The 55,993-nt window shown below is 72.6% G+C and carries 50 protein-coding genes (1 of these 50 only partly in view); 26 read left to right on the forward strand and 24 right to left on the reverse strand.

Going from position 1 to position 55,993, the window contains the following annotated elements:
* The first annotated feature begins 167 nt into the window (after positions 1-167).
* Together ACZ4W9_RS07610 and rbsD are read left to right on the forward strand one after the other, a co-directional pair.
* Complete coding sequence (locus ACZ4W9_RS07610; RefSeq protein ID WP_467933876.1) at positions 168-1,085, forward strand: ribokinase; 918 nt, start codon at positions 168-170, stop codon at positions 1,083-1,085.
* Positions 1,082-1,471: a D-ribose pyranase gene (gene rbsD / locus ACZ4W9_RS07615; RefSeq protein WP_467933877.1), complete on the forward strand. Its 390-nt coding sequence runs from the start codon at positions 1,082-1,084 to the stop codon at positions 1,469-1,471. The genes ACZ4W9_RS07610 and rbsD overlap by 4 nt, the downstream gene beginning before the upstream one ends.
* Here the strand turns inward: rbsD and ACZ4W9_RS07620 are convergent.
* Together ACZ4W9_RS07620 and ACZ4W9_RS07625 are read right to left on the reverse strand one after the other, a co-directional pair.
* Positions 1,468-1,770 carry a hypothetical protein gene (locus ACZ4W9_RS07620; protein ID WP_467933879.1) on the reverse strand — a complete coding sequence of 101 codons (303 nt, stop codon included), beginning with the start codon at positions 1,768-1,770 and terminating at the stop codon, positions 1,468-1,470. The two genes, rbsD and ACZ4W9_RS07620, sit on opposite strands and share 4 nt — an antisense overlap.
* Positions 1,767-1,970, reverse strand: coding sequence for a hypothetical protein (locus tag ACZ4W9_RS07625; protein WP_467933880.1), 204 nt, complete (start codon positions 1,968-1,970; stop codon positions 1,767-1,769). Before ACZ4W9_RS07625 ends, ACZ4W9_RS07620 begins: the two co-directional genes overlap by 4 nt.
* 128 nt (positions 1,971-2,098) lie before the next feature.
* Here ACZ4W9_RS07625 and ACZ4W9_RS07630 point away from each other — a divergent pair, with 128 nt between their 5' ends.
* Positions 2,099-2,926, forward strand: a complete 828-nt coding sequence (locus tag ACZ4W9_RS07630; RefSeq protein WP_467933881.1) for a helix-turn-helix domain-containing protein — start codon at positions 2,099-2,101, stop codon at positions 2,924-2,926.
* Positions 2,913-3,134: a DUF397 domain-containing protein gene (locus ACZ4W9_RS07635; RefSeq protein ID WP_467933882.1), complete on the forward strand. Its 222-nt coding sequence runs from the start codon at positions 2,913-2,915 to the stop codon at positions 3,132-3,134. Before ACZ4W9_RS07630 ends, ACZ4W9_RS07635 begins: the two co-directional genes overlap by 14 nt.
* 2 nt (positions 3,135-3,136) lie before the next feature.
* Here ACZ4W9_RS07635 and ACZ4W9_RS07640 read toward each other — a convergent pair whose 3' ends face one another.
* Entirely contained in the window at positions 3,137-4,048 is a 912-nt protein-coding gene (locus tag ACZ4W9_RS07640) for an SDR family oxidoreductase (protein ID WP_467933884.1), read from the reverse strand.
* 114 nt (positions 4,049-4,162) lie between these two features.
* Between ACZ4W9_RS07640 and ACZ4W9_RS07645 the strand changes: the two genes are divergently transcribed.
* On the forward strand, positions 4,163-4,741 hold the full coding sequence (locus ACZ4W9_RS07645) for a TetR family transcriptional regulator (RefSeq protein WP_467933885.1): 579 nt from the start codon (positions 4,163-4,165) through the stop codon (positions 4,739-4,741).
* A gap of 6 nt (positions 4,742-4,747) precedes the next feature.
* On the opposite strand, the gene ACZ4W9_RS07650 is transcribed toward ACZ4W9_RS07645, so the two are convergent.
* Genes ACZ4W9_RS07650 through ACZ4W9_RS07665 form a run of 4 tightly spaced genes read right to left on the reverse strand, consistent with a single transcriptional unit; the run spans position 4,748 to position 8,410 of the window.
* Complete coding sequence (locus ACZ4W9_RS07650; RefSeq protein ID WP_467933887.1) at positions 4,748-5,272, reverse strand: hypothetical protein; 525 nt, start codon at positions 5,270-5,272, stop codon at positions 4,748-4,750.
* Between the two features lie 8 nt (positions 5,273-5,280).
* On the reverse strand, positions 5,281-6,114 hold the full coding sequence (locus tag ACZ4W9_RS07655) for a sugar phosphate isomerase/epimerase family protein (RefSeq protein ID WP_467933888.1): 834 nt from the start codon (positions 6,112-6,114) through the stop codon (positions 5,281-5,283).
* Positions 6,111-7,262 (reverse strand): dihydrodipicolinate synthase family protein, encoded by a 1,152-nt coding sequence (locus ACZ4W9_RS07660; protein ID WP_467933890.1) that lies wholly within the window; start codon positions 7,260-7,262, stop codon positions 6,111-6,113. Before ACZ4W9_RS07660 ends, ACZ4W9_RS07655 begins: the two co-directional genes overlap by 4 nt.
* Positions 7,259-8,410 (reverse strand): Gfo/Idh/MocA family protein, encoded by a 1,152-nt coding sequence (locus ACZ4W9_RS07665; RefSeq protein WP_467933892.1) that lies wholly within the window; start codon positions 8,408-8,410, stop codon positions 7,259-7,261. Before ACZ4W9_RS07665 ends, ACZ4W9_RS07660 begins: the two co-directional genes overlap by 4 nt.
* A gap of 214 nt (positions 8,411-8,624) precedes the next feature.
* Between ACZ4W9_RS07665 and ACZ4W9_RS07670 the strand changes: the two genes are divergently transcribed.
* The 3 genes from ACZ4W9_RS07670 to ACZ4W9_RS07680 all read left to right on the forward strand — a co-directional run bounded on the left by ACZ4W9_RS07670 (position 8,625) and on the right by ACZ4W9_RS07680 (position 11,854).
* Positions 8,625-9,674, forward strand: a complete 1,050-nt coding sequence (locus tag ACZ4W9_RS07670) for a LacI family DNA-binding transcriptional regulator (RefSeq protein ID WP_467933894.1) — start codon at positions 8,625-8,627, stop codon at positions 9,672-9,674.
* 44 nt (positions 9,675-9,718) lie between these two features.
* Entirely contained in the window at positions 9,719-10,519 is an 801-nt protein-coding gene (locus tag ACZ4W9_RS07675) for a sugar phosphate isomerase/epimerase family protein (protein ID WP_467933951.1), read from the forward strand.
* Positions 10,520-10,606: 87 nt separating this feature from the next.
* The gene (locus tag ACZ4W9_RS07680) at positions 10,607-11,854 is read left to right on the forward strand and encodes an MFS transporter (protein WP_467933895.1); all 1,248 of its coding nucleotides are present in this window, start codon (positions 10,607-10,609) and stop codon (positions 11,852-11,854) included.
* A 45-nt stretch (positions 11,855-11,899) separates the two neighbouring features.
* Here the strand turns inward: ACZ4W9_RS07680 and aroA are convergent, their stop codons facing one another.
* Positions 11,900-13,135 (reverse strand): 3-phosphoshikimate 1-carboxyvinyltransferase, encoded by a 1,236-nt coding sequence (gene aroA, locus ACZ4W9_RS07685; RefSeq protein ID WP_467933896.1) that lies wholly within the window; start codon positions 13,133-13,135, stop codon positions 11,900-11,902.
* A 185-nt stretch (positions 13,136-13,320) separates the two neighbouring features.
* Between aroA and ACZ4W9_RS07690 the strand changes: the two genes are divergently transcribed.
* Positions 13,321-15,168, forward strand: a complete 1,848-nt coding sequence (locus ACZ4W9_RS07690; RefSeq protein WP_467933898.1) for a glycoside hydrolase family 3 protein — start codon at positions 13,321-13,323, stop codon at positions 15,166-15,168.
* On the opposite strand, the gene ACZ4W9_RS07695 is transcribed toward ACZ4W9_RS07690, so the two are convergent.
* From ACZ4W9_RS07695 to ACZ4W9_RS07725, 7 genes are all read right to left on the reverse strand, one after another.
* Entirely contained in the window at positions 15,165-16,592 is a 1,428-nt protein-coding gene (locus ACZ4W9_RS07695; RefSeq protein ID WP_467933899.1) for an aminopeptidase, read from the reverse strand. The genes ACZ4W9_RS07690 and ACZ4W9_RS07695 overlap by 4 nt on opposite strands.
* A gap of 121 nt (positions 16,593-16,713) precedes the next feature.
* Entirely contained in the window at positions 16,714-17,103 is a 390-nt protein-coding gene (locus ACZ4W9_RS07700; RefSeq protein WP_467933952.1) for a hypothetical protein, read from the reverse strand.
* A gap of 110 nt (positions 17,104-17,213) precedes the next feature.
* A complete protein-coding gene (locus ACZ4W9_RS07705; protein ID WP_467933901.1) occupies positions 17,214-20,933 on the reverse strand; it encodes an ABC transporter ATP-binding protein in 3,720 nt (1,239 codons plus the stop codon).
* A 542-nt stretch (positions 20,934-21,475) separates the two neighbouring features.
* On the reverse strand, positions 21,476-22,501 hold the full coding sequence (locus tag ACZ4W9_RS07710; protein ID WP_467933902.1) for an esterase-like activity of phytase family protein: 1,026 nt from the start codon (positions 22,499-22,501) through the stop codon (positions 21,476-21,478).
* A gap of 53 nt (positions 22,502-22,554) precedes the next feature.
* Positions 22,555-23,478, reverse strand: coding sequence for a serine hydrolase (locus ACZ4W9_RS07715; protein ID WP_467933903.1), 924 nt, complete (start codon positions 23,476-23,478; stop codon positions 22,555-22,557).
* Between the two features lie 463 nt (positions 23,479-23,941).
* The gene (locus ACZ4W9_RS07720) at positions 23,942-24,073 is read right to left on the reverse strand and encodes a hypothetical protein (protein WP_467933905.1); all 132 of its coding nucleotides are present in this window, start codon (positions 24,071-24,073) and stop codon (positions 23,942-23,944) included.
* A gap of 181 nt (positions 24,074-24,254) precedes the next feature.
* Positions 24,255-25,013 carry a GntR family transcriptional regulator gene (locus tag ACZ4W9_RS07725; RefSeq protein WP_467933906.1) on the reverse strand — a complete coding sequence of 253 codons (759 nt, stop codon included), beginning with the start codon at positions 25,011-25,013 and terminating at the stop codon, positions 24,255-24,257.
* Between the two features lie 173 nt (positions 25,014-25,186).
* On the opposite strand from ACZ4W9_RS07725, the gene ACZ4W9_RS07730 reads away from it, so the two are divergent.
* The gene (locus ACZ4W9_RS07730; RefSeq protein ID WP_467933953.1) at positions 25,187-25,507 is read left to right on the forward strand and encodes an ATP-binding protein; all 321 of its coding nucleotides are present in this window, start codon (positions 25,187-25,189) and stop codon (positions 25,505-25,507) included.
* Here the strand turns inward: ACZ4W9_RS07730 and ACZ4W9_RS07735 are convergent.
* The 3 genes from ACZ4W9_RS07735 to ACZ4W9_RS07745 are packed head-to-tail and all read right to left on the reverse strand — an operon-like array spanning position 25,495 to position 29,681.
* A complete protein-coding gene (locus tag ACZ4W9_RS07735; protein ID WP_467933908.1) occupies positions 25,495-27,180 on the reverse strand; it encodes a thiamine pyrophosphate-binding protein in 1,686 nt (561 codons plus the stop codon). The genes ACZ4W9_RS07730 and ACZ4W9_RS07735 overlap by 13 nt on opposite strands.
* Complete coding sequence (speB, locus tag ACZ4W9_RS07740; RefSeq protein WP_467933909.1) at positions 27,177-28,157, reverse strand: agmatinase; 981 nt, start codon at positions 28,155-28,157, stop codon at positions 27,177-27,179. Before speB ends, ACZ4W9_RS07735 begins: the two co-directional genes overlap by 4 nt.
* A 57-nt stretch (positions 28,158-28,214) precedes the next feature.
* A complete protein-coding gene (locus tag ACZ4W9_RS07745) occupies positions 28,215-29,681 on the reverse strand; it encodes a sodium:solute symporter family protein (protein ID WP_467933911.1) in 1,467 nt (488 codons plus the stop codon).
* 173 nt (positions 29,682-29,854) lie between these two features.
* Here ACZ4W9_RS07745 and ACZ4W9_RS07750 point away from each other — a divergent pair, with 173 nt between their 5' ends.
* The 3 genes from ACZ4W9_RS07750 (at position 29,855) to ACZ4W9_RS07760 (ending at position 32,725) form a co-directional block, all read left to right on the forward strand.
* Positions 29,855-31,393, forward strand: coding sequence for a PucR family transcriptional regulator (locus ACZ4W9_RS07750; protein WP_467933912.1), 1,539 nt, complete (start codon positions 29,855-29,857; stop codon positions 31,391-31,393).
* A gap of 78 nt (positions 31,394-31,471) precedes the next feature.
* Positions 31,472-32,260, forward strand: a complete 789-nt coding sequence (locus ACZ4W9_RS07755; RefSeq protein ID WP_467933913.1) for a phosphatase — start codon at positions 31,472-31,474, stop codon at positions 32,258-32,260.
* Positions 32,261-32,338: 78 nt separating this feature from the next.
* The gene (locus ACZ4W9_RS07760) at positions 32,339-32,725 is read left to right on the forward strand and encodes a hypothetical protein (protein WP_467933915.1); all 387 of its coding nucleotides are present in this window, start codon (positions 32,339-32,341) and stop codon (positions 32,723-32,725) included.
* A gap of 253 nt (positions 32,726-32,978) precedes the next feature.
* Here ACZ4W9_RS07760 and ACZ4W9_RS07765 read toward each other — a convergent pair whose 3' ends face one another.
* The 3 genes from ACZ4W9_RS07765 to ACZ4W9_RS07775 form a co-directional block, all read right to left on the reverse strand.
* On the reverse strand, positions 32,979-33,854 hold the full coding sequence (locus ACZ4W9_RS07765; protein WP_467933916.1) for an acyl-CoA thioesterase: 876 nt from the start codon (positions 33,852-33,854) through the stop codon (positions 32,979-32,981).
* Between the two features lie 36 nt (positions 33,855-33,890).
* A complete protein-coding gene (locus ACZ4W9_RS07770; RefSeq protein ID WP_467933918.1) occupies positions 33,891-35,048 on the reverse strand; it encodes an acyl-CoA dehydrogenase family protein in 1,158 nt (385 codons plus the stop codon).
* Between the two features lie 527 nt (positions 35,049-35,575).
* A complete protein-coding gene (locus ACZ4W9_RS07775; protein WP_467933919.1) occupies positions 35,576-36,178 on the reverse strand; it encodes an SACE_7040 family transcriptional regulator in 603 nt (200 codons plus the stop codon).
* Between the two features lie 96 nt (positions 36,179-36,274).
* Between ACZ4W9_RS07775 and ACZ4W9_RS07780 the strand changes: the two genes are divergently transcribed.
* The 10 genes from ACZ4W9_RS07780 to ACZ4W9_RS07825 all read left to right on the forward strand — a co-directional run bounded on the left by ACZ4W9_RS07780 (position 36,275) and on the right by ACZ4W9_RS07825 (position 49,144).
* Complete coding sequence (locus ACZ4W9_RS07780) at positions 36,275-37,891, forward strand: carboxyl transferase domain-containing protein (protein WP_467933920.1); 1,617 nt, start codon at positions 36,275-36,277, stop codon at positions 37,889-37,891.
* Positions 37,892-37,902: 11 nt separating this feature from the next.
* Positions 37,903-39,819 (forward strand): acetyl/propionyl/methylcrotonyl-CoA carboxylase subunit alpha, encoded by a 1,917-nt coding sequence (locus ACZ4W9_RS07785; protein WP_467933922.1) that lies wholly within the window; start codon positions 37,903-37,905, stop codon positions 39,817-39,819.
* Complete coding sequence (locus ACZ4W9_RS07790; protein WP_467933923.1) at positions 39,816-40,757, forward strand: hydroxymethylglutaryl-CoA lyase; 942 nt, start codon at positions 39,816-39,818, stop codon at positions 40,755-40,757. Before ACZ4W9_RS07785 ends, ACZ4W9_RS07790 begins: the two co-directional genes overlap by 4 nt.
* A 5-nt stretch (positions 40,758-40,762) precedes the next feature.
* Positions 40,763-41,923, forward strand: coding sequence for an acyl-CoA dehydrogenase family protein (locus tag ACZ4W9_RS07795; RefSeq protein ID WP_467933925.1), 1,161 nt, complete (start codon positions 40,763-40,765; stop codon positions 41,921-41,923).
* Positions 41,924-42,055: 132 nt separating this feature from the next.
* Entirely contained in the window at positions 42,056-43,102 is a 1,047-nt protein-coding gene (locus ACZ4W9_RS07800; RefSeq protein ID WP_467933926.1) for an ABC transporter substrate-binding protein, read from the forward strand.
* A 52-nt stretch (positions 43,103-43,154) separates the two neighbouring features.
* Positions 43,155-44,000 (forward strand): siderophore-interacting protein, encoded by an 846-nt coding sequence (locus tag ACZ4W9_RS07805; RefSeq protein ID WP_467933927.1) that lies wholly within the window; start codon positions 43,155-43,157, stop codon positions 43,998-44,000.
* A gap of 120 nt (positions 44,001-44,120) precedes the next feature.
* Positions 44,121-45,587, forward strand: a complete 1,467-nt coding sequence (gene desA / locus ACZ4W9_RS07810) for a lysine decarboxylase DesA (protein ID WP_467933929.1) — start codon at positions 44,121-44,123, stop codon at positions 45,585-45,587.
* The gene (locus ACZ4W9_RS07815; RefSeq protein ID WP_467933930.1) at positions 45,571-46,857 is read left to right on the forward strand and encodes a lysine N(6)-hydroxylase/L-ornithine N(5)-oxygenase family protein; all 1,287 of its coding nucleotides are present in this window, start codon (positions 45,571-45,573) and stop codon (positions 46,855-46,857) included. The genes desA and ACZ4W9_RS07815 overlap by 17 nt, the downstream gene beginning before the upstream one ends.
* Positions 46,854-47,378: a GNAT family N-acetyltransferase gene (locus tag ACZ4W9_RS07820; protein ID WP_467933931.1), complete on the forward strand. Its 525-nt coding sequence runs from the start codon at positions 46,854-46,856 to the stop codon at positions 47,376-47,378. Before ACZ4W9_RS07815 ends, ACZ4W9_RS07820 begins: the two co-directional genes overlap by 4 nt.
* Positions 47,375-49,144, forward strand: coding sequence for an IucA/IucC family protein (locus ACZ4W9_RS07825; protein ID WP_467933933.1), 1,770 nt, complete (start codon positions 47,375-47,377; stop codon positions 49,142-49,144). The genes ACZ4W9_RS07820 and ACZ4W9_RS07825 overlap by 4 nt, the downstream gene beginning before the upstream one ends.
* A 71-nt stretch (positions 49,145-49,215) precedes the next feature.
* On the opposite strand, the gene ACZ4W9_RS07830 is transcribed toward ACZ4W9_RS07825, so the two are convergent.
* Positions 49,216-50,823: a beta-N-acetylhexosaminidase gene (locus tag ACZ4W9_RS07830; RefSeq protein ID WP_467933934.1), complete on the reverse strand. Its 1,608-nt coding sequence runs from the start codon at positions 50,821-50,823 to the stop codon at positions 49,216-49,218.
* An 83-nt stretch (positions 50,824-50,906) separates the two neighbouring features.
* Between ACZ4W9_RS07830 and ACZ4W9_RS07835 the strand changes: the two genes are divergently transcribed.
* Positions 50,907-51,779, forward strand: a complete 873-nt coding sequence (locus tag ACZ4W9_RS07835) for a DUF4429 domain-containing protein (protein ID WP_467933935.1) — start codon at positions 50,907-50,909, stop codon at positions 51,777-51,779.
* A gap of 21 nt (positions 51,780-51,800) precedes the next feature.
* Here the strand turns inward: ACZ4W9_RS07835 and ACZ4W9_RS07840 are convergent, their stop codons facing one another.
* Positions 51,801-53,363, reverse strand: coding sequence for a purple acid phosphatase family protein (locus ACZ4W9_RS07840; protein WP_467933937.1), 1,563 nt, complete (start codon positions 53,361-53,363; stop codon positions 51,801-51,803).
* A gap of 165 nt (positions 53,364-53,528) precedes the next feature.
* Between ACZ4W9_RS07840 and ACZ4W9_RS07845 the strand changes: the two genes are divergently transcribed.
* Positions 53,529-53,786 (forward strand): hypothetical protein, encoded by a 258-nt coding sequence (locus ACZ4W9_RS07845; RefSeq protein WP_359044690.1) that lies wholly within the window; start codon positions 53,529-53,531, stop codon positions 53,784-53,786.
* Positions 53,787-53,862: 76 nt separating this feature from the next.
* Positions 53,863-55,680, forward strand: a complete 1,818-nt coding sequence (gene glmS / locus ACZ4W9_RS07850) for a glutamine--fructose-6-phosphate transaminase (isomerizing) (protein WP_467933938.1) — start codon at positions 53,863-53,865, stop codon at positions 55,678-55,680.
* 68 nt (positions 55,681-55,748) lie between these two features.
* On the opposite strand, the gene ACZ4W9_RS07855 is transcribed toward glmS, so the two are convergent.
* Positions 55,749-55,993, reverse strand: partial view of a hypothetical protein gene (locus ACZ4W9_RS07855; protein ID WP_467933939.1) — the 3' end only. The gene runs 316 nt beyond the window's last position; only the last 245 of its 561 coding nucleotides appear in the window; its start codon lies beyond the right edge, outside the window; its stop codon occupies positions 55,749-55,751.

The raw sequence follows: 55,993 nt of genomic DNA on the forward strand, positions 1-55,993 counted from the left end.
GGTTGGGGGGGGGGGGGGGGGGGGGGGGGGGGGGGGGGTGAGGGGGGGGGGGGCAAAGAGGGACAGTGGGTAGGGTCCCACCGGTGAACCGCCCGGGGGGGGGGGGGGGCCCCGGGGACTCCCCCGCCCCCCCCCGCCTCGAGGTCATCTCTCAGGGGAGTCAACTGATGTACGACTACGACCTGCTGGTCGTGGGTTCGGCCAACGCGGACCTGGTGATCGGCGTCGAGCGGCGGCCGGCCGCGGGCGAGACGGTGCTCGGCGGCGACCTGGCCGTGCACCCGGGCGGCAAGGGCGCCAACCAGGCCGTCGCGGCGGCCCGCCTCACGGCGCGTACGGCCCTGCTGGCGCGGGTCGGCGACGACGGCCACGGCCGGCTGCTGCTGGACTCCCTGCGCGCGGCCGGGGTGGACACGGCGGGCGTGCTGGTGGGCGGTGCCCCGACGGGCGTGGCGCTGATCACCGTGGACCCGGACGGGGACAACAGCATCGTGGTGTCGCCGGGCGCCAACGCGCGGCTGCGGCCCGAGGACGTACGGGATGCCGACGGCCTGATCCGGGCGTCGCGGGTGGTGTCGGCGCAGCTGGAGATCCCGTTGGAGACGGTCGTGGAGGTGGTGCGGAGCCTGGCGCCGGGCAGCCGGTTCGTGCTGAACCCGTCCCCGCCGCGCGAGCTGCCCGCCGAGGTGCTGGCCGCCTGCGATCCGCTGATCGTCAACGAGCACGAGGCCCGGGTGATCCTCGGGGACACGCGGGCCGGCGACGACCCCGCCGACTGGGCGCGGCTGCTGCTGGCCGAGGGGCCGCGCTCGGTGGTGGTCACGCTGGGCGCGCGGGGCGCGCTGGTGTGCGACGGCTCGGGGACGGCCCTGGTGCCGTCGGTGAAGGTGGACGCGGTGGACACGACCGGCGCGGGCGACGCGTTCACCGCCGCGCTGGCCTGGCGGCTGGGCGCGGGCGCGACCCTCGCGGAGGCGGCGGCCTACGCGGCCCGGGTGGGCGCGGCGGCCGTGACGCGGCGGGGCGCGCAGGAGTCGTACCCGACGGCGGCGGAAGTCGAGGCGCCGGGTGGTGACGTCCGGTGAAGAAGGCGGGGATCCTGAACCGGCACCTGGCCGGGGCGCTGGCCGAACTCGGGCACGGTCACGGGGTGCTGGTGTGTGACGCCGGGATGCCGATACCCGAGGGACCCCGGGTGGTGGACCTGGCGTTCCGGGCCGGGGTGCCGTCCTTCGCCGACGTCCTGGACGGCCTGCTCGCCGAGTTGGTGGTCGAGGGCGCGACGGCGGCGGAAGAGGTCCGGGAGGCCAATCCGGCGGCGACGGCCCTGCTCACCGGCCGCTTCCCCGACCTGGCCTACGTCCCGCACGAGCGCCTGAAGGACCTCTCGTCCGGCGCCCGGCTGATCGTCCGTACGGGCGAGGCCCGCCCGTACGCGAACGTCCTGCTGCGCTGCGGGGTGTTCTTCTAGCCGCCCGGCAGCCGCGATCCCCTGCTCTCCGCGACCCGTTTGACCTCCCGCAGGGACGCGGTGAGCTGCCGGGCGAGGTAGTGCAGTTCCCGGTCCGTCAGGCGGTGCGCGGTGAGGAGTTCGGCCGCGTGGTCGATCAGCTCGCCGGCCATCCCGAGCTGCACGCTCTCGACCTGGTCCGCGAGCCGGGACACATAGCCCGTGCCGTCGCCCAGCACATAGCAGGGCTTGCCCTCCTCACCGGTCCACGGGAGCAGGCGCCCGTTCGCCGGCGGGTCGTCGTACGTCCGCTCGTTCATGCGTAGGTCTCCACCAGGGCGAGGTACGGGCGGACGAGCGGGCTGTCCTCACCGCGCAGGGGAGCCTCGCCCCTGCGGTACGCCGTGGGTCCGCCGACGTACGGGCACGAGTACGGGGACACGTCCGGGTACGGCGGGGATGCGACCGGCCTGCGGCGCCGACGCGACGGCCTGACCAACCGGGCCAGGAGACGGGTCATACCGACCTGCTTTCTCACCTGCGGTGACTGCGGTGTGTGCTGATTTCCTCACAGACTGGGGTCGGTTGTGGCTACGCTGCCAGGGGCGGGGGGTTGACATTGCGCCTGTCACCAAGGGAGTTGGCCGGATGAGCATCGTCCGCAGGCCGAAGACGCCGCGCGAGAAGTACGGGGAGGAACTGAGGCTGCGCCGCATCGCGGCCGGGCTCACCCAGGAGCAACTGAGCGAGACCGTGGTCTGCTCGCCGACGCTGATCAGCCACTGGGAGGCGGGGAGGAGGCTCCCCAAGCCGGATGACGCCCGGCGGATCGACCAGGCGCTGGGGACGGATGGGTTTTTCGAAAGGTGGCTGGAGGATTTGGAAAGCCAGTTCTTCGCCCCTCGCTTCGCTGCCGCCCGCGAACTGGAGCAATACGCGTCACTGATCCAGTTGTTCGCGCTCACACTCGTTCCCGGGCTGCTTCAGACACCGGAGTACGCGCGGGCCGTGTTCACCGCCTATCACCCCAACTACACAGATGAGGATCTTGACAGGGAAGTTGTCATTCGAACAAGTCGTGCCAAGATTCTGGAGGGACCGTCGGCCCCTGTCATCTGGGCGCTGCTCGACGAGGCCGTGCTGCGTCGCCCGGTGGGTGGTCCTCACACCATGGCGGAACAACTGCACAAGATCGGCAATATGGCCGAGGCACGGCGGATCCGGCTGCATGTCCTTCCATACCGGGTCGGCGCGCACTCACTCATGACGAGCCTGCTCACTCTGATGAGCTTCGATGACTCCGCTCCAGTGGCGTACGTCGACGCGTTCGAAACCGGGCGACTGATCGACGATCCGTCGGTGGTGAGTGCCTGCCAGACGTCCTACGCTCTGGCGCTGAGTGACGCCTTGTCGCAACAGGAGTCACTGGCCCTCGTCAGAGCCGCAGCGAAGGAACATGCACATGGTCAGCAGTGAGCGCACGGTCTCGGACTCGTCCAGCCTTACCGGTTGGTACAAGTCCAGCTACAGCGACGGCAGCCAATCGGAATGCCTCGAAGTCGCCCGCGGCCACGCCGACGTACCCGTGCGCGACAGCAAGAACCTCACCGGCCCCGCCGTCCTCTTCTCCGCGGACGGCTGGGCCTCGTTCGTGTCCGCCGTCAAGGAAGGGCGGTTGGGCTGACGTCAGGACGCCGGGCCCGCCAGGTAATCCCCGTGCTCCAGGTCCTGGAGCAGTGTCGGGTGGGTGGGCGACCAGCCGAGCAGTTCCCGCGTGTGCGCGCTGGAGACGGGGCCGTCGAAGCCGTAGGCGGTGGCCATGAACGGGCTCACGAAGTGGCCGGCGGCCTCGGCCGGGGTCAGTGAGACCGTGGGCAGGTCCAGGCCCCGCGCGATCGTCTCCGCGATGCTCTTCAGGGTGACACCGCTTTCGGCCACTCCATGCAGCACGCTGCCCACGGGCGCCTCCTCCAGTGCGAGGCGGAACAGGACCGCCGCGTCGAGGCGGTGCACGGCAGGCCATCGGTTGGTGCCGTCGCCGACGTAGGCCGACACGCCGGCCCTCCGGGCGGTGGCGATGAGCATGGGGATGAACCCGTGGTCCTCGGGGCCGTGGACGGTGGGAGCGAGGCGGACCACGCTCGCGCGCACGCCTCGGGCGGCGAAGTCCAGGCACGCTCGTTCACCGGCGATGCGGAAGGCGGCGATCCCCGCCGGGTCGGGCTCGTCCTTCTCGGTGGCCTCCCGGCCTGCGGGCATGACCAGGGTGCCCGAGGTGACGACGAACGGCTTGCCCGAGTGTTCCAGCGGGCGGCCGAGCGTCTCGATCGCGGTGCGGTCGCGCCGCATCATGTCGTCGAGGTCGGAGAAGTCACCGCCGTAGGCCATGTGCAGGACGGCGTCGGCGGCCGCGGCGCCGCTGTGCAGACTGCCGAGGTCGTCCAGGGAGCCACGGTGCGGTGTGGCTCCCAGTGATTCCAGGCGGGCGGCGGCGGCGTCCGAGCGCGCCAGACCGGTGACCGAGTGGCCGGCCGCGACGAGTTCGGCGACGACCGCCGGACCGGTCTGGCCGGTACCACCGGTGACGAAGACATGCATGACACGCTCCCACTTAACGCCAGTGACTGACACTACCTACCGCTGGACTCTAGGTAGCGTCAGTGACTGACGTCAAGAAGCGCCAGTCACTGACGTTTCCGATATCCTTGAGGAATGCCACGGAGCGGAGCAGAAGCGCGCCGCCGCCTTCAGCAGGCGGCCCTGGAGCTGTACGAGGAACGGGGGTTCGACCGGACCACCACGGCCGAGATCGCCGCCCGGGCCGGCGTCAACGAGCGCACGTTCTTCCGGCACTTCCCGGACAAGCGCGAGGTGCTCTTCGACGGGGAAGCCGACCTCCGTGCCGCGCTGACGCACGAGGTCGCGGACGCCCCCGACGGCCTGCGACCGCTCGACGTGCTGCTCCGCGCCTTCCGGAGGGCCGGACGGATCCTGGAGGACAACCGCCCATTCGCCGAACCACGGCTGAAGATCATCGCGGTGACACCGGCCCTGCGCGAACGCGACTTGGCCAAGGCCGCGTCGCTCACCGAAGCGCTGGCGGAGGCGCTGCGACAGCGCGGAGTCCCCGGCCGGCCGGCCGCGCTGGCGGCCCACACCGGCTGGGCCGCCTTCCACCAGGCGGCCCAGTCCTGGATCGACGACCCCTCCCAGAGCCTGGACGCACATCTCGTCCAAGCCTTCGCCGACCTGCACACCCTCTCCGCGACCGCCCCACAGGAGCGAGCCTGACCACCGTCAGGACGGGGCGGTCGCCGAGCTGAACGCCTCTGTCACCGCGCGGGTGTACGCCTTGAGTGTCCGGGGTCTCAGCGGGGCCAGGTACGTGACCATGCGGCCCAGTTGCTCCGGGTCCGCCAGGCGGGGCAGTTGCCTCTCCTGTACGGCATGGGTGAGGAGTTGCTCCAGCAGGACCACCTGGGTCAGGTCGTACAGGCCGGGGTGCATGCCGAACCGGAGGACGTAATCCTCGTACGGGTGGCGCAGGGTCATGTGCAGATAGCCGAAGGCGTGGCCTTTCCAGGGGCCCGGCACGACGTTGCGCAGGCCCGTCCCGTGGTCTCTGCGCGGGTACTTCGAGCCGAGGGTGACGCGCATGCCCAGCATGACCCTGGACCACGGGATCAGCAGGCCCCCGGTGTCCCGTTCGTGCTGGTGGAGTCCCTCCTGGCGGAACTCCACCCACGTGCCGTCCGGCCGCCGGGTGTCACCCAGGACCCAGCGGCCGTCGATCCGCTCCAGCGGACCCAGCGTGTCAGTCATGCCCCTTATCAGATCACATGTGCGAGGAAACGTTCGGCGGTTTCGGCCAGTACCTCCCGCCCGTCCCGCGCCCACAACTCCTCGTTGAACAGCTCGACTTCGATGGGGCCCGTGTAACCGGCCGCCTCCACGTGGCCCTTCCACTCGCGCATGTCGATCGCGCCGTCGCCGATCTGGCCCCGGCCGTTGAGGACGCCCTCGGGCAGGGGGGTGGTCCAGTCGGCGAGCTGGAAGGTGTGGATGCGGCCCGCCGCGCCCGCGCGGGCGATCTGGGCGGGGGCCTGGTCGTCCCACCAGATGTGGTACGTGTCCACGGTGACGCCCACCTGGTCCGCCGGGAAGCGTTCGGCCAGGTCCAGGGCCTGGGCGAGCGTGGAGACCACGCAGCGGTCGGCCGCGTACATGGGGTGCAGGGGCTCGATGGCGAGGCGTACGCCGCGTTCCGCCGCGTAGGGCGCGAGGACGGCCAGGGCGTCGGCGATGCGTTCGCGGGCGCCGTGCAGGTCCTTGCTGAACAGCGGGAGGCCGCCGGAGACCAGGACCAGGGTGTCCGTGCCGAGCGCGGCGGCCTCCTCGATGGCCGCGTGGTTGTCGCCCAGCGCCTCGGCCCGCTCGACGGGGTCGGTGGCCGTGAGGAAGCCGCCCCGGCACAGGGTGGTCACCGTCAGGCCCGCGTCGCGGACCAGCTTGGCGGCCGCCTCCACGCCGTACGCCTGGACCGGCTCCCGCCACAGGCCCACCTGGGTGATGCCCAGGCGGGCGCAGGCGTCGACCAGTTCGGGCAGCGACAGTTGCCGCACGGTCATCTGGTTGACGGAGAAGCGGGCGAGACCGGGGTTCATCGGGTCACTCCGTACAGCGACAGCAGGGTCCTCATGCGTTCCTCGGCCAGTTTGGGGTCGGGGAACAGGCCCAGAGTGTCGGCGAGTTCGTAGGCGCGTGCCAGGTGCGGGAGGGAGCGGGCCGACTGGAGGCCGCCGACCATCGCGAAGTGGTCCTGGTGACCCGCGAGCCAGGCGAGGAGGACCACGCCCGTCTTGTAGAAGCGGGTCGGGGGCTGGAAGAGGTGCCGGGACAGCTCCACCGTGGGGTCGAGGAGGGCACGGAAGCCCGGCACGTCGCCCGTGTCCAGGACCCGTACCGCCCGCGCCGCCAGCGGGCCCAGCGGGTCGAAGACGCCGAGCAGGGCGTGGCTGAAGCCCTGCTCGTCGCCCGCGATCAGCTCCGGGTAGTGGAAGTCGTCGCCGGTGTAGCAGCGCACGCCCTGCGGGAGCCGGCGCCTGAGGTCGACCTCGCGGCCGGCGTCCAGCAGGGAGATCTTCACGCCGTCGACCTTGTCCGGGTGGGCGGCGACGACCTCCAGGAAGGTGCCGGTGGCCGCGTCCAGGTCGGTCGAGCCCCAGTAGCCCTCAAGGGCCGGGTCGAACATCGGGCCCAGCCAGTGCAGGATCACCGGCTCGGCGGCCTGGCGCAGCAGATGGCCGTAGATCTCCAGGTAGTCCTCGGGGCCGCGGGCGGTGGCGGCCAGGGCGCGGGAGGCCATGACGATGGCCTGGGCGCCGGCCTCCTCGACCACGGCGAGCTGTTCCTCGTAGGCCGCGCGGACCTCGGCGAGGGTGCCGGCGGCGAGCTGGTCGGTGCCGACGCCGCAGGCGATCCGGCCGCCCACGGCGCGTGCCTCGGCCGCGCTGCGCCGGATCAGTTCGGCCGCGCCCGCCCAGTCCAGTCCCATGCCGCGCTGGGCGGTGTCCATCGCCTCGGCGACGCCGAGCCCGTGGGACCACAGGTGGCGGCGGAAGGCGAGGGTGGCGTCCCAGTCGACGGCGGCGGGCGAGTCGGGCGTGACGTCGGCGAAGGGGTCGGCGACGACATGGGCCGCCGAGAAGACCGTACGGGAGGTGAAGGGCGTGCCGGGGGTGAAGGCGAGCGGCTCGGTGCGGGGCTCGTACGCCCGCAGGGTGCCGTCGGCGGCGGGGAGGCGGAGGGTCACAGCGAGATCTCCGGGACGTCGATGCGGCGGCCCTCGGCGGAGGACCTCAGGCCCAGTTCGGCGAGCTGGACGCCGCGGGCGCCGGCCAGCAGGTCCCAGTGGTAGGGGGCGTCGGCGTAGACGTGCTTGAGGAACAGCTCCCACTGGGCCTTGAAGCCGTTGTCGAACTCGCCGTTGTCGGGGACCTCCTGCCACTGGTCGCGGAAGACCTCGGTGGCGGGGACGTCCGGGTTCCACACCGGCTTGGGGGTGGCGCTGCGGTGCTGGACGCGGCAGGTGCGCAGCCCGGCCACGGCGGAGCCCTCCGTGCCGTCGACCTGGAACTCCACCAGTTCGTCGCGGTGGACGCGCACGGCCCAGGAGGAGTTGATCTGGGCGACGGCGCCGCCCTCCAGCTCGAAGACGCCGTAGGCGGCGTCGTCGGCGGTGGCGTCGTAGGGCTTGCCCTGCTCGTCCCAGCGCTGCGGGATGTGGGTGGTGGCCAGCGCCTGCACGGACTTCACCCGGCCGAACAGCTCGTGCAGCACGTACTCCCAGTGCGGGAACATGTCGACGACGATGCCGCCGCCGTCCTCGGCGCGGTAGTTCCAGGAGGGGCGCTGGGCGACCTGCCAGTCGCCCTCGAAGACCCAGTAGCCGAACTCGCCGCGCACGGAGAGGATGCGGCCGAAGAAGCCGCCGTCGATGAGCCGCTTCAGCTTCAGCAGGCCCGGCAGGAAGATCTTGTCCTGGACGACGCCGTGCCGTACGCCCTTGTCGTGGGCGAGGCGGGCCAGCCCGAGGGCGCCGTCCAGGCCGGTGGCGGTGGGCTTCTCGGTGTAGATGTGCTTCCCGGCCGCGATCGCCTTGGCGATGGCCTCCTCGCGGGCGGAGGTGACCTGGGAGTCGAAGTAGATGTCGACGGACGGGTCGGCGAGGACGGCGTCCAGGTCGGTGGAGACGTGGTCGAGGCCGTGGCGGTCGGCGATCTCCCGCAGGGCGTGCTCACGGCGGCCGAGCAGGATCGGCTCGGGCCACAGCACGGTGCCGTCGCCGAGGTCGAGGCCGCCCTGGTCGCGCAGGGCGAGGATGGACCGGACGAGGTGCTGGCGGTAGCCCATGCGCCCGGTCACGCCGTTCATGGCGATTCGCACCGTCTTGCGTGTCACGTGAGTCCCTTTCGTGGGCCGGTGTAGCAAGCGCTTTCTATTGGGTGAGAAGCTAGCCTCTGGACGTGGTCTGTACAAGACCGTGTTCCCCGCCGAGTTGTTCGAGCGGGCGAACAACTCGGGTGCCGGGGCCTTAAGGTCAGGTCGGAACCAGGACACCGTCCTGGCTGTCCACGAGGGCGTACGACACGACGCGTGACCGGAGGACGACGAGATGACCGTGACCCTGGCGGACGTGGCGGCCCGCGCCCAGGTCTCCCCCGCGACGGTGTCGCGCGTGCTGAACGGCAACTACCCGGTCGCCGCCGCCACCCGGGAACGGGTGCTGCGGGCGGTGGACGAACTGGACTACGTCCTCAACGGCCCGGCCAGCGCGCTCGCCGCGGCCACCTCCGACCTGGTCGGCATCCTCGTCAACGACATCGCCGACCCCTTCTTCGGGATCATGGCGAGCGCGATCCAGGGCGAGATCGGCGGGCCCGGCGGGCGCGCGGGCGGGGAGCGGCTGGCGGTCGTCTGCAACACCGGGGGGTCGGCCGAGCGGGAGCTGACCTATCTGACGCTGCTCCAGCGGCAGCGGGCGGCGGCCGTGGTGCTGACCGGCGGGGCCGTGGAGGACGTGCCGCACGCGGCGGCGGTGGCGGCGAAGCTGCGCAAGCTCGCGGACGCCGGGACGCGGGTGGTGCTGTGCGGGCGGCCCCCGGCGCCGGACACCGACGCCATCGCGCTCACCTTCGACAACCGGGGCGGCGCCCGCGCGCTGACCGCCCACCTCCTCGGCCTCGGCCACCGCCGGCTGGGCTACATCGCCGGGCCCGGGGACCGGACGACCACCCGGCACCGCCTGGAGGGCCACCGCGCCGCGCTCGCGGCGGCCGGCGCCGAGGACGACCCGCGCCGGACGGTGTACGGCCGCTACGACCGGCGGTCCGGCTACGAGGCCACGCTGGAGCTGCTGCGCCGCGATCCGTCCCTGACGGGGATCGTGGCCGCGAACGACTCGGTCGCCCTCGGCGCGTGCGCCGCGCTGCGCGAGTCCGGGCTGCGCATCCCCGGGGACGTCTCGGTCGCCGGCTTCGACGACCTCCCCTTCAGCCTCGACGCGGTCCCCTCCCTGACCACGGTCCGCCTGCCCCTGTCGGAGGCGGGCGCGAGGGCGGGCCGCATCGCCATGGGCCGCGAGGAGCCCCCGCCGGGCGGTATCGCCTCGATACGCGGGGAGTTGATGGTGCGGGGGTCCACGGGCGCGCCCCGGACGTCCTGAGGGCGGTGCATGACACCGGTGGGCAGCGGGTACGCGACGACCTCATGAAGCTGGCGTTCTCCACCCTCGGTGTCCCCGGGCTGCCCCTCCCGGACGTTCTCTCGCTCGCGACCGCGCACGGGTACCACGGCGTCGAGTTGCGGGCCCATCCCGAGGAACCGGTGCATCCGGGACTCGGTCCCGCCGAGCGCGCGGAGGCCGCCGCGCTGTTCCGGGGTGCCGGGGTGGAGGTGGTGGGGCTGGCCGGGTACGCCCGGGTGGCCGCGCCGGGCGAGGACGGGCCCGTGCTGGCGGAGATCCGGGAGCTGCTGGGGCTGGCGCACGACCTGGGGGCGCCCTTCGTGCGCGTCTTCCCGGGCGCCGACGCCGACCGGCCCCGGGAGGAGTCCGACGCGATCGCCGCGCGGCGGCTCGGCGCCGCCGCCGAGGACGCCGCCGCGCTCGGCGTGCGGATCCTGCTGGAGACCCACGACTCGCACCGCACCGGCGCCGACGCGATCCGGATCCTCGGCCCGGTCGGGCACCGGCACGTGGGCGCGCTGTGGGACGTGCTGCACACCTGGCGGGGCGGTGAGCAGCCGGCCGACAGCCACGCGGCCCTCGCCCCGCACCTCGGCTACGTCCAGGTCAAGGACGTCGCCTCGGCCGAGGACACCGCCCCGCTGCCGCTCGGCGCCGGGGTGCTGCCGCTCGCCGAGTGCGTGGAGGTGCTGTCCCGGCGGGACTGGGACGGCTGGCTGTGCTGGGAGTACGAGAAGCGCTGGCACGAGTCGGCCGCGCCGCTGGAGGAGCTGCTCGGCGACGGGCGGGAGCACCTGGCGCGGCTGCTGGGGGAGGCCGCCTGAGCGGGGATATCCGCTGGCGGGCACCGGGGGGTGCGGCTAGCCTCCCCCGGTGACACCGCTGCCGGGGCCGTGCGCCCGCCTCCGCTCATGAGCCTCGCCCGCTCCCTCGTCGACATACGGCCGCTGCGCACCTCGCCCGTCTTCCGGCGGCTGCTGATCGGGCGGTCCGTGTCCGTGCTCGGCGGGTTCATGACCATGGTGACGGTCATGTACCAGGTGTGGGACCAGACATACAGCACCGCCTGGACCGGCGCCGTGGGACTCGCCCAGGCGCTGCCGCTGGCCGGGTTCGGGCTGTTCGCCGGGGCGTGGGCGGACCGGGCCGACCGGCGGCGGGTGTACCTCGCGGCCACCGTGGGCCAGGCGGTCTGCTCCCTCGCGCTCGCCGTGCAGGGCTTCACCGGGCACGTGCCGGTGGCCGGGGTGCTGCTGCTGGTCGCCGCGCAGTCCGCGTGCGGCGCGCTCGGCGCTCCGGCCGCCGGGGTGTTCCTGCCCCGGCTGCTGCCCAGGGAGCAGGTGGCCGCCGGGCTCGCGCTGCAACAGGTCACCTGGCAGTCGATGATGCTGATCGGGCCCGCGCTGGCCGGGGTGCTGCTCGGCTGGTTCGGCATGGGCGTCTGCTATCTGCTGGACGCCCTGAGCTTCGGCCTCGCCTTCTACGGCGCCTTCGGGCTGCCCCCGCTGCCGCCCGAGGGGGCGCCCGCCCGGCCGGGGCTGCGCGGCGCGCTGGACGGGCTGCGGTTCCTGGCCGGGCACCGGGTGGTGCGCGGTGCGCTGATCACCGACCTGGCCGCCACCGTGCTGTCGTTCCCGGGCAGCCTCTTCCCGCTGGTCAACGCCGAACGGTTCGGCGACGACCCGCGCACCCTCGGGCTGTTCCTGTCGGCGCTGGCGGTCGGCGGCATCGCGGCGGCCGGACTGTCCGGCTCTTTGACCCGGCTCGCCCGGCCGGGCCCGGTGATGCTGTGCGCGTCCGCCACCTGGGGCGCGTCCCTGGTCCTGTTCGGCCTGTCCACCAACCCCTGGCTGGGCCTGGCGCTGCTGGTGCTGGCCGGGGCGGCGGACGCCACGGCGGTGGTCTCCCGGTCCACGATCGTGCAGACCCGCACCCCGGACGCGCTGCTCGGCCGGGTCACCGCGGCGGAGCAGATCGTCGGCCAGGCGGGCCCGAACCTCGGCAACGTACGCGGCGGCCTGCTCGCCGGCTGGACCTCCGGCACCACCGCGCTGGTGACCGGCGGGGTGCTGTGCGTGCTGGCGGTCGCCGGGGTCGCCGCGGCCACCCCCGAACTGCGCGACCGCGAAGAGCCCGCGGCGGAACCGGCCGTACCGTGAGCGGTCCGGTGCCGGCGCCCGTGCGCGAGCGGCGGCCGGCCGGCGTCAGCCGGCGGCGGGCAGCGCCGCGAACGCCTCGTGGAAGCCGGGGAACGTCTTGCGGACGCAGCCGGGGTCGTCGTACGTCAGGCCGGGCGTGCGCAGGGCGGTCACGGCGAAGGACATCACGATGCGGTGGTCGCCGAAGGTCTTGATCTCCACCCCGGGCGCCGGAGTACCGGGCCGGATCTCGATCCAGTCCGGGCCGGTCGCCACCCCGACGCCGAGCCGCCGCAGGTTGTCCGCGCACGCCTGAAGGCGGTCGCACTCCTTCACCCGGGTGTTGCCGACGTCCTCGATGCGCACCGGGCCCGAGGCGAACGGCGCGATCGCGGCCAGCGTCGGCATGGTGTCGGAGACGTCCCGCATGTTCACGGTGAGCCCGCGCAGTTCCCCGGTGCCGCGCACGGTCGTGCGGTCCCCGGCGACCTGAACCTCGGCGCCCATCCGGCGCAGCACCTCCACGAAGCGCAGGTCGCCCTGGAGGGCGCCGGTGCCGAGGCCGGGCACGGTGACCTCGCGGCCCGGGGTGAGCGCGGCGGCGGCGAAGAAGTAGCTCGCGGTGGAGGCGTCCGGCTCGACGGCGTAGGTGGTGGCGCGGTAGCCGCCGGGCGGCACGTCGTACACCGGGCCGTCGCGGGTCACGTCCACGCCGAACGCCCGCATCATCGCGAGGGTGATCTCCACGTACGGCGCGGACACCAGGTCGGTGACCCGGATGCGCAGTCCGGTGCGGGTGAGCGGGCCGAGCAGCAGCAGCGCGGTCAGGTACTGGGAGGACTGGCCGGCGTCCAGCACGACCTCGCCGCCCTCGACGCCGGCGGCGTGCACGGTGAGCGGGTGGTGGCCCTCGGCGTCCCCGTGCCGCAGGTCCACGCCGAGGTCGCGCAGGGCGCGGGTGAGCGGGCCGAGGGGGCGGCGGCGCATCTGCGGGGAGGCGTCGAAGCGGTAGGTGCCGTGGCCCGCGGCGGCCAGGGTGGGCAGGAAGCGGGCGGTGGTGGCGCCGTCGCGGCAGTAGACGTCGGCCTCCGGTACGGCGGGGCCCTGCGGGCGGCCCTCGATCCGCCAGGCCCCCGGGGCGCTCCCGACCCGGTAGCCGAGCCGGGTCAGGCCCTCGGCGAAGCCCTCGGTGTCGTCGGAGCGCAGGGGCCGCAGCAGGGTGCTGACGCCGTCGGCCGCGGCGGCGAGGAAGAGCGCGCGGGCGGTGATGGACTTGGAACCGGGAATCTCGACTGCGGGCATGGCCGCATGATGACGGCTCGTCCGGCGCGCGGCCCGGGCCGTCCAGGGGCTGGACGCGCCCCGGGAATCCCCGGCCGGCGGCCCTTTCCTGGTTACTGTGCAGTCCCTTGACGGAAAGAAACTTCCCGGATATTCGTGACTCCTCGGAAGTTTCCTTCAGCGGTTCTCCTCTGGAAGGAGCGCACGTGCCCGACACCAGCACGGGAAGCGACACCGGCACGGGAAGCACGCGAAGAAACACCGTACGGCCGTCCCGGCGCGCCGTCCTCGCCGCGACCGCGGGCCTCACCGCCGCGCTGACGGTCCCGGCCACCGCCCACGCCGCCGACGACCGCCGGCTGCGCGCCCTGATCTCCCGCATGACGCTTCAGGAGAAGGTCGGCCAGCTGTTCGTGACGCGGGTCTACGGCCACTCCGCCACCGACCCCGACCAGGCCGACATCGACACCAACCTGAAGGAGCTGGGCGCCCGCACCGCCGCCGAGCTGATCGCCAAGTACCGGGTCGGCGGCATCATCTACTTCACCTGGGCGCACAACACCCGCGACCCGCACCAGATCGCCGCCCTGTCCGACGGCATCCAGCGGGCCGCGCTCGACCAGCCGCGCGGGCTGCCCGTGCTCGTCGCCACCGACCAGGAGCACGGCGCGGTGTGCCGGATCGGCAAGCCCGCCACCCTGCTGCCCGGCGCGATGGCGATCGGCGCGGGCCGCTCCCGCTCCGACGCCCGGACCCTCGGCCGGATCTCCGGCACCGAACTGCGTGCGCTCGGCATCCACCAGGACTACTCCCCCGACGCCGACGTGAACGTCAACCCGGCCAACCCGGTCATCGGGGTGCGCTCCTTCGGCGCCGACCCGGACGCGGTCGCCGCGCTGGTCGCCGCCGAGGTGCGGGGGTACCGGTCGGCCGGGGTCGCGACGAGCGCCAAGCACTTCCCGGGCCACGGGGACACCTCCGTCGACAGCCACTACGGCTTCCCGGTCATCACACACAGCCGCGAGCTGTGGGAGGAGCTGGACGCCGTGCCGTTCCGGGCCGCGATCCGGGCGGGCGTCGACACGGTCATGACCGGGCACATCCAGTTCCCGGCCCTGGACGGCTCCGGCGACCCGGCCACCCTGTCCCGTCCCGTCCTGACCGGCATCCTGCGCGAGGAACTCGGCTACGACGGGGTCGTCGTCACCGACTCCCTCGGCATGCAGGGCGTGCGCGCCAAGTACGGCGACGACCGGGTGGTGGTGCTCGCCCTGAAGGCCGGCGTGGACCAGCTGCTCAACCCGCCCTCGCTGGACGTGGCCTGGAACGCGGTGCTGACGGCCGTGCGCGAGGGCGAGCTGACCGAGGACCGGCTCGACGAATCGATCCTGCGCATCCTGCGGCTGAAGGCCCGGTACGGACTGTTCGACCACCCCTGGTCGCACGCGGACCGCATCGACCGCACGGTGGGCACCGGGGCCCACCTGGCCGCCGCCGACCGGATCGCCGAGCGCACCACCACGCTGCTGGTCAACGAGGACGGCACGCTGCCCTTCGACCGGCGCCGGGAACACCGGGTGCTGGTCGTCGGCGCCGACCCGGCCTCCCCCTCCGGCACCACCGGTCCGCCCACCGGTGTGCTGGCCGCCGCCCTCACCGAACTGGGCTTCGCCGCCACCGCCCTGTCCACCGGCACCGCGCCCTCCCCGGCGAGCACCGACAAGGCGGTCGCGGCGGCCGGGGACGCGGACGCGGTGGTGGTGGCCACCTACAACGTGACGGCGGGCAGCTCCCAGCGGACCCTGGTGGACCGCCTGCTGGCCACCGGCAAGCCGGTGGCCGTGGTGGCGATCCGCAACCCGTACGACATCGCGCAGCTGCCCGCCGTCCGGGCCTGCCTGGCCACGTACTGCTGGACGGACGTCGAACTGCGCGCCGCCGCACGGGTCCTGGCCGGCCGGGTGGCCCCGCGCGGGCGGCTTCCCGTGCCGGTGCAGCGGGCCGACGACCCGGCACGGGTGCTGTACCCGGTCGGGCACGGGCTGCGGTACTAGCCGGCCGCCCGGGGCCGCAGTGCGGGCTCCCGCTCCATGTCCCGGGCGTCCAGCCGCGCGTCGTGGCGGGCCAGCGGCTTCGCCTGGTCCACGGTGGCCCGCGGGAGGCCCGCCCAGGCCAGGACGCGGCCGGTGGCGAGGCTCTTCTCCCCCGCCACCAGGCTCGCCACGTTCGCGCCGTGGTTCATGCCGGGCGCGGTGAGGACGTAGGAGTCACGGGCGCCCGCGCCGAGCCGGAAGCGCTCCGAGCCCCACGGATCGTTCTGGCCGTAGACGAAGAGCATGTGCGTGGCGTGGTGCCGGACCCAGGTGTCCACGTCGCGCATCGCCCGCGGCTGGAACCGCATCGGGATGGAGCGGGGGACGTAGGTGCGGGGCGGCTGGTAGCCGTAGCGGATCAGGCGCCGGTCGATGCCGGGGAAGTGGATGGCAGGGGCGCCCAGCTGGGTGCCGGCCTGGTAGTAGTACGGGGTGTACGGGGCCAGTCCCTGGTCGGTGTAGGCGTCGAAGCCGGAGATGGTGTCCAGCGTGGTCCAGAGCGCGTCGTCGGTCGCCGTGGCGGCGTCCGCCGGGACCGTGTCGCAGTCCGCGAGCAGGCTGTACTGCCAAAAGCCCCACGCGTAGTCCAGGACCACCGCCTCGTAGGCCCGGTCCAGGCCGCCGACGGTGCCGAAGGTGAGGCCCTTGCCGGCGGCGTACGCGGCGTACTTCTCCTCCAGCGGCTCGCGGCGCACCAGGGCCTCGCGCTGGACGGCGGTCAGCCGGTCCCGGCACTCCTTGGTGCCGACGCGGGCGAAGAAGCGGTCGTAGGCCGAGTCCTCGTCGTTCACGACGTCGTTCGGGGCGACGTAGGCGACGACGCCGTCCATGTCGTCCGGGTAGAACCGCTCGTAGTAGGTGGCCGTCATGCCGCCCTTGGAGGCGCCGGTGGCCAGCCAGTTGGCGGGGTAGACGGCCTTCAGCGCCCGGAACACCCGGTGCTGGTCGCTCGCGGCCTGCCAGATGTCGAGCCTGGACCAGTCGGCCGGCTCGGGGCGGGAGGGGGTGAAGTAGCGGTACTCCAGGGAGACCTGGTTGCCGTCCACGATCCGGGTGGGCTCGCGGCGCGAGGGGCTGGTGGAGACGTGGTAGCCGCCGGTGTAGAAGACGGTGGGGCGGCTCGCGTCCTTGTGCAGCACGGTGATCCGCTGCCGGAAGGTGCCCCGGTCCGGGTGGCGGTGGTCGACCGGCTGGGTGTAGGTCAGGACGAAGTAGCGGTAGCCGGGGTAGGGCTTCTCCTCCGTCAGGCTCATGCCGGGGATCGACAGGAGCTTGTCCTTGATGTCGGTGGGCTCGTCTGCGGCGGCGGTGGCCGCCTGGGCCGTCGTGCCCAGTGTGCCGATGAGCACCGTGAGCGCGAGCAGCCATCTGAGCGCCTTGTGCATGCGCACTCTCCCCTGTGAGACAGATGTGCGCCGGAAACTATCCCAGCGGGTTCCGCCCCACCAGAGGACGTTCCGCTGTCCGCCGGCCGGCCGCTGCTCAGCGGCTCAGCGGCTCAGCGGCTCAGCACAGGATCCAGCCGGAGCTGACGGAGTAGCGGCCCACCGCGCCCTTGATCCACACACAGCGGTGCCCGGCGTGCACGGTCACCGGGCCGGCGTGGTGGGTGTAGCGGCCCTTGTCGACGACCGGCCGGTTGCCGCGCGCCTGCACGCTGACCGACATGGTCTGGGCGGGGCCCGGCTTCCGGGCGACGGTCACCGCGCAGACGTAGCCGGCGCTCTTGTAGACGTGGGTGATGCCGGTCTTGAACGGCAGGGTCCGCACCTCACGCCCGGCGCAGCCGCCGGACGCGGCCTCGGCGGTCCCCGTCGCCGTCAGCGCGAGCGCCCCGGACGCGGCCAGCACGGCCGCACCGAGCGCCAGTCGCCGGCGTATCCCACCACGGTCCACTTCGTCCTCCCCGTACCCGGTCACACTCCCCCGTCTCCGTACTGATGTACGGACGCACGCGTGTGCCGGATGGTTGCACGACCGTCAGCGGAACGTTTCGGCGGGGGGCCTCAACGGGCCGCGCCGACGGGTTCCTCCGGCTCGGACCGGCCGACGAAGGTCCGCCACAGCTCGGCGTACCGGCCGCCGCGGGCCAGCAGCTCCTCGTGGGTGCCGTCCTCGGCGACCCGGCCGTGGTCCATCACCACGACCCGGTCGGCCCGGGCGGCGGTGGTCAGCCGGTGCGCCACCACCAGCGTGGTACGACGGCCCGCCAACCGGTCGGTGGCCCGGTTGACCTGCGCCTCGGTGGCCAGGTCCAGGGCGGCCGTGGCCTCGTCCAGCAGCAGCACGTCCGGGTCGACGAGTTCGGCGCGGGCGAGGGCGATCAGCTGGCGCTGGCCCGCCGAGAGGTTCCGGCCGCGCTCGGCCACCTCGTGCAGATAGCCGCCCGGCAGCCGGGCGATCATCTCGTGCGCGCCGACCGCCCGGGCCGCCGCCTCCACCTCGGCGTCGGTGGCGTCGGGCCGGCCGTAGGCGATGGCGTCGCGGACGGTGCCCGGGAAGAGGTACGCCTCCTGCGGGACCACCCCGAGCCGGTGCCGGTAGGAGGTGAGGTCCAGGTCGCGCAGGTCCGTGCCGTCGGCCGTGACCCGCCCGCCGGTCGGGTCGTAGAACCGCGCGACCAGCTTGACCAGCGTGGACTTGCCCGCGCCCGTCTCGCCGACGAAGGCGACCGTCTGCCCGGCCGGGATCGTCAGGTCGATGCCGGTGAGGGCCTCCTCCTCGTCGCCGTAGGCGAACCGCACGTCCTCGAAGGCGATGTCGCCGCACAGCGACAGGACCTCCAGCGGGGCGTCGGCGGTCCCGGTGGACGTCGGCTCGCGCAGCAGCTCCTGGATGCGGCCCAGCGAGACGGTGGCCTGCTGGTAGCCGTCGAAGACCTGGGAGAGCTGCTGGACGGGCGCGAAGAACAGGTCGATGTAGAGCAGGTAGGCCACCAGGGCGCCGGTGGTCAGGGTGGCCGCCTCGACCCGGTGCGCGCCCGCGATCAGCACGGACGCCGCCGCGACCGAGGACAGCAGCTGGACGAAGGGGAAGTACACCGATATCAGCCGCTGGCCGCGCACCCGGGCCCGCCGGTAGCCGTCGCTGCGCTCGGCGAACCGCCGGCCGCCGTCCCGCTCCCGGCGGAACGCCTGCACGATGCGCAGCCCGGCCACGGTCTCCTGGAGATCGGCGTTGACCCCCGAGACCCGCTCGCGGGCCAGCTCGTACGCCTTCACGCTGGCCCGGCGGAAGAAGAAGGTGGCCACGGCCAGCGGGGGCAGGGTGGCGAACACGACGAGCGCGAGCCGCACGTCGAGGACCAGCAGGGCGACCATGATGCCGAAGAAGGTGACGACCGAGACGAACGCGGTGACCAGGCCCGTCTGGAGGAAGGTCGACAGGGCGTCGACGTCCGTGGTCATCCTCGTCATGATCCGGCCGGTCAGCTCGCGCTCGTAGTAGTCCAGGCCGAGCCGCTGGAGCTGCGCGAAGATCTTCAGCCGCAGGGTGTAGAGCACGCGTTCGCCGGTGCGGCCGGTCATCCGGGTCTCGGCGATCTGCGCGGCCCACTGCACCAGCACGGTCAGCAGGGCGAGCAGGGAGGCCGCCCACACCGCGCCGATCGCCATCCGGGTCACGCCCGAGTCGATGCCGTGCCGGATCAGCACCGGCAGCAGCAGGCCCGCGCCCGCGTCCACGGCGACCAGGGCCAGGCTGACCAGCAGCGGCGGCCAGAAGCCGCGCAGCAGGCGGCGCAGGCCGTAGGAGTCCTCGGGCAGCGTCGCGCGGCCCTCGTCGATGTCCGGGGTGTCGGTGGCCGGGGGCAGCGCCTCGACCTGGGCGAGCAGTTCCGGGGTGGCCGGGGTGCCGGCGAGCGCCTGGTCCTTGCGCTCGCGGTCGCCGGTCCACAGCCGGGGAGTCACGCCCCGCTCGGCGTCGAACTCGGCGTCCAGCTCGTCGCGGACGGAGGTGTCGTCGGCGGGCGCGGCCGGGCGGGCGTGACCCGGGGAGACACCGCCCAGCTCGTCCGGGTCGGTGAGCAGCCGGCGGTACAGGGCCGAGCGTTCCTGCAGCTCGTCGTGGGTGCCGACGTCGGCGAGCCGGCCGCCGTCCAGGACGGCGATGCGGTCGGCGAGGTTCAGGGTGGAGCGGCGGTGGGCGATGAGCAGGGTGGTGCGGCCCCGCATCACGTGCTTCAGCGCCTCGTGGATCTCGTGCTCCACGCGCGCGTCGACGGCCGAGGTGGCGTCGTCCAGGACCAGCAGACGGGGGTCGGTGAGCAGGGCGCGGGCGAGCGCGACGCGCTGGCGCTGGCCGCCGGAGAGGGTCAGGCCGTGTTCGCCGACCCTGGTGGCGTAGCCGTCGGGCAGCTCGGCGATGAAACGGTCCGCCTGGGCGGCGCGGGCGGCTGCCTCGATCTCCTCGTCGGTGGCGTCCGGGCGGCCGTAGGCGATGTTGGCGCGGACGGTGTCGGAGAAGAGAAACGAATCTTCGGGGACGAGTCCGATGGCGGCCCGCAGCGAGTCCAGGGTCAGTTCGCGCACGTCGTGGCCGCCGACCAGGACGGCGCCCCGGTGGACGTCGTAGAAGCGCGGCAGGAGCAGCGAGAGGGTGGACTTGCCGGAGCCGGAGGAGCCGACGACGGCGAGGGTCTCGCCGGGCCGGATCTCGAAGCTGATGCCCTCCAGGACCGGGCGCTCGTCGTCGTAGCCGAAGGTCACGTCGTCGAACTCGACGGTCGCGGGCGCGTCGGCGGGCAGTTCCCTGGTGCCGTCCGTCAGGGTCGGCTCGGTGTCGATCAGCTCCAGCACGCGTTCGGTGCCGGCCCGTGCCTGCTGGCCGACCGTGAGCACCATCGCGAGCATCCGGACCGGGCCGACGAGCTGGGCCAGGTAGGTGGAGAAGGCCACGAAGGTGCCGAGCGTGATGTGGCCGTGCACGGCGAGCCAGCCGCCGAGGGCCAGCATGGCGACCTGGCCGAGCGCCGGGACGGCCTGGAGCGCCGGGGTGTAGCGGCTGTTCAGGCGGATCGTGCGCAGCCGGCCCGCGAACAGCCGGCGGCCGACCTCGCGGAGCTTGTTGGTCTCCTGCTCCTCCTGCCCGAAGCCCTTGACCACGCGCACGCCGCTGACCGCGCCGTCGACCACGCCGGCCACGGCGGCGGCCTGCGCCTGGGCGTACCAGGTGGCCGGGTGCAGCTTGGTGCGGCTGCGCCGGGCGATCCAGCCGAGGGCGGGGGCGACGGCGAGGGCGACCAGGGTCAGCGGCAGCGACAGCGACGCCATGATCCCCAGGGAGATCAGGAAGAGCAGGACGTTCCCGATGGTCATCGGGAGCATGAACAGCAGGCCCTGGATCAGCTGGAGGTCGCTGGTGGCGCGGCCGACGACCTGCCCGGTGGACAGCTCGTCCTGGCGGCGGCCGTCCAGCCTGGTGATCGTCCGGTACATCTCGGTCCGCAGGTCGTGCTGGACGTCCAGAGCGAGCCGGCCGCCGTAGAAGCGGCGGACGTAGGTGAGGACGTAGACGAGGACGGCGGCGCCTATGAGGGCGCCGGCCCAGGGGGCCATGGCGCGGCTGTGGTCGCCGATCACGTCGTCGATGATCACCTTGGTGATCAGGGGGACGACGGCCATCACCGCCATGCCGGCGAGGGAGGAGCCGAGGGCCAGGACGACGTCCTTCGGATACCGCCAGGCGTATCCCGCGAGCCGCCGTGCCCATCCCCGTTGCGCTGCCACGCCGGTGCCTTCCGTTCGTCCTGCCCTACCGGAAGACAGCAACGCGGCGGGATGCGGATTTCATCCCTCCGCAACAATTCCGCGGGCGGGCCGGGCGTGCGGGAGGGGGTGGCGGGCGGGCCCGCGCCCGTTGCCTCCAGGGCCGGGCCCCCGACCGTTGCCTCCGGGGCCGGGCCAGCGACCGTTGCCTCCGGGGCCGGGCCAGCGACCGGAGGCGGGCGCGCCGGTCCACGGCCCGTGCCCGGCCGCGGCGGACGACGGCCCGGACGCTTTCGCACGCCGGTCCGGGCGCTCCGCACGACGGTCCGCGACCGGGCGCCGGACCACGACCGGAGTACGGCCGGGCGCCGGACCACGGCCAGGCGTCGGACCACGGCTAGGTGCCGGACCACGACCGGAGTACGGCTGACGGCCGCTCCCTCCGGGCGGCCCGCGACCGGGCGGCGCCCCGCGACCGGATGGCGGGCGGCGGCCGCGCCGTGCGGGGCGGCGCGGCCGGGCGCGGTCCGCCGGGCGGCGCCCGGCACGTCACGGGGCTTCGGTCAGGTGCGTACCCGCAGGTAGTAGAACCGTGTGGTCTGGGCCGGGTTCTGGTTGTCGTCGCTGACCAGGAGGACCTTCAGGCGGCCCCTGGCGTCGCGGCCGGTGACCGTCATGCCCTCGATGTTGTCCAGCAGGGGGTTGGGCTGGGGCTGCCTGGCCGTGGCGCCGAGGCTCGGGCAGGCGGCGATGTCGGCCAGCAGGGTCTTCTTGACGAGCCGGACGCCGCTCTGGCCCGTCAGGTTCTCGATGCCGGCGGTGTCCGTCGCGCGCCGGGGGTCGGCGAGGTAGAGGCGGACGGTGTTGCCGACGCCGGCGGTGAAGCCGCGTTCCAGGACGAGGAGGCGGCCGTCGGGGACGGCCTGGACCTCGGGGACGCCGAGGCCGGGGTCGGTGCGGTAGGCGTACTGGGCGGCGGGCGTGAAGCGTGCCCGGTGGCGCTGCCAGGTCTGGAAGCGGACGATCCCGGCGGAGTCGCCCGCTATCGCGTACTCCATGGAGGCCAGCAGGGTACGGCCGCCGGGCAGCAGGGTCAGGCCCTCGAAGGTCTGGTTGGCGCCGGCCCGGCCGGCCGGGGCGACCTGGAGGGCGGCGGGCACCGGGAGCCGGTCCAGGATCTCGCCACCGGGGCTGTAGCGGCGCACCGACGGCTCGGTCTCGGAGGACACCAGCCGGGTGCCGTCGCGGTCGACGACCAGGCCCTCGGAGTCGAGGTCGGCGCCCTTCTCGTCGGCGAGGCGGACGACCGCCTTCGGCCGGAGGGTACGGGCGTCGAGCCGGAAGAGGGACGAGCGGTCCCCGAGGGCCGCGAGCGAGCCGTCCCGGTCCACGGCGAGGGCGGAGAGGTTGCCGGTGTAGGTGCCCTCGTACGTCGTCTTGTCGAGCGCGTCGGAGAAGCGGTCGAGGACGACGTACGGCGAGCAGGCGTGGGTGCCCGGCGAGTGGGCGGCGGCGGACCCGGCGGCGGTCGGGGAAGCGACCGCCGCCAGGCTGGCGGCGAGGCCGGCGAATACGGTTCTCAGGCGCATGGCCGTCACCGTAGGGCCGGCCGGTGACGTTCGGGAAGCCGTCCCGTGAAGCGTCAGCCCTGCGGCGGCGCGGCGACGAACGCCTCGCTCGGCCGGCTGGTCGGGGTGAAGCGGGCGACGCCGGACTTGACCGGCACCAGGTCCTTGTGGATGGCCTTGGCGACGTTCTGGATGGTGGTCACGCCGTAGTTCATGGTGCTGTTGTCCTGCGTCAGCACGGTGATCACGTAGTCGTGGCCGGCGCCCTTGAAGGTGCCCAGGCTGTGCACGCGCCAGCCGTGCGTGGAGCGCTGCAGCCAGCCGTTCTTGACGTGCACGGAGACGGAGGACGGGGCGCCGGCCGGGGTGCCCCAGCGCTGCGAGGAGACGACCTGGCCCATCAGCTTCTGGATGTAGTCGCGGGAGTTGTCGCTCAGCACGCTGTTCTTGGCGGTGACGAGCTGGAGCAGCTTCTGCTCGTCGTTGACGTTCTCCTGGGTGAGGCCCCAGTAGCCGCCCGTGCCCGGCACGGTCTTGGTCATGCCGGCGGCCTTCAGGAAGCCCTTGATCTTCGTCATGCCGAGCTGCTTCCAGAGCTTGCTGGTCGCGTCGTTGTCGGACTTGGTGATCATGGCCTTGGCGAGCGACTGCTCGGTGCTCGACAGGTACCGGTTGTGCTTCTTGGCGTCCCACAGCAGCGTGGCGAGCACGGTGACCTTGACGGTGCTGGCCGAGTCGTAGGCGCTGGTGGCCCGCAGGGTGCAGGTGGTCTTGGTGCTGCGGTCGTAGAGGCCGACGGCGACGGTGCCCTTGCGGCCGGCGAGGGCGGCGGTGATGTCCTTCTTCAGCTTGGCGGCGAGTCCCGCCTTGGCCGACGTACAGGTCACGGCCGGGGTGGCGGCGGCGGCCGGGGTGGCGGCGGTGACGGCGGGTATGAGCAGCGCGGCACTGACGACGGCCGCGACCGCGCCGGCCCGGCCGGTGGTCCGGTGAGTCATGAAAAGTCCCCTTGAAGGTCGTACGGGCGTCCCCCTGAACGCCGTTGAGCGCACCCGTGCGCTGCCTGATGGGACTCGCCAACGGGATCGAAAGTTGCACGCGTGTTCGGGGAAAAGAGGTTCTTTACCGGACCATCACCGATTCACCGGGGCGCGGCGGTTCGCGGAGCACCCGCGAGCGGGCATATCGGACCCGGCTGTTCGCCTGATTCCGAAAACCGTCCCGTGCGGACGGCTTTGGCTAGAGTTGCGGGTGACGTGCGCCGTGCCGATGGGCGCCACCCGGGGGGTAGAGGCGCGCATTCACCGGTGCACGTCGGCGCGGCGGGGTCTGGCCCCGGGTGCCACCGGAGCCAGACCGCAGCGCATGCGCCGGTGGGTCCGGCCGATTAGGGGCCGGTCGGACTCACCTCGCCCTTCGGCAAGTCGTTCCTTCGGCCCGAACCACATCCGCGACGTCGCCCTACTTGGCGAACGCCTCCACACACACCGCGACAAGGGGGGCCAATGGCGTCAGGATCGCGACCGTGACCCGCACCCATCGGGGCAGCGGTTCCGGTTCGTCCTCCGCGGTGCCACGCCTGCTCCTTGCCATGCCAGCGCTCCTCTCGCCGTAGCGTCCCGCGCGCTGCGGGATCCGGCCCTGGCGGACCGGAGCACTGGACGGCGATCGGAGCACCAGCGACTCAGAGCATACTGGCCACCCGCCGGCCTGGTCGGCACCTTCCGGCCATCAAGTCGCTTGAGAATCGGGGCAGTTCCGCCAGAGCGACGGTTCAGGCATCGAAGTCGTACTCCAGGACGTAGGCCGACGAGTCCAGCACCATCTCGTTGACCTCGACGGCGAGCCCTTCGGCGTCGAAGGCGGTGCGCGCGATCAGCACGACCGGTACACCCGTCGGCAGGGCCAACCGCTCGGCCTCCTCCGCGCCGGGCATCCGGGACCGGATCTCCTCCCGGAACCGGACGGGCCCGTGCCCCAGTTCCGCGAGCCTCGCGTACGTGCCGCCCGGCCCGGTGTCCGGCCGGGTGATCGCCGTGCCCGCGACGAGCCCGGCCGGCAGGTAGGACGTGGACAGCAACACCGGCTTGCCGTCGAGCACGAAGCGGCGCCGCCGGACACAGACGGGCGCGTCCTCACCGAGCCCCAGGACCCCCGCCACGGCGTCGGGCGCCGGTTCCTCGGCCACCTCGACGGAGTCGACGACGAGTTCCCGGCCCCCGATGTCCGCCGACCAGACGGACCGCCCCTCGGCCCACCCCGCCCGCGCGAGCCGCTCGATGCCCCTGCGGCGGATGGGCCGGAAGTCCCGGACGAACACCCCGACGCCCTTGCGGGCTTCCGCGATGCCCTCCGCCTGGAGCACGCCCAGTGCCTGTCGTGCCGTCATCCGGGCGACGCCGTGTTCGGCCATCAGGTCGTTCTCACCGGGCAACCGGTCCCCCGGGCCGTACCGACCGGCCTCGACCGCCGCGCGAAGCTCCGCCGCGATCCGCTGGTATTTGGGCTGCCGCCCCGTCTCCCGGCCGCTCATCCAGACCTCTCCTCCGATCATCTCTAGACATCCTAGGCATCAGAGGACTCGCAACCCCAGTCAGAGGGCGTCCGCATTCGGCCATTGAGCGTCACTTCTCTAGAGATACTTACGCTCCACGCAGTGGCGGCCGTGCCCGCGCACTGCTTCGTGCGCAGCTCACCGAGTGGAAGATCGAGGGCGAAGTCACAGAGACCGCCGAGCTGTTGCTCGCGGAACTGATGAGCAATGCCATCCGGCACGCCCGGAGGCCGGCCGGCCGGGAGATCGGCGTCCGCATCGCCCGGTACGACGGCCGGCTGCGCGTGGAGGTCGCCGACGCCAACCACGCCCGACCTCTGCCGAAGGCGGCGGCGTCCGACGACGAACAGGGCCGTGGCCTCGCCATCGTCAGCGCCCTCTCGACGCGGTGGGGCTGCTGTCCCCGGCGGCACGGCATCGGGAAGGCGGTCTGGGCCGAGCTGCCGCTGCCGCCCCGTGATCAGCCCAGGTGAGTAGGCGCGAACATCCGCAGCACCGCCGGGAGTACGACCACCGACGGGCCCGGGGTGTTCAGGGCCCTCGTCAGGTCCTCCTGGAGGGATTCCGGGGTCGTGTGGGTGGCCGTCACGCCGAAGGATTCCGCCAGGGCCACGTAGTCCGGGCGGTGGAGTTCCGTGGCCGTCGGTTCGCCGAAGGCGTCCGTCATGTATTCGCGGAGGATGCCGTAGCCGCCGTCGTCGACGATCAGCCAGGTGACGGGGAGGCCGTACTGCTTGGCCGTGGCCAGTTCGGCGATCGAGTACAGGGCGCCGCCGTCGCCCGAGACCGCCAGGACCGGGCGGGTCGGGTCGGCCGCCGCCGCGCCGAGGGCCGCCGGGAAGCCGTAGCCGAGGCCGCCCGCCCCCTGGGCCGAGTGCATCAGGTTGGGGCCCTGCGCGTCGAACGCCGACCAGGCCCAGTACGCCAGGATCGTCATGTCCCAGAAGGACGGGGAGTCGGCGGGGAGGGCCCGGCGGACGGCCGACAGGACCTGCCGCTCCAGGGTCAGTTCCTGCCCGTCGATGCGGGCCGCCACCTTCGCCAGCAGCTCGCGCACCCGCTCCCGTGCCGACTCGTCCGTGCGCTCCTCCGTCGTCTCCAGGAGGGCCTGGAGGGCGAGGCGGGCGTCCGCGTGGATGCCCACGGCCGGGTGGTTGGACTCCAGCTTGCCGAGGTCCGCCTCGATCTGGATCATCCGGCCCCGGGGCGCGAACGTGTGGTAGTTGGAGGACAGTTCGCCGAGGCCCGAGCCGACCACCAGCAGGACGTCCGCGTCCTCCAGGAAGTCCGTCGTGTGGCGGTCCTCCAGCCAGGACTGGAGGGACAGCGGGTGGTTCCACGGGAACGCGCCCTTGCCGCCGAACGTCGTCACCACCGGCGCGTTCAGCTTCTCCGCCAGCTGCCGCAGCTTCCCCGACGCGTCCGACCGTACGACCCCGCCGCCCGCGATGACCGCCGGACGCGCGGCACGGGAGAGCAGGTCGGCGGCCAGCGCCGTCAGTTCGGGGCGCGGGACCAGGTCGTCCGGGGTGGCGTCCATCGCCGTCACCACCGGCAGCGCGGCCGGGGCCAGCAGGACGTCCTGCGGGATCTCCACCCACACCGGGCCGTGCGGGGCGGTCAGCGCCGACTTCCAGGCCGCCGCGATCGCCGACGGGATCTGGGACTGGCTGCGGACCGTGTGCACCGACTTCACCACGCCCCGGAACGAGGCCGACTGGTCGGGGAGTTCGTGGAGGTAGCCCTTGCGGGCCCCGCCCAGGCCCGCCACCGGGATCTGGCTGCCGATCGCCAGCACCGGCGCGCTGGCCGCCGCCGCCTCCTGGAGCGCGGCCAGCGACGTCAGCGCGCCGGGGCCCGTCGAGAGGAGCAGCGGGGCCGCCTCGCCGGTGACCCTGCCGTACGCGTCGGCCGCGAAGCCCGCGTTGTTCTCCACCCTGAGGCCGACGTAGCGCAGCGAGGAGCGGCGCAGGGCGTCGAACATGCCGAGGGCGTGCTGGCCGGGCAGTCCGAAGACCGTCGTCGCGCCGAGCCCGGCCAGCGTCTCCACGACCAGGTCTCCGCCGTTGCGCCCCGGGGGAGGGTTCAGGGCGGCGGTGATCTGCGCCGGCGTCGGGCGGAGTACCAGGTCGTGGTCGTGGGTCACTTCGCTTCAGCGTCCTTCCGGGCCGCGGCGATCCGGCGGCTCATGATGGTGGTCAGTTCGTAGGCCGTGTGCGAGGCCGCGACCGAGGTGATCTCGGCGTGGTCGTACGCGGGCGCCACCTCGACCACGTCGGCCGAGACCAGGTTGCAGGACGCCAGCCCGCGCAGGATCTCCAGCAGTTCGCGGGAGGTCATGCCGCCCGCCTCCGGGGTGCCGGTGCCGGGCGCGTGCGCCGGGTCCAGGCAGTCGATGTCGATGGAGATGTACAGCGGGCGGTCGCCGATGCGCTGGCGCAGCTGGTCGGCCACCTCGTCGGCGCCCCGGCGGTAGACGTCCGCCGAGGTGACGATGCCGAAGCCCATCTTCTCGTCGTCGGTGAGGTCCTGCTTGCCGTACAGCGGGCCGCGGGTGCCGACGTGGGAGAGGGCGGAGGTGTCGAGGATGCCCTCCTCCACCGCGCGGCGGAACGGGGTGCCGTGGGTGTACTCGGCGCCGAAGTAGGTGTCCCAGGTGTCCAGGTGGGCGTCGAAGTGCAGGAGGGCGACCGGGCCGTGCTTCTTCGCGACCGAGCGCAGCAGCGGCAGGGCGATGGTGTGGTCGCCGCCGAGGGTCATCAGGCGGGCGCCGGTGCCGAGCAGGTCGTCGGCGGCGGCCTCGATGGTCTCCACGGCCTCGTTGATGTTGAACGGGTTCACCGCGATGTCGCCGCCGTCGGCGACCTGCGCGAGGGCGAACGGGGAGGCGTCCTGCGCCGGGTTGTACGGGCGCAGCAGCCGGGACGCCTCACGGATGGCGTTGCCGCCGAAGCGAGCGCCCGGCCGGTACGAGACGCCGGAGTCGAACGGCACACCCACCACGGCGACATCGGCGGTGCCGACCTCGTCCAGGCGGGGCAGCCGGGCGAAGGTCGCGGGGCCGGCGTACCGCGGGACGCGGGAGGAGTCGACGGGGCCGCGGGGCGTCTCGTTGCTGCTCATGGTGAAAATGCCTTCTTTCCTGCGCTTCGTCGCGCATGTACTGCTTTCCCTATGACTCTACTGGTGAGCCGGGACCGTTTCGGACGGGAGTTCGGGGCTCCGCCCGGCGAGGCGTTCGCGCCAGGCGGCGAGGACGGCCTCGTCGGTGGGCCGGGTGGCCAGGGAGACGGCGACGTAGGCCACCAGGGAGGCCAGCAGGCCGTAGTAGACGGGCTCGTTGGCGAGGATGCCGTAGCCGGCCATCAGGCCGATGACGGCCAGGCCGCCGACGGCGACGGCGGCCAGCGCGCCCCGGTCCGTGCCGCGCTTCCACAGCAGGCCGCCGAGGATGGGCACCAGCAGGCCGCCGACGAGCAGGTTGTACGCCACGGTGAGCGCCTGGACCACGTCGTTCAGCGCGATCGCGGTGCCGATCACGGCGAGGCCCATGACGAGGATGAAGGCGCGGTTGCCGGCGACCTCGTCGTGCTCCTCGTGCTCCCCGGAGCGTTTGGCGAGGCCGCGCAGCCGGGACCAGATGTCGTTGTTGGCGACCGTGGCGCAGGCGATCAGGGCGCCGGAGGAGGTCGACATCACGGCGGCCAGGGCGGCGGCCAGCACCAGGCCGCGCACGCCGACGGGGAGTTCGTCCTTGACGATGGTGGCGAAGGCGTCGTCGGGGCTGCCCAGGTCCGGGTAGAGCACCTTGGCGGCCGTGCCGATCACCGCGCCGGCCACGGCGTAGGCCAGGCAGTAGGTGCCGGCCACCGTGCCGCCCCAGCGGGCGGTCCGGTCGCTGCGGGCGGTGAACACGCGCTGCCAGATGTCCTGGCCGATCAGCATGCCGAAGGTGTAGATCAGCACGTACGTGAAGATCGTCTCGCCGCCGACGCCGAGCGGGTCGAAGTAGGAGGTCGGCAGCTCGGCCCTCATCTCGGCGAAGCCGCCCGCCTTGACCACCGCGATGGGCAGCAGCAGGAGCAGCACGCCGATCGTCTTGACGACGAACTGCACCATGTCGGTCAGGGTGATGGACCACATTCCGCCGAGGGTGGAGTACGCCACGACGATCGCGCCGCCGATGACGATCGCGACGGTGCGGTTCACGTCGAACAGCACGTCGAAGATGGTGGCGTAGGCGATGGTGGAGGTCACGGCGAGCATCAGCGTGTACGCCCACATGACCACGCCGGAGATCACGCCGGCCCGGCCGCCGTAGCGCAGGTCCAGCATCTCGGAGACGGTGTAGACCTTCAGGCGGGCGATGCGGGCGGAGAAGAACACGGACAGGGCGAGGAGTCCGAGGCCGATGGTGAGGACCATCCAGGCGCCGGACAGCCCGTACTGGTAGCCGAGGCCCACGCCGCCGATGGTGGACGCGCCGCCGAGGACGATCGCCGCCATGGTGCCGGAGTACATGGCGGGGCCCAGGCGGCGGCCCGCCACCAGGAACTCGCTCTTGGACTTGGCGCGGCGCATGCCCCACCAGCCCATCGCCAGCATGCCGGCGAGATAGACGACGATCACTGTGTAGTCGACGGCCATGGGGCGGCCCTCCTTCGCGCACTGTCCGGTGGCGTGTCGTGCAGATGCTCCGTATGGGTCGGCAGCGGCTCGCGGGGACATCCGCCCGTACCCGCGGCTGCCGTGCTCCCTTGACAGTAGGTGGCCGGAAAGCGACTGCGAAGTGTACGTTTCATCCAGCGGAACGGGGCGGGATGGAGGATGTGCACACCATGCCGGAATCGATCTCCCCGGCCCCGGCGGTCCCGCCGACCCCGCCGGTGCCGCTCCAGGCGCTGCTGGCCCGGGAGGACCTGGCCCTGCGGCGGATCGCCGGGCCGGCGGACCCCGGGACCGTGATCCACGGGGCGCACACCTCGGAGATGACCGACCCCTACCCCTATCTGCTCGGCGGCGAGCTGCTGCTCACGGCCGGGGTGCACATCCCGGAGACGGCCGGCTCCGGGACCTACTTCGACGCGTACGTCTCCCGGATCGTGGCGGCGGGCGGCGCGGCCCTCGGCTTCGGGGTGGCCCCGGTGCACGAGGCGGTCCCGGGCGCCCTGGTCGCCGCCTGCGAACGGCACGGCCTGCCGCTGCTGGAGGTCCCGCCGCAGACCACGTTCTCGGCCGTGGCCCGCGCGGTCTGGCAGCTGATGGCCCAGGCCCGGCTGGCCGAGCTGCGCCGCGTCACCGAGGCCCAGCAGAGCCTCGCGGCGGCCGCCGCCCGCCCGGACCCCGTCCCCTCGGTCCTGCGCCAGCTGTCCCAGCGCCTGTCCGGCCGGGCGGTCCTCTACGGCCCGGACGGCACGGAGGTCGCGGGCGCGGGGCGGCAGACGCCGGGGAACGTGCGGGCGGCCCTGGCCGGGCTGGCCGAAGTGGTCAGGCCGGCGCCCCGGCCGGCGAAAGTCCCCTCGCCGCCCTCCCCGGCAAAGGTCTCCGCGCACCCCTCCTCCGCCACCGACACCCACGGCGGGGTGCACCTCGCCGTGTACGCGCTCGGGGCCGGGGAGGGGTTCGTGCTCGGGGTGGCGAGCGCGCGGCGGGAGGCCGGGGACCACACCATCGCGTCGGTCGCCGCCGTGCTGCTGGCGCTGCTGACCGGGGAGCACCACAGCGGGGCCGGCGCGGCCCGCTCCTCCGCGCTGGTGCGGCTGCTGCTCGGCGCCCCGCCCGAGGAGGTCGCGCCGCTGCTCGGCACCGGCCGGTGGCTCGTCGTGCACGCCCGGCCGGAGGCCCAGGCGCCGGACCCGGTCGCCGCCTCCGCGCTCGGCGCCGCCCTGGCCTCGCCGCTGGTCGACCTCGCCGGTGACGTCGTACGGGTCCTGGTGCCGGCCGACCGGGTGCCGGGGCCGCAGCCCGGCTGGACCCTCGGGGTCAGCGCCCCGGCCGGGCCCCGGGAGTGGCCGGCCGCCGACACCCAGGCCGCCCGGGCCCTGGCCCGCGCCCGCGCCACCCGCGCCCCGCTGCTGCGGCACGCCGACCGGCCGGCGCTCGCGGACCTGGTGCCGGCGGCGGACGCCGAGACCCACGCCCGTACCCTGCTCGCCCCCCTCGCGGGGCAGCCCGCGCTGGCCGAGACGCTGCGCGCCTGGCTGTCGCTGCACGGCAGCTGGGACCGTACGGCGGTGGCGCTGGGCGTGCACCGCAACACCGTGCGGCAGCGCATCGCCCGCTGCGCGGCCCTGCTGGACACCGACCTGGACCATCCGGACGTGCGCATGGAGCTGTGGTTCGCCCTGCGCCGGGGCTGACCGGGCGGGTGCGTGACCCCCGTCCCAGCGGGCGATATCCCCGGGAACGGCGGCAGCCGCTGCCCCACAATGGGAGCCATGCCGATATCCGGGACACCCAGCCGCGCCCAGCTCGTCGACCATCTGGTGCGCACCCGCATCGCGGGGGACGTCGCCACGCCCCGCGAGAACAACCTCTCCCACTACCGTCAGCTCGCCAACGGTGTCCGCGACTTCTGGTTCGGCCTGGAGCTGGGCGACCGCTGGACGGACGAGCAGGACGTGCTGGCGGTCATGGCCGAGCGGGTGGGCGTCAACGACGACCCGGAGTACCGGTACGGACAGGACACCATCGACCCGGAACTGACCGTGGCGGCGCTGGAGCGCATGGCGGCGCGGCTGCGCAAGGCGGCCGAGGGGCGCCAGCGGGTGCTGTTCGCGACCGGGCACCCGGGCGGGCTGCTGGACGTGCACCGGGCCACGGCCGCCGCGCTGCGCGCCGCCGGCTGCGAGATCGTGGTCGTCCCGGACGGGCTGCGGACGGACGAGGGGTACGTCATGCAGTTCGCGGACGTGGCCGTGCTGGAGCACGGGGCGACGCTGTGGCACACCCACTCCGGGGAGCCGATGCGGGCGGTCCTGACCGGCCTCGAGCGCGAGGGGCGCCCGCTGCCCGACCTGGTCGTCGCCGACCACGGCTGGGCCGGTTACGCGGGACAGCACGGCGTGGACTCGGTCGGGTACGCCGACTGCAACGACCCCGCGCTGTTCCTCGCCGAGGCCGAGGGCACCGTGCAGGTGGCGGTCCCGCTCGACGACCACGTGGTCAGCCCCCGCCACTACGACCCGATGACGGCGTATCTGCTGGCCGCGGCCGGACTGGACTGACGGCTCGTCACGTCCCGGAAACGACGTGCGGCCCCGCCGAGGGGGCCGCACACCCTGTTCGGTTGTCAGGCCGGATCAGTGACCGCCACCACCGCCTCCGTGGCCGCCGCCACCGCCGCCGTGGCCGCCACCGCCGTGGCCGCCGCCACCGCCGTGGTCACCGCCACCGCCGTGGCCGCCACCACCGCCGTGGTCACCGCCGTAGCCGCCGTGGTCGCCACCGTAACCACCGTGGTCACCGTGGTCACCGCCGTAACCACCGTCGTCGTGGCCGCCGTAGCCGCCGTAGTCGTCGTCATCGTCGTCGTTCCACCAGCCGCCGCCGTGGTCGTCGTCGTACCGGCTGTAGGAACTGTCACTGCCGTGGTCCGAGGCGGAGGCCGTCGCGGCCGTGCCGAACGCGGCCCCGCCCGCCAGCAGCAGACCGGAGGCGGACAACGCGACAAGACGCCTCGTGCGCTGTGATCGCATGGGAATACCTTCCATCTCCATCGTCTCTCGCGGCTCCGTGAAGGACGCGCGAGGTGGATGGCCGGCGCCGCGGTTGTACGGAAGATGCGGCGCGGTCTTCAGGTTTCACCGCAGCGTGAGCGAACGGAACGGCCGGAATCCGGAGGGTCGGGAATCTCCCCCCTCCGGGACACGCCGTTCACTGCGGCCCTTCACCCAGAGAGCCTAATCGGACATACGCCTCAAGTCATCTCGAAAAGCGCATCCGTCACGGCTGTCTCGGAACACGGACCACGCCCTCCTGGATGACCGTGATGGCGAGCCGCCCGTCCTGCGTGTATATGCGGGCCTGACCCAGGCCCCGGCCGCCGGACGCGGACGGCGACTCCTGGTCGTACAGCAGCCATTCGTCGGCCCGGAACGGCCGGTGGAACCACATCGCGTGGTCCAGGGACGCCCCGACGACGTCCCCGACCGCCCAGCCGCCGCGCCCGTGGGCGAGCAGCACGGAGTCCAGCAGGGTCATGTCCGAGACGTAGGTGGCGAGGACGACGTGCCGCAGGGGGTCGTCGCCGTCGAGCTTGCCGTTGACGCGGAACCACACCTGGGAGTGCGGCTCGCGCGGCTCGCCGTACCGGCCGTACGGCGGCTCGTCCACGTACCTGAGGTCGACCGCCTCGCGGGCCTCCAGGAAGCGCTCGACGACCTCGGGGGCGAGGTGGCCGTAGCCGCGCAGCCGCTCCGGGGAGGTGGGCAGGGTCGCCGGATCGGGCGCGACGGGCATGGGCGCCTGGTGCTCCAGGCCGTCCTCGTGCGCCTGGAAGGAGGCGGAGAGGTGGAAGATCGGCTTGCCGTGCTGGACGGCGACCACCCGGCGGGTGGTGAAGGACCGGCCGTCGCGGATGCGGTCCACGGTGTAGACGATCGGCGCGCCCGGGTCGCCGGGACGCAGGAAGTACGCGTGCAGGGAGTGGGCGGGCCGGTCGGCGGGGACCGTGCGCCCGGCGGCGACCAGCGCCTGCGCCGCGACCTGCCCGCCGAAGACGCGCGGGACGACGGCGGGGCGCGACCGGCCGCGGAAGATGTCCTCCTCGATCCGCTCCAGGTCGAGCAGATCGAGGAGGTCCTGGAGTGCCTGGCTCATGAGGTGCAGGTATACCCCGGTGTGCCCGCGGAGCCCTTACAGGCCCATGTCCTTGGCGATGATCGTCTTCATGATCTCGCTGGTGCCGCCGTAGATGCGGTTGACGCGGTTGTCCGCGTACAGGCGGGCGATCGGGTACTCGTTCATGTAGCCGTAGCCGCCGTGCAGCTGGAGGCAGCGGTCGATGACGCGGTGCGCGACCTCGGTGCAGAACAGCTTGGCGGAGGCGGCCTCGGCGGGGGTCAGCTCGCCGGCGTCCAGCGCCTCCAGGGCGCGGTCGGCGACGGCCTCGGCGGCGTCCACCTCGGCCTGGCAGGCGGCCAGCTCGAACTTGGTGTTCTGGAAGTGGGCGACCGGCTTGCCGAAGACGGTGCGCTCCTGCACGTACTGCTTGGCGAACCGGACGGCGGCCTTGGCCTGGGCGTAGGCGCCGAAGGCGATGCCCCAGCGCTCGGAGGCCAGGTTGTGGCCGAGGTAGGAGAAGCCCTTGTTCTCCTCGCCGAGCAGGTCCTCGACGGGCACCTTGACGTCGACGAAGGCCAGCTCGGCGGTGTCGGAGGTGCGCAGGCCCAGCTTGTCCAGCTTGCGGCCGATGGAGTAGCCCTCGGACTTGGTGTCCACGGCGAACAGGGAGATGCCGTGGCGGCGGTCCTCGGCGGTCGGCGCGGCGGTGCGGGCGCAGACGATCACCTTGTCGGCGTGCACACCGCCCGTGATGAAGGTCTTGGCGCCGTTGAGGACGTAGTGCGTGCCGTCCTCGCTCAGCTTGGCGGTGGTCTTCATGCCCGCGAGGTCGGAGCCGGTGCCCGGCTCCGTCATCGCGATGGCCCACATCTCCTCGCCGGTGACGAACTTCGGCAGGTAGCGCTTCTTCTGCTCCTCGGTGGCGAGCATCTTGATGTAGGGCAGGGCGAGCAGCACGTGCACGCCGGAGCCGCCGAACTGCACGCCCGCGCGCGCGGTCTCCTCGTAGAGGACGGCCTCGAACTTGTGGGTGTCCAGGCCCGCGCCGCCGAACTCCTCGGGCACGCTGATACCGAAGACGCCCAGCTCGCCGAGCTTGTAGTAGAAGTCGCGCGGCGCCTGGCCGGCGGCGAACCACTCGTCGTAGACCGGGACGACCTCGGCCTCGATGAAGGCGCGAAGGGTCTCCCGGAACGCCTCGTGATCCTCGTTGAACACCGTACGGCGCACGCCGCCACCTCCACGTACCTTGGCATGACTTCGGCATGTCTAAGCGCTTGCTCATTCACCGTACCGGCGAGTACGGAACTCCGTCCAGAGGGGTTCGGCCGTAATGCGCGTCACGCGCTCCCCGGGGAGGGCCCGAGCCATGGCTGCGACGCCCCGGGAGCGCCCCGGGCACGAGCCGTGGCGGAGGGGACCGGGCCCCTGGACAAGGAGCGTGACGGATGCCGGGACGGACCGGTTCCCCCGGGGCACAGGCCGTGGCCGAAGGACCCGGACCCCCGGGCACGGGCCGTGTCGGACCGGTCCGACCACCCCTCGGACACCGATCCCCCAGGCGCAGTCCGCAAGCGACGGACCCGGGACCCGGGACCCCGGCACAGGGTCGTGTCGGACGGGGCGGCCCCCACACACACGCGGGCCGCCGCCCTGGACGGCGGCAGCGGGACGGGCGGGTCTCACGCCCGGGGGCGCCTGCACGGCACCGGGCCGCGCGCCCGCCCGCCCACGAAGCCCCCGCGGGGGAAACGGCCCTACGCCCGCGCCTCCCCCGCCGCCTCGAACGCGCCGCGGGCCATGCGGTGCAGCAGGGCCGCCGTCGTGCCCCGGCCGGGGAGGGTGCCGGCGCGGCCGAGGTGGGGGGTGGAGTTGAGCAGGCCGAAGACGGAGTGGACGGCCGAGCGGGCGGCCGGTTCGGTCAGGCCCGGGTAGGCCTCGCGGACCACCTGCACCCACAGCTCCACGTACTGCCGCTGGAGCTGGCGCACCAGCTTGCGGTCGCTGTCGCGCAGCCGGTCCAGCTCGCGGTCGTGCAGGGTGATCAGCGGGCGGTCGTCCAGGGCGAAGTCGATGTGGCCCTCGATCAGGGAGTCCAGGACCCGGGTCGCGGGGATCCCGTCGGCCTCCGCCAGCCGGCGCCTGGCCCCGGTGAGCAGCTGGCCGCTGATGCCGACCAGCAGCTCGGCGAGCATCGCGTCCTTGCCGGGGAAGTGCCGGTACAGACCGGGGCCGCTGATGCCGACCGCGGCGCCTATCTCGTCGACGCCGACGCCGTGGAATCCGCGTTCGGCGAAGAGCCGGGCGGCCTCCTTGAGGATCTGCTCGCGGCGGGTCGGGGCGTCGGTTCTGCTGGCCATGCCGTCAATTCTAGACAGCGGGGTTAGCGGTCGTTAACCTGAAGGAAATGGTTAACGCTCATTAACAGGTTCGGACACCGGTGAGGGGACCGCAGGATGCAGGAGGCACCGGAGCTTCACAGCGCGGCCGATCCCGCGTCGGAGGGCTGGCGGGCCAACGAGGAGGCCCATCTCGCCCTCGTGGAGGAGCTGCGCGCCAAGCTGGCCGCGGCGGCCCTCGGCGGCGGCGAGAAGGCGCGGGCGCGGCACACCGCGCGCGGCAAGCTGCTGCCGAGGGACAGGGTGGACACACTGCTCGACCCGGGCTCGCCCTTCCTGGAGCTGGCACCGCTCGCGGCCGACGGGCTGTACGACGGGCAGGCCCCGGCCGCCGGGGTGATCGCCGGCATCGGGCGGGTCAGCGGCCGCGAGTGCGTGATCGTGGCGAACGACGCCACCGTCAAGGGCGGCACGTACTACCCGATGACGGTCAAGAAGCACCTGCGCGCCCAGGAGGTGGCCCTCGACAACCGGCTGCCGTGCGTCTATCTGGTCGACTCCGGCGGGGCCTTCCTGCCGATGCAGGACGAGGTCTTCCCCGACCGGGACCACTTCGGCCGGATCTTCTACAACCAGGCCCGGATGTCCGGCGCCGGCATCCCGCAGATCGCGGCCGTCATGGGCTCCTGCACGGCGGGCGGGGCGTACGTCCCGGCGATGAGCGACGAGGCCGTGATCGTGCGGAACCAGGGCACGATCTTCCTCGGCGGGCCGCCCCTGGTGAAGGCGGCCACCGGCGAGGTCGTCACCGCCGAGGAACTGGGCGGCGGCGAGGTGCACTCCCGGGTCTCCGGGGTCACCGACCACCTCGCCGAGGACGACGCGCACGCCCTCCGGATCGTCCGCGACATCGTGGCCACGCTCCCGGCCCGGCGGTCCCTGCCCTGGGAGGTCCGGCCGTCCGTCGAGCCCAAGGTGGATCCCTCCGGGCTCTACGGCGCCGTCCCGGTCGACTCCCGCACCCCCTACGACGTCCGCGAGATCATCGCGCGCGTGGTCGACGGCTCCCGGTTCGCCGAGTTCAAGGCGGAGTTCGGGCAGACCCTGGTGACCGGGTTCGCGCGGATCCACGGCCACCCGGTGGGGATCGTCGCCAACAACGGCATCCTGTTCGCCGAGTCCGCCCAGAAGGGCGCCCACTTCATCGAGCTGTGCGACCAGCGCGGCATCCCGCTGGTGTTCCTCCAGAACATCTCGGGCTTCATGGTCGGCAGGGACTACGAGGCGGGGGGCATCGCCAAGCACGGCGCCAAGATGGTCACGGCGGTGGCCTGCACGCGCGTGCCGAAGCTCACCGTGGTGGTCGGCGGCTCCTACGGCGCGGGCAACTACTCGATGTGCGGCCGGGCCTACTCCCCCCGCTTCCTGTGGATGTGGCCGAACGCCAAGATCTCCGTGATGGGCGGCGAGCAGGCCGCGTCCGTGCTGGCGACCGTCAAGCGGGACCAGCTGGAGGGCCGCGGCGAGGAGTGGGCCGCCGAGGAGGAAGAGGCGTTCAAGGCGCCGATCCGCGCCCAGTACGAACGTCAGGGCAACGCCTACTACGCCACCGCCCGGCTCTGGGACGACGGCGTGATCGACCCGCTGGACACCCGTCAGGTCCTCGGTCTGGCCCTGACGGCCTGTGCCAACGCGCCTCTGGGAGACACCCAGTTCGGCGTCTTCCGGATGTGAGGAGGGGAACCGTGTTCGACACAGTGCTGGTGGCCAACCGGGGCGAGATCGCCGTACGCGTGATCCGTACGCTGCGCGCCCTGGGCGTGCGCTCGGTGGCGGTCTTCTCCGACGCCGACGCCGACGCGCGGCACGTCCGGGAGGCCGACACGGCGGTCCGGATCGGCCCGGCGCCGGCCGCCGAGAGCTATCTGTCGGTGGAGCGGCTGCTCGAAGCCGCCGCCCGCACCGGCGCCCAGGCCGTCCACCCCGGGTACGGCTTCCTCGCCGAGAACGCGGCCTTCGCGCGGGCGTGCGAGGAGGCGGGGCTGGTGTTCATCGGCCCGCCCGCGGACGCGATCGCGCTGATGGGCGACAAGATCCGGGCCAAGGAGACGGTCGAGGCCGCCGGGGTGCCGGTGGTGCCGGGCGGACGCGATCCCGAGCTGGCCGAGGCGGCCCGCGCACTGGGGGCGCCCGTGCTGCTGAAGCCGTCCGCCGGCGGCGGCGGCAAGGGCATGCGGCTGGTGCGGGACCTGACCGTGCTGGAGGAGGAGATCGCCGCCGCCCGCCGGGAGGCCCGCGCCTCCTTCGGCGACGACACGCTGCTGGTGGAGCGGTGGGTGGACCGGCCCCGGCACATCGAGATCCAGGTGCTGGCCGACGGCCACGGCAACGTGGTGCACCTCGGCGAGCGCGAGTGTTCCCTCCAGCGGCGCCACCAGAAGGTGATCGAGGAGGCGCCGAGCGTGCTCCTCGACGAGCGGACCCGGGCCGCGATGGGCGAGGCGGCCGTGCAGGCGGCGCGCTCGTGCGGGTACCGGGGCGCGGGCACGGTGGAGTTCATCGTCCCGGGCGGCGACCCGTCGCGGTATTACTTCATGGAGATGAACACCCGGCTCCAGGTGGAGCACCCGGTCACCGAGCTGGTGACCGGACTGGACCTGGTGGAGTGGCAGCTGCGGGTCGCGGCCGGCGAACCGCTGTCCTTCGGCCAGTCGGAGGTCACCCTCACCGGGCACGCGGTCGAGGCCCGGATCTGCGCCGAGGACCCCGCGCGCGGCTTCCTGCCCTCCGGTGGAACGGTTCTGCTGCTGGACGAGCCCGAAGGCGACGGGGTCCGCACCGACTCCGGGCTCAGCGAGGGCACCGAGGTGGGCAGCCTGTACGACCCGATGCTGTCCAAGGTGATCGCCTACGGCCCCGACCGCGCGACCGCGCTGCGCAGGCTCCGGGCGGCCCTGGCCCGGACGGTCACGCTGGGCGTGCAGACCAACGCCGGGTTCCTGCGCCGGCTGCTGGCCCATCCGGCGGTGGTGTCCGGTGACCTGGACACCGGGCTGGTGGAGCGGGTGGTGGACGACCTGGTCCCCGACGAGGTGCCCGAGGAAGTGTACGAGGCGGCGGCGGCCGTACGGCTCGAGGCACTGAAGCCGCGTGCGCAGGGCTGGACCGACCCGTTCTCGGTGCCGGACGGCTGGCGGCTGGGCGGCACCCCGAAGCCGCCGGTCTTCCACCTGCGGGTGCGCGAACCGGTGGCCCACACCCCCCGGGGCGAGCACACCGTCACCGGCGACCGGGTGAGCGTCACCCTGGACGGCGTCCGGCACACCTTCCGCCGGGCCGGCGACTGGCTGGGCCGAGACGGCGACGCCTGGCAGGTGCGCGACCACGACCCGGTCGCCGCCTCGCTGAACCGGGCGGCCCACGGGGGCGCCGACTCCCTGACCGCGCCCATGCCGGGCACGGTCACGGTGGTCAAGGTGGCCGTGGGCGACGAGGTGGCCGCCGGGCAGAGCCTGCTGGTGGTGGAGGCGATGAAGATGGAGCACGTCATCTCCGCCCCGCACGCCGGCACGGTCGCCGAACTGGACGTGACACCGGGCAGCACGGTCGCCATGGACCAGGTGCTGGCCGTCATCGCACCGCACGAGGAGGCGGCCGGATGAGCGTCGCAGGACTGCCCGTGGCCGTACCGGCCGAGGGACTGCCCGCGCGGGTGCGGATCCACGAGGTGGGCGCGCGCGACGGGCTGCAGAACGAGAAGACGTCCGTGCCGACGGCGGTGAAGGCCGAGTTCATCCACCGGCTGGCCGGCGCGGGCCTGACCACCATCGAGGCGACGAGCTTCGTCCACCCCGAGTGGGTGCCCCAGCTGGCCGACGCCGAGGAGCTGTTCCCCCGGGTCAAGAACCTGGGCGCGGCCCTTCCGGTGCTGGTGCCCAACCAGCGCGGCCTGGACCGGGCGCTGGCCCTCGGCGCGGAGTACGTCGCCGTGTTCGCCAGCGCCACCGAGTCCTTCGCCAAGGCCAACCTCAACCGGACGCTGGAGGAGTCCCTCGCGGTGTTCGAGCCGGTGGTGCGGCGCGCGAAGGACGAGGGCGTACGGGTGCGCGGCTATGTGTCGATGTGCTTCGGCGACCCGTGGGAGGGCCCGGTGCCGCTCGCCCAGGTGGCGCGGGTGTGCACGGCGCTGCGGGACATGGGCTGCGACGAGCTGAGCCTCGGCGACACCATCGGGGTGGCCACCCCGGGCCAGGTCCGCGCGCTGCTCGCCCTGCTGAACGAGCGGGGTGTGGGGACGGACGCGATCGGCGTGCACTTCCACGACACGTACGGCCAGGCGCTCTCCAACACCCTGGCCGCCCTCCAGCACGGCGTCACCACGGTGGACGCCTCCGCCGGGGGGCTCGGCGGCTGCCCGTACGCCAAGTCCGCCACCGGCAATCTCGCCACCGAGGACCTCGTCTGGATGCTGCACGGGCTCGGCATCGAGACGGGGGTCGACCTCGGCCGTCTGACCGCCACGAGCGTGTGGATGGCCGAACGGCTGGGCCGGCCCAGCCCGTCCCGTACCGTCCGCGCTCTCTCCCACAAGGACCAGTGATCAGCATGGACCACCGTCTCAGCCCCGAGCTGGAGGAACTCCGCCGCACGGTGGAGGAGTTCGCGCACGACGTCGTGGCGCCGAAGATCGGCGACTTCTACGAGCGGCACGAGTTCCCGTACGAGATCGTCCGCGAGATGGGCCGCATGGGCCTGTTCGGACTGCCGTTCCCGGAGGAGTACGGCGGGATGGGCGGCGACTACCTGGCGCTCGGGCTCGCCCTGGAGGAGCTGGCCCGGGTGGACTCCTCGGTGGCGATCACGCTGGAGGCGGGCGTCTCGCTGGGCGCCATGCCGCTGCATCTGTACGGCACCGAGGAGCAGAAGCGCGCGTGGCTGCCCCGGCTGTGCTCGGGCGAGATCCTGGGCGCGTTCGGCCTGACGGAGCCGGACGGCGGCAGCGACGCCGGGGCGACCCGGACGACGGCCCGCCTGGACCCGGACACGGACGAGTGGGTGATCAACGGCACCAAGTGCTTCATCACCAACTCGGGCACGGACATCACGGGGCTGGTCACCGTCACCGCGGTGACCGGCCGCAAGCCGGACGGCCGCCCGGAGATCTCGGCCGTCATCGTGCCGTCCGGCACCCCGGGCTTCACGGTGGCGGCGCCCTATTCGAAGGTCGGCTGGAACGCCTCCGACACCCGCGAGCTGTCCTTCCAGGACGTCCGGGTCCCGGCCGCCAACCTGCTGGGCGAACGGGGCCGCGGCTACGCCCAGTTCCTGCGCATCCTGGACGAGGGCCGCATCGCCATCGCCGCCCTCGCCACGGGGCTGGCCCAGGGCTGTGTGGACGAGTCGGTCAAGTACGCGAAGGAACGTCACGCCTTCGGCCGCCCGATCGGCGCCAACCAGGCCATCCAGTTCAAGATCGCCGACATGGAGATGAAGGCCCACACCGCCCGCCTGGCCTGGCGCGACGCGGCCTCCCGCCTGGTCGCGGGCGAGCCCTTCAAGAAGGAGGCGGCCCTGGCCAAGCTCCACTCCTCCACGGTCGCCGTGGACAACGCCCGCGACGCCACCCAGATCCACGGCGGCTACGGCTTCATGAACGAGTACCCGGTGGCCCGCATGTGGCGCGACTCCAAGATCCTGGAGATCGGCGAGGGCACGAGCGAGGTACAGCGGATGCTGATCGCCCGGGAATTGGGCCTGGCGGGCTGACGCGGCCCCGGCCGTCGCGGGCCGGGCGGGGCGCCGGGGCGGCCCGCCCCCTGGACATCGACTGAGGTTAGGCTAACCTACGTTCGAACGTGTCCGGCGGGCGCCTCGCCCCGGTCGAAAGCAGTCATACCCATGTCCCTTGCCCGTGCCACCCACCTCTCTCGCCGCGGACTGCTCGCCGCGGGCGGCGCCCTCGGCCTCGGTGCCGCGCTCGCCGCCTGCGGGGACGACAAGGGCAAAGACGGTGGCTCCAACGGGAGCGGTGGGACGGGCAAGTCCGGCCCCTGGTCGTTCAAGGACGACCGCGGCACGACCGTGAAGCTGGACAAGGTCCCCGCGAACATCGTCGCGTTCACCGGCGTCGGCGCCGCGCTGTACGACTACGGCATCCAGGTCAAGGCCGTGTTCGGCCCGACGAAGACCAGCGACGGCAAGCCGGACGTCCAGGCCGGCGACATGGACATCAGCAAGGTGACCGTCCTCGGCAACGCCTGGGGCCAGTTCAACATCGAGAAGTACGCCTCCCTCGCCCCGGACGTGCTCGTCTCGACGATGTTCGACGACGCCGGCACCCTCTGGTACGTCCCCGAGGAGTCGAAGAAGAAGATCGCGCAGCTGGCCCCCAGCGTCGGCATCTCCGTCTACGACCGCTCGCTCACCCAGCCGCTCCAGCGCATGTGGGACCTCGCCGCGTCGCTCGGCGCGGACATGAAGGCCGCCAAGGTCACCGACGCCAAGAAGCGGTTCGAGGACGCCGCCGCCCGGCTGCGCGCCGCCGCCAAGGCCAAGCCGAACCTCAAGGTGATGGCCGGCAGCGCCAGCGACCAGCTGTTCTACGTCTCCGGCAGCAACCTCTCCATCGACCTGGAGTACTTCAAGTCCCTCGGCGTGAACTTCGTGGAGCCCCCGGAGAGCGCCAAGAAGCAGGGCGGCGGCTGGTACGAGTCGCTGAGCTGGGAGAACGTCGACAAGTACGACGCCGACATCATCATGATGGACGACCGCTCCTCGGCCATCCAGCCCGCCGGCATCACCAAGGCCACCTGGAAGAAGCTGCCCGCGGTGAGGGCCGGCCAGGTCATCCCGCGCTCCCCCGAGCCGATCCTCTCCTACGACAAGTGCGTGCCGCTGCTCACCAACCTGGCCGAGGCCCTGGAGAAGGCCAGGAAGGTCGGCTGACCGGCGGCCCAGCCCCCGGCAAAGCCCTGAAAACCACCCTCAGGAGCCACACATGACGACGGCCGTAGCCGCCCCGTTCCGTTTCTTCTCCCTCCAGGTCGTACGGACGAGGCGGCTCGGCCCGTCCCTGGTCCGGGTCACCTTCACCGGGCGCGACCTGCACGCCTTCCACTCCGACGGGTGCGACCAGTCCCTGTCGCTGTTCCTGCCGCACCCCGGGCAGAGCGAGCCCGTGGTCCCGCTGGAGCTGGGCGACGGCTGGTGGCAGGGCTGGCGGGAACTCCCGGACGACGTACGGGCCGTGATGCGCTCGTACACGCTGCGGGCGCTGCGCCGCGACCCCGACGAGATCGACATCGACTTCGCCCTGCACGGCATCGAGCCGGGCGCCGCCCTGCCGGCCGGCCCCGCCTCCCGCTGGGCCGCGGGGGCCGCCGCCGGCGACCGGGTGCTGCTGCTCGGGCCGGCCGTCGCCGACAACCGCGCGATCCGCTTCCGCCCGCCCGCGGACACCGACCTCGTCGTCCTGTGCGGCGACGAGACGGCCGTACCCGCCGCGACCGCGATCCTGGAGTCCCTGCCCGCCGGCACCCGGGTCCGGGCCTGGCTGGAGGTCCCGCACGCGGAAGACGTGCAGGACGTGCGCACGGAGGCGGACGCGGAGATCACGTGGCTCGTACGGCACGACGGGTCCCCCATGGCCGTCGATGCCGTACGAGCCGCCCCGCTGCCCGGCGCCGAGCGGCCGTATGTGTGGCTCGCCGGGGAGTCCGGCCGGGTCAAGTCCCTGCGGCGGCACTTCGTCGGCGAGCGGGGGGTGGACCGGCGGCGCGTGACGTTCGTCGGCTATTGGCGCCAGGGCCTGACGGAGGAGCAGCTCCGCGCGGCGGGCGAGTAGTCCGCACCTCCCCTCTTTGGCCTGTTCAGGCCTTGGGGGAGGCACACCTCCATCCGAGAAACTTAGGTTAGGCTAACCTAAGATCATCCCGCACGGACCGTCCCCTCGGAGGACCCCCACATGCGCTCGCACCTGCTCAATGGCCTCACGGCGGAGCATTACCGCCGCTCCGTGACCGAAGGAGTCGAGCGGGTGGCGGCCAAACTCGCCACCACCGACCGTCCGTTCACCGGGGTCACCGTGGACGCCCTCTCCCCCGCCATCGACGCGATCGACCTCGACCGTCCGCTGGGCGACACCACCGCCGTCCTGGACGAGCTGGAGGACGTGTACCTGCGGGACGCGATCTACTTCCACCACCCCCGCTACCTCGCCCACCTCAACTGCCCGGTCGTCATCCCGGCGGTGCTCGCCGAGGCCGTGCTCTCCGCCGTCAACTCCTCGCTGGACACCTGGGACCAGTCGGCCGGCGGCACCCTCATCGAGCGCAAACTCGTCGACTGGACGACCGCCCGCATCGGCCTCGGCCCGGCCGCCGACGGCGTCTTCACCTCCGGCGGCACCCAGTCCAACCTCCAGGCGCTGCTGCTGGCCCGCGAGGAGGCCAAGCCGGGGCGGGCGGGGTGGGAAGAGGGGGCCTCGCTCGCCAAACTGCGCGTCTTCGCCTCCGAGGTCAGCCACTTCAGCGTCAAGAAGTCCGCGAAACTGCTCGGCCTCGGCCCGGACGCCGTCGTGTCCGTCCCCGTCGACCACGACAAGCGCATGCAGACGGTCGCCCTCGCCCACGAGCTGGAGCGCTGCGCACGCGACGGCCTGGTCCCGATGGCCGTCGTCGCCACCGCCGGCACCACCGACTTCGGCTCCATCGACCCGCTGCCGGAGATCGCCGAGCTGTGCGCCCAGTACGGCGTGTGGATGCACGTCGACGCCGCCTACGGCTGCGGACTGCTCGCCTCCCTGAAGTACCGGGACCGCCTCCAGGGCATCGAGCACGCCGACTCCGTCACCGTCGACTACCACAAGTCCTTCTTCCAGCCGGTCAGTTCCTCCGCCCTGCTGGTCCGGGACGCGGCCACCCTGCGGCACGCCACCTACCACGCCGAGTACCTCAACCCCCGCCGGGCGGTGCAGGAACGTATCCCCAACCAGGTGGACAAGTCCCTCCAGACCACCCGCCGCTTCGACGCGCTCAAGCTGTGGACGACCCTGCGCACGATGGGCGCCGACGGCATCGGGCAGCTCTTCGACGAGGTCTGCGACCTGGCCCGGGAGGGCTGGAAGCTGCTCGACGCCGACCCGCGCTACGACGTCGTGGTCGAACCCTCCCTGTCCACGCTGGTCTTCCGCTACGTCCCGGCCGCGGTCACCGACCCGGCCGAGATCGACCGGGCCAACCTCTACGCCCGCAAGGCCCTGTTCGCCTCCGGTGACGCCGTCGTCGCGGGCACCAAAGTGGCCGGCCGCCACTACCTGAAGTTCACCCTGCTCAACCCCGAGACCCGGACGGCCGACATCGCCGCCGTCCTCGATCTGATCGCCGGCCATGCCGAGCAGTACCTGGGAGAGTCCCTTGACCGCGCGTCCTGACAGTCCGACCAAGACCTACGACTTCGTGGGGATCGGGCTCGGCCCCTTCAACCTCGGCCTCGCCTGCCTCACCGAGCCCATCGCCGGGCTGGACGGCGTCTTCCTGGAGTCCAAGCCCGACTTCGAGTGGCACGCCGGGATGTTCCTGGACGGCGCCCACCTCCAGACCCCGTTCATGTCCGACCTGGTCACCCTGGCCGACCCCACCTCGCCGTACTCCTTCCTGAACTACCTGAAGGAGAAGGGCAGACTGTACTCGTTCTACATCCGCGAGAACTTCTACCCGCTGCGCGTCGAGTACGACGACTACTGCCGCTGGGCCGCCGGGAAGCTGAGCTGCGTCCGCTTCGGCGCCACGGTCACCGAGGTGACCTACGACGACGGGCTGTACTCCGTGCGCACCGAGGCCGGGGACGCCTACCGCGCCCGGCACCTGGTGCTCGGCACCGGCACCGCCCCCTTCGTCCCCGAGGCGTGCCGGGACCTCGGCGGGGACTTCCTGCACACCTCCCAGTACATGCACCGCAAGGCGGAGCTGCTGGAGAAGAAGTCCATCACCGTCGTCGGCAGCGGCCAGAGCGCGGCCGAGATCTACTACGAGCTGCTCTCGGAGATCGACGCCCACGGCTACCGGCTCAACTGGGTCACCCGCTCCCCGCGGTTCTTCCCGCTGGAGTACACCAAGCTGACCCTGGAGATGACCTCCCCGGACTACATCGACTACTTCCGGTCGCTGCCCGAGGAGACCCGCTACCGGCTGGAGAAGCAGCAGAAGGGCCTGTTCAAGGGCATCAACTCGGACCTGATCGACTCCATCTTCGACCTGCTGTACCAGAAGAACGTCGTCAGCGGCGACCGCGGAGTGCCCACCCGGCTGCTGACCAACTCCACGCTGCGCACGGCGACGTACGCGGACGGCAGCTACACCCTCGGCTTCCACCAGGACGAGCAGGACAAGGACTTCGAGATCGAGACCGAGGGCCTGGTCCTGGCCACCGGCTACCACTACACCCCGCCGGCCTTCCTCGAACCCGTCCGCGACCGCCTCCGCTTCGACGGCCACGGCCGCTTCGACGTGGCCCGCAACTACGCCGTCGACGTCACCGGCCGCGGCGTCTTCCTGCAGAACGCCGGCGTCCACACCCACAGCATCACCAGCCCCGACCTGGGCATGGGCGCGTACCGCAACGCGTACATCATCCGGGAACTCCTCGGCACCGAGTACTACCCGGTCGAGAAGTCCATCGCCTTCCAGGAGTTCGCCGTATGACCTTCACGTTCCGTCCCGTCGACCCCCTGAAGGACGCGGAGTTGCTGCACTCCTGGGTCACGCATCCCAAGGCGGCGTTCTGGATGATGCAGGACGCGCGGCTCCAGGACGTCGAGCGGGCCTATATGGAGATCGCGGCGGACGAGCACCACCACGCGCTGTTCGGGGTGCGCGGCGGTGAGCCGGCGTTCCTGATGGAGAGGTACGACCCCGCGCACCGGGAGCTGGTGGGGCTGTACGAGGCCCGGCCGGGGGATGCCGGGATGCACTTCCTGACCCCGGCCACGGACCGGCCGGAGCACGGGTTCACCCGGGCGGTGATCACCGCCGTGATGGCACACCTGTTCGAGGACCCGGCGGTGGAGCGCGTCGTGGTGGAGCCGGATGTGCGCAACACGGCGGTGCACGCCCTGAACGCGGCCGTCGGGTTCGTGCCCGAGCGGGAGATCGACAAGCCGGAGAAGCGGGCGCTGCTGAGCTTCTGCACCCGTGAGCAGTTCGAGAAGGCGGTGACCGCATGACCCTCGCCGATGCCGTGGCCCATCTGTCCCCCGAGCGGTGGGCCAAGGCCAACCGGCTGCTGGTGCGCAAGGCGCTCGCCGAGTTCGCGCACGAGCGGCTGATCACGCCCGAGGAGGACGGCGGCCGGTACGTGGTGCGCAGCGACGACGGGCTGACCGCCTACCGGTTCCGTGCCGTGCGGCGGGCCCTGGACCACTGGCAGATCGACGCGGACTCGATCACCCGGCACCGCGACGGCGGCGAACTCGAACTCGCCGCGCTGGACTTCTTCATCGAGCTGAAGGAGTCCCTCGGCCTGAGCGACGAGATCCTGCCGGTGTACCTGGAGGAGATCTCCTCCACCCTGTCGGGCACCTGCTACAAGCTCACCAAGCCGCGGGTGACCTCGGCCGAGCTGACGCGCGCCGGGTTCCAGGCGATCGAGACCGGGATGACCGAGGGCCATCCGTGCTTCGTCGCGAACAACGGCCGGCTGGGCTTCGGCGTCCACGAGTACCTGTCGTACGCCCCGGAGACGGCGAGCCCCGTCCGGCTGGTGTGGCTGGCGGCGCACCGCTCGCGGGCCGCGTTCACGGCCGGGGTGGGGATCGAGTACGAGTCGTTCCTGCGCGAGGAGCTGGGCGAGGAGACGGTGGAGCGGTTCCGGGCCCGCCTCGCCGGCCGCGGCCTGGATCCCGCCGACTACCTGTTCCTACCGGTCCACCCCTGGCAGTGGTGGAACAAGCTCAGCGTCACCTTCGCCGCCGAGGTGGCCCGCGACCTGCTGGTCCTGCTCGGCGAGGGCGACGACGAGTACCTGGCCCAGCAGTCGATCCGTACCTTCTTCAACACCAGCGCCCCGCACAAGCACTACGTGAAGACGGCCCTGTCGGTCCTCAACATGGGCTTCATGCGCGGTCTGTCGGCCGCCTACATGGAGGCGACGCCGGCGATCAACGACTGGCTGGCCCGGCTGATCGAGGGCGACCCGGTGCTGAGGGCGAGCGGTCTGTCGATCATCCGGGAGCGGGCCGCGGTCGGCTACCGGCACCTGGAGTACGAGCGGGCCACCGACCGCTACTCGCCGTACCGCAAGATGCTGGCCGCGCTGTGGCGGGAGAGCCCGGTGCCGTCGCTGGAGGAGGGCGAGTCCCTGGCGACGATGGCCTCGCTGCTGCACGTCGACCACGAGGGCGCCTCCTTCGCGGGCGCGCTGATCGAGCGGTCGGGCCTGGCCCCGGTGGAGTGGCTGCGGCGGTATCTGCGGGCCTACTACACCCCGCTGCTGCACAGCTTCTACGCCTATGACCTGGTGTTCATGCCGCACGGCGAGAACACGATCCTGGTGCTGCGCGACGGGGCGGTGCGGCGGGCGATCTACAAGGACATCGCCGAGGAGATCGCCGTCATGGACCCGGACGCGGCGCTGCCGCCACAGGTGCGGCGCATCCGCGTGGAGGTCCCCGAGGACAAGAAGCTGCTGTCGATCTTCACGGACGTCTTCGACTGCTTCTTCCGCTTCCTCGCCGCGCAGCTCGCCGCCGAGGGCATCCTGGAGGAGGACGGCTTCTGGCGCACGGTCGCCGAGGTCACCCGCGAGTACCAGCAGGCCAATCCGCAGCTGGCCGACCGGTTCCGCCAGTACGACGTGTTCGCCCCGGAGTTCGCGCTGTCCTGCCTCAACCGGCTCCAGCTGCGCGACAACCGGCAGATGGTGGACCTCGCCGACCCGTCCGGCGCGCTCCAGCTGGTCGGCACCCTGAAGAACCCCCTCGCCGCGTTCTGACGGCCCCGCGGACGGACGGGCACCCCGCAAGCACGGTCCTTCCGGGGTGCCCGTCGCGTTGTCACCTCCGGTCAGCGCGCCGGCCAGGGGACCTGCGGCGAGCGGTAGTAGCGGATGCCGAGGGCGTCCCAGCGCGGGCCCTGCGCGGCCAGCCGTACCCGGTAGCCGTCCCAGCCCAGGCGGGCGGCCGGGGACCAGCCCAGCTCGGCCGCTCCGGCGAGCCGGGGGAAGGCCAGGTACTCGATGTCGGCGGAGTCGCGCACGGTCTCCGTCCACAGGGGTGCCTCGATGCCCCGGACGGCCGCGTCGGGCACCCCGGCGAGATAGGCGCCCGGATTCCACTCGTAGGAGCGCCGTACCTCCACCAGGCCCGCCCAGGTGAGGCCGATGCGGCTGGCGGCGGTGTACTTCATGTCGAGGTAGATGTGGTCGGCCGGGGACAGGATGAGGCCGGTGCCGTTGCGGGCGGCCTCGGCGACCTGTTCCTTCTCGGCGGCGCCGGTGCGGTCGCGGCCCCAGTACTGGGCGAGGGCGCCCCGGGCGGGGCGGGCGCCGGTGAGCTGGTGCCAGCCGATGACCGTCTTGCCGTAGCGGGCGACGACCGGCTGCACCCGGTCCATGAAGGCGACGTAGTCGGGGTGGCTGGTGGAGTGGGCCTCGTCGCCGCCGATGTGCAGGTAGCGGCCGGGGGTGAGGGCGGCCAGCTCGCGGATCACGTCGTCCACGAAGTCGTAGGTGACCTTCTTGGACACGCACAGCGAGCTGAAGCCGACCGCGGTGCCGGTGTAGGGCGGGGGTGCCACGCCGTCGCAGTTGAGCCCGGCGTAGGAGGAGAGGGCCGCGTTGGTGTGGCCGGGCATGTCGATCTCGGGGACGACCTCCAGGTAGCGGGAGGCGGCGTGGCGGACGATCTCCCGGTAGTCGGCCTTGGTGTAGTAGCCGCCCGGGCCGCCGCCGACCTGGGTGGCGCCGCCGTGGGTGGCCAGGCGCGGCCAGGAGTCGACGGCGATGCGCCAGCCCTGGTCGTCGCTGAGGTGCAGGTGCAGTTCGTTGACCTTGTAGAGGGCCAGTTGGTCGATGTAGCGCTTGACCTGGGCGACGGTGAAGAAGTGGCGGGAGACGTCGAGCATGGCGCCCCGGTAGGCGTAGCGGGGGCGGTCCTGGACGGTGCCGCCGGCGATCCGCCAGGGGCCGCGCTGCGCGGTCTTCCGCTCGACGGCCGGCGGGAGGAGCTGGCGCAGGGTCTGGACGCCGTGGAAGAGCCCGGCGGGGGTGCGCGCGGTGAGGGTCACCCCGCCGGCGGCGCTGTGCAGCCGGTAGCCCTCGGCGCCGAAGTCGCCCTTGTTTAGGCGGAGTCGGATGCCGCCGCTGCCGTGGGCGGTGAGCGGCAGCGGGTAGCCGGTGGAGCGGCGCAGGATGCCGGCGAGGTAGGCGCCGACGCGGCGGGCCTCGGCGGGGCCGTCGACGCGGACGCGGGTGGCGCGGGTGATGCGGTACGGCGTGCCGCCCGGGGTGACCGAGGCGGGTGCGGGGACGACGCGGTCCAGTGGGGTGGGCGGGGCCTGGGTGGCGGCCCGGGCCCCGGGGGCGTCGAGGGCGACGACGCCGGCCGTCGCGAGCAGGAGGGTGGCGAGGAGGTGGGGGAGGATCCGGGGAGTCGTGCCGTGGTTCGGTCTCACATGCGCTCCCATCGGTGGGGGGAGGTGACCGTCGAACGGGGTCTACCCTGACTGTCCCGCAGAACGGGTGAAACAATTCCTATATGGCGGACATCATCCAGAAGGACGGCACTTGGGCCTTCGACGGCGGCGCGCTGCGCATCACTCCGGGCCGGGACAAGGGGGTGAGCCCGCTCCGCCGTGAGCTGGGCGAACTCGTGGTGCCGCTGGGCGCGTTGGCCGGTGTCTCCTTCGAGCAGGGCCGGAGGTCGGGGCGGCTCAGGCTGCGGCTGCGCGACGGCGCCGACCCCCTCCTGCAGGCCACCGCCGGCCGGCTGGCCGAGTCGCACGACCCCTACCAGCTGGCCGTGGAGCCCGACCGGTACGGCGTGGCCGAGTACGTCGCCGACGAGGTGCGCACCGCCCTGCTGCTGGAGGGGGTCCCGGCCGGCCCGGTGGACGCGTACCTGCTGCCGGGGCCGTCGCTGCCGGTGTCCGCCTCGGCCGGGGACGGCACGGCGGGCTTCGACGGGGAGCGGGTGCGGCTGGAGTGGAACTGGAAGACGGAGGAGTCCAAGGCGTCGGCCGGTCCGCGCACGATCGCCCTGGCCGACCTGACCGGTGTGGAGTGGCAGCCGGCGGCCGGCCTGGAGAACGGGCACCTGCGGTTCCTGGTGCGCGGCGTCCCGGTCGGCGCCCCGCCCAAGTTCGACCCGAACGCCGTCGAGCTGTGGGGGTTCCGGAAGGATCCGCTGATGGCTCTGGTGGCGGCGGCGGTGCAGGCCCGGCTGCCGCATCCCTCGGCCGCGCGGGCGGACGCGGGGCGGATCCCGGCGCAGCGGACCGGGGAGCCGGGCGGGGACGACCACGACACGCTGCTGCGCCGGCTGCGGGAGCTGGGCGAGCTGCACCGTGACGGGGTGCTCACGGACGAGGAGTTCGCCCTGGCCAAGCAGGCGGTCCTCAGGCGTCTGTGAGGACCGCCCGCGCCGCGGGGGCTACTTGGCGGTGCGGGACACGGTGAAGTGGTCGACGCGGTCGCCGGTCTCGGCGATGCCCGACACCTTCAGCGTGGCCTGGCGGCCCTTCGGCGCGGGGCTGACGTCCACGCGCAGGAAGGAGTAGTTCAGGTAGCGCACCCGGGACCAGCCGACGGTCTCGTGGACCTTGCCGTCCTTGGTGTTGACGAACGACGCCACGGAGTCGGTCCCGTGCTCGTGGCCCTCGTAGGTGTCGGGGGCGGAGAAGGCGTACAGGCTGCGGCCGGCGGCGCCGGCGGTGACGTAGACCACGCCGTCGGTCTCGGGGTAGGCGGTGCCGCCGATGGGCAGCTCCTTGGCGACCCGGCCGTCCTTGATCACGTCGGTGCGCTCGTACTGGTGGTTGTGGCCGTTGATGACCAGGTCCACGGTGTACTTCTCGAACAGCGGCACCCACTCCTCGCGCACTCCGCCCTCGGAGGCGTGGGCGGTGGAGGTGCAGTAGGCGCAGTGGTGGAAGAAGACGACGACGAAGTCCACGTCCTTGGCGGCGCGGAACTTCTTCAGCTGCCCTTCCAGCCATGTCGTCTGGGTTCCGCCGGAGATGCCCAGGTTCGCCGGGATCTCGAAGGAGATGTCGTTGGCGTCGAGCGAGATGACGGCGGTGTTGCCGTAGACGAAGGAGTAGACGCCGGGGAGGTTCTTCCGGTCGGGGCCGTTGTCCGGCAGGGTCCAGCGGGCGTCCTCGCCGCCGTAGCCGTTGGGCGAGTACCAGGCCTCCATGTCGTGGTTGCCGTACGCCGGCATCCACGGGACCTGCTTGGCGACGGTCTCGGTCTGGGCGAGGAAGGAGTCCCAGGTGCGTGCGTCGAAGCCGGTGTCGGCGGTCTTGCCCGCGCCGGACGGGTCGGCGTAGGCGATGTCGCCGGCGTGCAGGTGGAAGGCGGGGTTCTGGCCGAGCAGGAGGCTGTTGTTGGCCAGGCCGTGGTAGCCGACGCCCTCGTCGCCGAAGGCGGTGAAGGTGAAGGGCGCCTTGTGGGCGGGGGCGGTGGTGAAGGTGCCCACGGTGCCCAGCAGGTGCGGCTCGGCCGGGTCGAAGCCCTGGTGGCCGACGCCGTAGTAGTAGGTGCGGCCCGGGCGCAGGTGGGTGAGCCTGGCGTGCAGGTAGTACTGGGTGTGGTCGCCGCTCGCGCCGACCCCGGCCGGGGTGTACAGGGTGCGGACCTCGGCCTCCATCGTGCGGGACAGGTCCCAGGGGTGGGCGCCGATCCGGATGAAGGGCTTCTTGACGGCGACCGGGACCTGCCAGGAGACGGTGACCTCGGTGCGCGGGTCGTTGCCCCAGGCCAGGTGGCGGCCGAAGGGGGCGACACGGGCGCCGTCGACCGGGGCGGCGGGGGCGGCGTGCCGGGTGGGCACGGCGGCCCGGGCGGTGGCACCCGGCACGAACGCGCCACCGGTGACGGCGCCGAGGGTGACCGCGCCGCCCCTGATCATGGTGCGCCGCGAGAATCTGGCGCGCAGGTACTCGTGCTGTTCGGCCATGCTCATGCGCTCGGCCAGCTTCTCGGGAACGCCCATACGAGGAATGTCCATGACGTCTGAAACTGGTCGGCTCGGGCAACGGGATGCGGGACTCCGGGTGGACGGCGGGCGAACAGGGCGCCATAAGAGTTTCAACAGCCCCCTGCCCGGAATCGGGCACGATTCTTGCGAAACCGGCGCCGGTACCCCAGGATCTACCGGGTGCACGACGAACTCGTAGATCATCTGACGCGGTCCACGCCCCTGAGCCGGGGCGAGGCACTGCGCGTGGTCCAGGACGTGCTCGCCTACTTCGACGAGACGACCCAGGAGTACGTCCGTCGCCGCCACCGCGAACTCCAGGCGCAGGGCCTGCTGAACGCGGAGATCTTCCAGCGGATCGAGGCGGACCTGAAATACCGGGCGGTGGCGCCGCCGGAGCTGACGCTCAGGCAGCTGCGCCGCATGGTCTACGGCTGACCGAGACCGCGGCCCGCCCAGGACAGCCCGGCCCCCTCCGGCCCGGACCAGCGACACCCAAGGGATACCTCTCTATATGTGCGGAATTGTCGGTTACATCGGGAAGCGTGACGTCGCCCCCCTCCTCCTGGAGGGCCTCCAGCGCCTGGAGTACCGCGGCTACGACTCCGCGGGCATCGTCGTCACCTCCCCGAAGGCGCCCGGCCTGAAGATGGTCAAGGCCAAGGGCCGGGTGCGCGACCTGGAGGCCAGGGTCCCGGCGCGCTTCAAGGGCACCACCGGCATCGCCCACACCCGCTGGGCCACCCACGGCGTCCCCTCCGACGTGAACGCCCACCCGCACATGTCGGCCGACCAGAAGGTGGCCGTCGTCCACAACGGCATCATCGACAACGCCGCCGACCTGCGCCGCAAGCTGGAGGCGGACGGGGTCGAGTTCCTCTCCGAGACCGACACCGAGGTCCTCACCCATCTGATCGCCCGTTCGACGGCCGAGAATCTGGAGGACAAGGTCCGCCAGGCGGTCCGGCTGGTCGAGGGCACCTACGGCATCGCCGTCCTGCACGCCGACTTCCCGGACCGGATCGTGGTGGCCCGCAACGGCTCCCCGGTCGTCCTCGGCATCGGCGAGAAGGAGATGTTCGTCGCCTCCGACATCGCCGCGCTGGTCACCCACACCCGCCAGATAGTGACCCTCGACGACGGCGAGATGGCCACCCTCAAGGCCGACGACTTCCGCACCTACACCACCGAGGGCACGCGCACCACCGCGGAGCCCACCACGGTGGAGTGGGAGGCCGAGTCGTACGACATGGGCGGCCACGACACCTACATGCACAAGGAGATCTCCGAGCAGGCCGACGCCGTGGACCGCGTGCTGCGCGGCCGCATCGACGACCGGTTCTCCACCGTGCACCTCGGCGGCCTCAACCTGGACGCCCGCGAGGCCCGGCGGATCCGCCGGGTGAAGATCCTCGGCTGCGGCACCTCGTACCACGCGGGCATGATCGGCGCCCAGATGATCGAGGAGCTGGCCCGCATCCCCGCCGACGCCGAGCCCGCCTCCGAATTCCGCTACCGCAACCCGGTCGTGGACCCCGACACCCTGTACATCGCGGTCTCCCAGTCCGGTGAGACGTACGACGTCCTGGCCGCCGTGCAGGAGCTGAAGCGCAAGGGCGCGCGGGTCCTCGGCGTGGTCAACGTGGTCGGCTCGGCGATCGCCCGCGAGGCCGACGGCGGCGTCTACGTCCACGCGGGCCCCGAGGTCTGCGTCGTCTCCACCAAGTGCTTCACCAACACCACGGTGGCCTTCGCCCTGCTGGCGCTGCACCTGGGCCGCACCCGCGACCTCTCGGTGCGCGACGGCAAGCGGATCATCGAGGGCCTGCGCAAGCTGCCGCAGCAGATCTCCGAGATCCTCAAGCAGGAGGAGGAGATCAAGCGGCTGGCTCAGAGCTACGCCGAGGCCCGCTCGATGCTCTTCATCGGCCGCGTCCGGGGCTACCCGGTGGCCCGCGAGGCGTCCCTGAAGCTCAAGGAGGTCTCCTACATCCACGCCGAGGCCTATCCCGCCTCCGAGCTGAAGCACGGCCCGCTGGCCCTCATCGAGCCGGCCCTGCCCACGGTCGCGATCGTCCCCGACGACGACCTGCTGGAGAAGAACCGCGCGGCCCTGGAGGAGATCAAGGCCCGCGAGGGCAAGATCCTCGCGGTGGCCCACCAGCACCAGGAGAAGGCGGACCAGACGATCATCGTCCCGAAGAACGAGGACGAACTGGACCCGATCCTGATGGGCATCCCCCTCCAGCTCCTCGCCTACCACACGGCGAAGGCGCTCGGCCGGGACATCGACAAGCCGAGGAACCTCGCCAAGTCGGTCACGGTCGAGTAGGCGCGAGAGCAGAACGGACCCCCGCGTGTGCCACCTCCACGCGGGGGTCCTTCTCATGCCGCTCGCTGTCAGCCGGTGGCCGTCACCCGCCGGCCCGCGGCACGCCGGGACACCACCGTCGGCCAGTGCGCGAGCGCCGCCGTCGCCGCGTACCAGGCCACCGCCCCCGAGGCGACGGCCACCCATCCCCCGGCCCTCGCGAGGAAGGGGCTGCCGGCGAAGGCCGCGACGGCCAGCACCAGCATGGCCAGGAACAGCAGGCCGTACAGCAGCCGGCCGAGGCCGTCCCGCCCGGTGAGGGTCAGGGTGAGGG

The organism is Streptomyces sp. NPDC029296, assembly GCF_055569255.1.

Excerpts from the sequence above, each read along its gene's own strand:
- ACZ4W9_RS07750 (WP_467933912.1), top strand. The coding sequence starts at position 29,855 with ATGGAGGATGTGCACACCATGCCGGAATCGATCTCCCCGGCCCCGGCG.
- ACZ4W9_RS07795 (WP_467933925.1), top strand. The coding sequence starts at position 40,763 with ATGGACCACCGTCTCAGCCCCGAGCTGGAGGAACTCCGCCGCACGGTG.
- ACZ4W9_RS07820 (WP_467933931.1), top strand. The coding sequence starts at position 46,854 with ATGACCTTCACGTTCCGTCCCGTCGACCCCCTGAAGGACGCGGAGTTG.
- ACZ4W9_RS07725 (WP_467933906.1), bottom strand. The coding sequence starts at position 25,013 with ATGAGCGGCCGGGAGACGGGGCGGCAGCCCAAATACCAGCGGATCGCG.
- aroA (WP_467933896.1), bottom strand. The coding sequence starts at position 13,135 with ATGCCCGCAGTCGAGATTCCCGGTTCCAAGTCCATCACCGCCCGCGCG.
- ACZ4W9_RS07620 (WP_467933879.1), bottom strand. The coding sequence starts at position 1,770 with ATGAACGAGCGGACGTACGACGACCCGCCGGCGAACGGGCGCCTGCTC.
- ACZ4W9_RS07780 (WP_467933920.1), top strand. The coding sequence starts at position 36,275 with ATGCAGGAGGCACCGGAGCTTCACAGCGCGGCCGATCCCGCGTCGGAG.
- ACZ4W9_RS07655 (WP_467933888.1), bottom strand. The coding sequence starts at position 6,114 with ATGAACCCCGGTCTCGCCCGCTTCTCCGTCAACCAGATGACCGTGCGG.
- ACZ4W9_RS07650 (WP_467933887.1), bottom strand. The coding sequence starts at position 5,272 with ATGACTGACACGCTGGGTCCGCTGGAGCGGATCGACGGCCGCTGGGTC.
- ACZ4W9_RS07755 (WP_467933913.1), top strand. The coding sequence starts at position 31,472 with ATGCCGATATCCGGGACACCCAGCCGCGCCCAGCTCGTCGACCATCTG.
- ACZ4W9_RS07840 (WP_467933937.1), bottom strand. The coding sequence starts at position 53,363 with ATGGGCGTTCCCGAGAAGCTGGCCGAGCGCATGAGCATGGCCGAACAG.
- ACZ4W9_RS07715 (WP_467933903.1), bottom strand. The coding sequence starts at position 23,478 with ATGACTCACCGGACCACCGGCCGGGCCGGCGCGGTCGCGGCCGTCGTC.
- ACZ4W9_RS07800 (WP_467933926.1), top strand. The coding sequence starts at position 42,056 with ATGTCCCTTGCCCGTGCCACCCACCTCTCTCGCCGCGGACTGCTCGCC.
- desA (WP_467933929.1), top strand. The coding sequence starts at position 44,121 with ATGCGCTCGCACCTGCTCAATGGCCTCACGGCGGAGCATTACCGCCGC.
- ACZ4W9_RS07695 (WP_467933899.1), bottom strand. The coding sequence starts at position 16,592 with ATGCACAAGGCGCTCAGATGGCTGCTCGCGCTCACGGTGCTCATCGGC.
- glmS (WP_467933938.1), top strand. The coding sequence starts at position 53,863 with ATGTGCGGAATTGTCGGTTACATCGGGAAGCGTGACGTCGCCCCCCTC.
- ACZ4W9_RS07825 (WP_467933933.1), top strand. The coding sequence starts at position 47,375 with ATGACCCTCGCCGATGCCGTGGCCCATCTGTCCCCCGAGCGGTGGGCC.
- ACZ4W9_RS07765 (WP_467933916.1), bottom strand. The coding sequence starts at position 33,854 with ATGAGCCAGGCACTCCAGGACCTCCTCGATCTGCTCGACCTGGAGCGG.
- ACZ4W9_RS07625 (WP_467933880.1), bottom strand. The coding sequence starts at position 1,970 with ATGACCCGTCTCCTGGCCCGGTTGGTCAGGCCGTCGCGTCGGCGCCGC.
- ACZ4W9_RS07805 (WP_467933927.1), top strand. The coding sequence starts at position 43,155 with ATGACGACGGCCGTAGCCGCCCCGTTCCGTTTCTTCTCCCTCCAGGTC.
- ACZ4W9_RS07640 (WP_467933884.1), bottom strand. The coding sequence starts at position 4,048 with ATGCATGTCTTCGTCACCGGTGGTACCGGCCAGACCGGTCCGGCGGTC.
- ACZ4W9_RS07675 (WP_467933951.1), top strand. The coding sequence starts at position 9,719 with ATGAAGCTGGCGTTCTCCACCCTCGGTGTCCCCGGGCTGCCCCTCCCG.
- ACZ4W9_RS07790 (WP_467933923.1), top strand. The coding sequence starts at position 39,816 with ATGAGCGTCGCAGGACTGCCCGTGGCCGTACCGGCCGAGGGACTGCCC.
- ACZ4W9_RS07635 (WP_467933882.1), top strand. The coding sequence starts at position 2,913 with ATGGTCAGCAGTGAGCGCACGGTCTCGGACTCGTCCAGCCTTACCGGT.
- ACZ4W9_RS07720 (WP_467933905.1), bottom strand. The coding sequence starts at position 24,073 with ATGGCAAGGAGCAGGCGTGGCACCGCGGAGGACGAACCGGAACCGCTG.
- speB (WP_467933909.1), bottom strand. The coding sequence starts at position 28,157 with ATGAGCAGCAACGAGACGCCCCGCGGCCCCGTCGACTCCTCCCGCGTC.
- ACZ4W9_RS07670 (WP_467933894.1), top strand. The coding sequence starts at position 8,625 with ATGACCGTGACCCTGGCGGACGTGGCGGCCCGCGCCCAGGTCTCCCCC.
- ACZ4W9_RS07610 (WP_467933876.1), top strand. The coding sequence starts at position 168 with ATGTACGACTACGACCTGCTGGTCGTGGGTTCGGCCAACGCGGACCTG.
- ACZ4W9_RS07775 (WP_467933919.1), bottom strand. The coding sequence starts at position 36,178 with ATGGCCAGCAGAACCGACGCCCCGACCCGCCGCGAGCAGATCCTCAAG.
- ACZ4W9_RS07630 (WP_467933881.1), top strand. The coding sequence starts at position 2,099 with ATGAGCATCGTCCGCAGGCCGAAGACGCCGCGCGAGAAGTACGGGGAG.
- ACZ4W9_RS07680 (WP_467933895.1), top strand. The coding sequence starts at position 10,607 with ATGAGCCTCGCCCGCTCCCTCGTCGACATACGGCCGCTGCGCACCTCG.
- ACZ4W9_RS07745 (WP_467933911.1), bottom strand. The coding sequence starts at position 29,681 with ATGGCCGTCGACTACACAGTGATCGTCGTCTATCTCGCCGGCATGCTG.
- ACZ4W9_RS07710 (WP_467933902.1), bottom strand. The coding sequence starts at position 22,501 with ATGCGCCTGAGAACCGTATTCGCCGGCCTCGCCGCCAGCCTGGCGGCG.
- ACZ4W9_RS07835 (WP_467933935.1), top strand. The coding sequence starts at position 50,907 with ATGGCGGACATCATCCAGAAGGACGGCACTTGGGCCTTCGACGGCGGC.
- ACZ4W9_RS07645 (WP_467933885.1), top strand. The coding sequence starts at position 4,163 with ATGCCACGGAGCGGAGCAGAAGCGCGCCGCCGCCTTCAGCAGGCGGCC.